This is a genomic window from Actinophytocola sp. NPDC049390 (assembly GCF_044466355.1).
In the GTDB taxonomy this organism is placed as follows: domain Bacteria; phylum Actinomycetota; class Actinomycetes; order Mycobacteriales; family Pseudonocardiaceae; genus Actinophytocola.
This window is the reverse complement of record NZ_JBITMQ010000030.1, coordinates 1-50,740: the sequence shown is the minus strand read 5'-3', so window position 1 is coordinate 50,740 and position 50,740 is coordinate 1. Positions and strand designations below refer to the sequence as shown.

Below are 50,740 nucleotides of genomic sequence, written 5' to 3'. Positions count from 1 at the left end.
ACCCGGTTCGACAAACTCGCCGTCCGCTACGAAGCCACCGTCCACATCGCCACGATCAACGAATGGCTCTAACCCACTTCGATACAGGCCCTAGTCGCACCGGGCCCGCGGTGATCCGCTCGTCAAGCGGAGAGATCACTCCTGGTGTTTGCTTTACACAGCGACACCGGGAGGTGACTGGAATTGCAGGCAGCGGCGGCGGATCTGCGCCTGGACGCCAACGCGGTCGACTACGTCCTACTGGCGATCTACTTCGCGCTCGTGCTGGGGATCGGGTATGTGGCCCGACGACAAGTGTCCTCGAGCATCGACTTCTTCCTCTCCGGTCGTTCGCTGCCGGCGTGGGTCACCGGGCTCGCCTTCATCTCGGCGAACCTCGGTGCGATCGAGGTCATGGGCATGTCCGCCAACGGCGCCGAGTACGGCATGCCGACCGCGCACTACTTCTGGATCGGCGCGGTCCCGGCGATGCTGTTCCTCGGCATCGTGATGATGCCGTTCTACTACGGCTCGAAGGTGCGCAGCGTCCCGGAGTTCATGCTCCGCCGCTTCGGCAAACCGGCGCACCTGGTCAACGGCGTCAGCTTCGCGGTGGCCCAGGTGCTGATCGCGGGCGCGAACCTGTTCCTCCTCGCCTCCGTCGTGAACCTGTTGCTCGGCTGGCCGATCTGGGTCTCGGTGATCGTCGCGGCCGCGATCGTGCTCAGCTACACCGCACTCGGCGGGCTCTCCGCGGCGATCTACAACGAGGTCCTGCAGTTCGTGGTCATCGTCGCCGCCTTGCTGCCGTTGACGATCGTCGGCCTCTACAAGGTCGGTGGCTGGCAGGGGCTCGTCGACAAGGTGTCGGCCGGGCCGGGTGGGCCGGAGCAGATCAACAGCTGGCCCGGCAACCAGCTCACCGGGTTCACCGACAACTTCCTGTCCGTGCTTGGCCTCGTGTTCGGTCTCGGGTTCGTGCTGTCCTTCGGGTACTGGACGACGAACTTCGTCGAGGTGCAACGCGCCATGGCGGCACGCAGCATGTCGGCGGCGCGGCGCACGCCGATCATCGGCGCGTTCCCGAAGTTGCTGATCCCGTTCATCGTGATCATCCCCGGCATGATCGCCGGTGTCGCGGTCACCGAACTGCAGGGCGACAACAAGGCCGCGCTCATCGCCGGTGACGAAGCCCCCAGCGGAGCGACGTTCAACCAGGCCCTGTTGCTGCTCATGCGCGACCTGCTGCCCAACGGCATGCTGGGCATCGCGATCGCCGGTCTGCTCGCGTCGTTCATGGCGGGCATGGCGGCCAACCTCAGCTCGTTCAACACCGTCTTCACGTACGACATCTGGCAGGCGTACCTGCGCAAGGACCGGCCGGACGGCTATTACCTGAAGGTGGGCCGAGTGGTCACGGCGATCGCGACGGTGCTCGCCATCGGCACCGCGTTCATCGCCTCCACCTACGCGAACCTGATGGACTACCTGCAGCAGCTGTTCTCCTTCTTCAACGCGCCGCTGTTCGCCACGTTCATCCTCGGTATGTTCTGGCGCCGCATGACACCGACCGCGGGCTGGACCGGTCTGGTGGCGGGCACGCTGTCCGCGATCACCGTGTTCGTCCTCACCGAGAGCGGGGTCTGGGCGTTGCCCGGTCAGGGCGGCGCGTTCGTCGGGGCCGGTGCCGCGTTCGTGGTCGACATCGCGGTCAGCGTCGCGGTGACGATGGTGACCCAGCCGAAGCCGGCGTCCGAACTCGCCGGGCTCGTCTACTCGTTGACACCGAAGGAGACCCGGCGGCACGAGACGACCGGCGAGGACGCGGGCTGGTACCGCAACCCCGGGCTGCTCGCCGGGATCGTCCTGGTCATCACGATCACACTGAACATCATCTTCTGAGGGAGGGTCGATGGGTACCCGGACAAGCACGTCCGCGTTCGACATCCGCCTGATCATCGCCCTGCTGACCGGCGTGTACGGCGTGGTGCTGACGGTTCTCGGGCTGTTCGTCACCTCGGACGCGGAGATCGAGAAGTCGGCGGGCGTGAACATCAACCTGTGGACCGGTCTCGCGATGGTGGTCGTGGCGCTCCTGTTCGTGCTGTGGGCGCGGCTGCGGCCGCTGCGCGTCCCGGTGCACCACGAGGCGGAGGACGGCGGCAGTCCACAGTAGACTCCGGCGTCGGTGGCGCGCGCGAGTTTTCGCCGGTGGCGCGGTGGGTAGCCGTCGGTCATGGGTGCCGAGGAGTACGTTCCGGACAAGGCGGACATCGACTCGCTCCGGAAGGCCGTGCACGACTGCCGGGGCTGTGACCTGTACAAGGACGCCACGCAGGCCGTGTTCGGTGAGGGGCCCGCGAACGCGTCCGTGCTGGTGATCGGCGAGGTGCCGGGGGACCAGGAGGACCGGCAGGGCCATCCGTTCGTGGGGCCCGCCGGGCGGCTGCTCGACAAGGCGCTCGTCGAGGCGGGTATCGACCGCGCCCAGGTGTACGTCACCAACGCGGTCAAGCACTTCAAGTTCAAGCCGGCCGAGCGCGGCAAGCGGCGCATCCACCAGAAGCCGGGCCGGACCGAGGTCGTGGCGTGCCGGCCGTGGCTGGTCGCCGAGCTGGACACCGTGCGGCCCGACCTGGTGGTGTTCCTCGGCGCGACCGCGGCACAGTCCTTGCTGGGCACCACGTTCAAGGTCACCCGGCAGCGCGGTGAGGTGGTGACGATCCCGGACCGGCCGGAGCGCGCGGTCGCCACCGTGCACCCGTCGTCGGTGCTGCGGTCCGACGACCGCGAGACGGCGTACCGGGACCTGGTGGCAGATCTCCGGGCCGCCGCCTCGGTCCTGAGTGGACGTCAGCGCACGCGGTAGCGCCGCACCCGGCGCGGGCCGGGCAGCGCCAGCCTGCGGATCAGGTAGGTGAGCAGGCCACCGATGACGAGCCACGCGATCGCGGCGAGGCCGTCGTTGAGGAACGTGCGCAGCTTGAGGTTCTCCGGCACGAACAGGTCACGCAGGCCGAGCGACACGGCGCTGGACCATTCGTCGATCATCGCCGCGAACCCGTTGCCCTGGTTGGCCTCGCCGATCACGAGCACGATGTGCACGGCCAGCACGACGGCGAAGATCGCACACACGACGTTGATGATCGTGCACACGATGTTGACTGTGCGCCGGCGTCCGTGGTCGGCGTCGGCGATCTCCTCCTCGGCCACCGGCTCGGTCACGGGCGGTGGCCCTTCGGCAGGGTTGAGATCGAGGCGAGTTCTGTCCGGATCGGCTGGGTAGTTCATGGGCATGGCCTCTCGTCGGTCCCCGATGACAGCAACCACGATTGAGCTACCCGGAGTCGCCGCTGCCGAAACACGCTGGGTTGTTGCCGCTGCGTGTGGGGGTGTCCTCGCCGGACGGGCAAGTCTCGGGGAGGGCAGGCAGGCCGTCTTTGTGGGCTTTCGCCCCGTTTGCCTGGGGCTGGGGCCCGCTTCGCGGGCCGGGCGCTGCGCGCCCGGCCCTTTCGCGGCACTCAACGTCCCGGACTCGGCTTTCGCGGCGGCTCGGGCTGTGGGTGGGTGCGGTGGGGGTGGGTGTCCCTTAGCGTGATCCGGGTGCGGCTCAGCAAGGCCCGGATGCGGGCTACGGTTCGGCGGCGGGGGCATGCGCTGCGGTTGATGGGGTTGCCCATCCTGCAGTGTTCGGTCGCCGCCGCGTTGGCGTGGCTTGTGGCCACCGAGGTGTTCGGGCACGGGCGGCCGTTCTTCGCGCCCATCGCGGTCGTCATCTGCATCGGGGTCGGGTTCGGGCAGCAGCGGTTGCGGCGGGTCGTCGAGCTGGTGGTCGGTGTGAGCGTCGGGATCGGGGTCGGGGACCTGTTGATCTCGGCCATCGGTGCCGGGTGGTGGCAGCTCGCGCTCGTCCTGGGGCTTGCCATGGTCACGTCCGTGCTGCTCGGCGGGGGCACGCTGGTCACGCTGCAGGCCGCGTCGTCCGCGATTCTCGTCGCCACCCTGTTGCCGCCCGGCGGGACCGGTGGGCTGGACCGGATGCTGGACGCGTTGATCGGTGGTCTGCTCGGGGTCGCGGCCATCGCGCTCCTGCCCGGGGACCCGCCGGAGATCGTGCGGCGGCGGGGGCAGGAGTTGCTCGGCGAACTGGCCGCCGCGCTCACCGCCGCCGCTGACGCGATCACGCAGCGGGACCGGGAGGTGGCCCAGGCGGCCTTGCGTCGTGCCCGTACGCAGAAGGCGGGGGACGACTACCGCGACGCCTTGCGGGCCGCGCGGGAGATCGCCGCCATCTCGCCCCTGCACCGGCGCCAGCGCACCATGATCGAGCGGTACACGAAGGCCACCGAGCCCGTCGACCTCGCCCTGCGCAACAGCCGGGTGCTCCTGCGCCGGACCAGGGCCGGGCTGACCGACGACGAGACGTTCCCCGCGACGCTGCCCGTCGCCCTGCGGAAGCTGGCCGACGCCGCCACGGCGTTCGCCGAGGCACTCGGCGCCGACGGCGACCTCGGCGACGTGCGGGAGCGGGTGCGGGCCGCGGCGGTCGCGGTCGACGCGGACGGGATCGAGCACACCGGCTTCTCGGCCACCGTCGTCACCGCGCAGCTCCGATCGGTCGCCGTCGACCTGTTGCAGGCCACCGGGCTCAGCCACGAGCAGGCCCGCGGGTTCCTGCCGTCTATGGGGTGATGGCGTTGAAGGTGTCGCTGTCCATGACACGTTCCGGCGCGCCGTGGCGGGCGATGCCGAGCATGGCCAGGCCGATCCCGTCGGTCGACGTCACCACACCGCCTTCGGGTTCTGTTCGGCGACGGCGGGCACTCGCGGACCACGCCCTGGCCGACCATGCCGGTCGCGCCGATGACCACCACCTTCATGAGCGCGCCGTAGCGGGCCGGGCGGCGATCGTCGCCGCGGCGAGACCGGCCGTGAGGAGGAACGCGGCGGGCAGGCCGTGCCCGGCGGCGAACGCGCCGAGCGTCGCGGGCCCTGCGATGGTGCCGAGGCCGAGGCAGAACACCACCGCGCTGAAGCCCGCCGCGGGCCGTTCCGGGAACACGCGGTAGCTCCACACGGTCAGCACGGCCGCGACCGCCATGAACGCCGGCCCGTACGCCAGGGCCGACACCCCGATCGCCGGCAGCGCGCCGGGCGCGAGCGCGAGCACGGCGACCGCGAACGCCAGCGCGCCGAACAGCAACGCGTGGGTGCGGCGCAGCCCGAGCAGGGTGAGCGCCCGGTCGGTCAGCAGACCACCGAGCCCGGCGACGCCGATGAGCGTCCAGAACAGCGGGCCCGCCGTGTCGTCGGCGATCATGTCGACCGCGAACGTCCAGTACACCGACCCCACGACGCCGTAGGAGAACGCCGACACGAACAGCGGCACCGACGCGGCGGTCAGCCGGATCCGTTGTGCGGCAACGCGTTCCGGCCGCGGCAGCCCGCGCAGCAGCCACGCGTTGTACAGCGTCACCGCGAGCGCGGCAGCCGCGAACAGCACCCATGCGGGCCGCCACGGGACCGCCAGCGCCAGCACTCCGGCGACCGCGGTGCCGAACGCGGTGCCGTTGGGCACGATGGCGAGCACGCGTTCCTGCCGGTCCGGCGCGACCATCGCGCGGACCACGTCCGAGTACGGCGCCCACGCCCACCCCGAGCTGGTGCCCGCGAGCAGCAGCCCGGCGACCAGCACAGGCGTGTGCTCCGCGACCGACACCAGCGCCAACCCCGCCGTCGCGCACACGCCGGCCGCCACGATCAGCGGCCGCGGCCCGAGCCGCGCCGACAGCAGCCCCACGAGCGTGAGCGCGGCGAGGTAGCCGGCGTAGGTGCCGCTGCCGATCAGGCCGACGGTCGCCACGTCCAGGTCGAACGTGGCACGCAGGTCCGGCAGGAACAGGCCGAAACCGTACCGGGCGAAGCCGAAACTGACGCCGATCGCGGCGAGCCCGGCGGCCGAGAGGTGCCACACGGTGCGGTTCTGGGTGATCGTCATGTGCACAGCCTCGGCCGGACCGGCCACGGTGAACAGTGGCGCGAACGTCACGCTGCGATAGATTTACGCCATGCGTGTCGTCGTGCCGATGCTGGAGACCGTCGCCTTGTTCGAGCTCGCCGTGCCGGTCGGGGTGTTCGGCGCCACCGACCGCGCGGACCTCGTGCCGGGCTGGTACGAGCTGGTCGTGTGCGGTGCCGGCGCACACCGGGCGTCGGCCGGGCTGACGCTGTCGGCGCGGGCCGGGCTGTCCGCGCTGCGCACGGCCGACCTGGTGGTGGTGCCCGCGTGCGTGATGCCGGACTACGAGGCACCGCCCGCGCTGCTGTCCGCGTTGCGGAAGGCGCACGCCAGGGGCGCGCGGATCGCGTCGCTGTGCACGGGCGCGTTCGTGCTCGCCGCCGCGGGGCTGCTCGACGGCCGGACCGTGACCACGCACTGGATGTACGCCGACGACCTGCGGCGGCGGTACCCGGCGGTGACCGTGGACGAGCGCCCGCTGTACATCGACGACGGCGACGTTCTCACCAGCGCGGGCACCGCCGCCGCGCTGGACCTGTGCCTGCACATCGTGCGGACCGACTTCGGTGCGGCGGTCGCGGCCGAGGTCAGCAGGCGGATGGTGATCGCGCCGCACCGGGAAGGCGGGCAGTCGCAGTACGTCCCGGCACCGCTGCCCGCCCGCACGGACGGGTTCGGGCCCGTGCTGGAGTGGGCGGTCCGCCACCTCGACCGGCCGTTGACGATGGCGGAGCTGGCCGACCGGGCGGGGATGAGCCTGCGGACGTTCGGGCGCCACTTCGCGGACCGGGTCGGCGCGACGCCCCTCGCGTGGCTGAACCAGCAGCGGCTCGCGCGGGCGCGAGAACTGCTCGAGGCGACGGACCTGCCGATCGAGACGGTCGCGGCGCGCAGTGGGCTGGGCACGGGAAGCGGGTTGCGCCAGCACTTCCAGCGGGCCTACGGCACGACACCCGCGGCCTACCGGCGCACCTTTCGGGCCGCGGCGACGGGGTGACGGGTCAGCGCCACTCCGGCCAGCACCACCGCCATCCCCGCGAGCACCCGCGCACCGACGTCCTCGCCCAGCACCAGCGCGCCCAGCGCCACCGACACGACCGGCAGCAGGTAGCCGACGGTCGCCGCCGCGGTGGCACCCTCGGTGGCGATCAGGCGGTTGTTGAGGTGGAACGTCACGCCGGTCGCGACGATCCCGAGGACGCCGACCGCCAGCAGTGAGCCGGTCGTCGCGCCCGACCAGTCGAGGCCGCCCGCCGGGAGCGCGAGCGCGGCCAGACCCGTCGCCACCAGCAGTTGCGCCGCCGACATGCCCAGCGGGTCGCCCCGGTGGACCAGGTGGCGGCCCATGTACGCGAACGCCACCGCGTAGCTGGCGGCCGCCGCGAGCAGGGCAAGCGCACCCCAACTGGCCAGGCCGTGGCGCTGCCACGGGGCGAAGATCAGCACCACGCCGCAGAAGCCGACGCCCAGGCCGACCAGCCGCACGGGTGCGTAGCGCTCGCCGAGCGCCAGGCCGACCAGCATGGACCACAGCGGCGTGGTGGCGTTCAGCACGCCCGCGACCCCGGAGTCCACGGTCTGCTCACCGATGCTGAACAGCGCGAACGGCAACGTGTTGCAGAAGAGCGCGGCGATCACCAGTCGTCGCCAGGTCGCGCGGTCCCGGGGGAGGCGCTGCCGCGCCGCGACCGCGAGGGCCAGCAGCACGCCCGCGCCGAGCACGCAGCGCAGTACCGTCACCTGTGCGGGGCTCAAGCCCGTCAGCGCGAGCTTGATCCACAGGAAACCTGAGCCCCACAGCAGGGCGAGCACACCCATTCGCACCACGTCTCCACGGTCTCCCGGCCGATTCGACAGGACAAGTGAAATGATCTGCACCAACCGTTAAGGTGGGCTACATGCTCGACGTGCGAAGAATGCAGGTGCTGCGTGCCGTCGTCACCAGCGGGTCGGTCACGGCGGCGGCGACGAACCTGGGCTACACGCCCTCGGCGGTGAGCCAGCAGGTCGCCGCGTTGGAGCGGCAGGCGGGTGTGCCGCTCCTGGAGCGGATCGGCCGCGGTGTGCGGGCGACGGCGGCGGGCAGGCTCCTGACCGAGCACGCGGCGATCATCGCCACGCACGTCGCGGAGGCCGAGACCGCGCTGGCGGACCTGCGTGCCGGGCGCACCGGGCGCCTCGCGATCCGCTACTTCGCCACCGCGGGCGCCGCGCTCGTGCCGCCCGCGCTCGCGAAGCTGCGGGCCGACCACCCCCGCGTCCAGGTCGACCTGAAGCTGATCGACCCGCAGGACCCGATGGTGGAGGTGGAACAGGGGCGCGCGGACCTCGGGATCGTGGTGTCGCCGAGGGAGCAGGTCCGGGACGGCATCCGCATGGTGCACCTCCTCGACGACCCGTACCACGCGGTCCTGCCGAAGGGGCACCGCCTCGCCGCGAAGCGCGTGCTGGACCTCGTCGATCTCGCCGACGAGCCCTGGGTCAACAACGAGCTCAGCGCGGGCCCGTGCATAGAATTGATGTTGAGCGCGTGCGCGGCCGCGGGATTCAGCCCGAATTTCGTCGTGGAGAGCGACGACTACGCCACCGCACAGGGATTTGTGGCCGCTGGTCTCGGCGTGACCTTGATTCCGCGGATGGGGCTCGGTCAACGCCATCCCGGGGTCGTCGTGCGGCGGGTGCGCAAGCCCGAGCCGTTCCGCGCGATCTACGCGGCGGTAAGGGAAACCTCGCTCGCGCAGCCCGCCCTCGCCGGGCTGCTCGGTGCTCTGCGGGACGCGGCCGTGCAATAGGTTGGAAAGAAACCCGCAACTGTCATCAGGAATGCCCGGGAGGATTCCCGTGCACGTCCGGCCGGCCTGAACAGTGGAACGGTTCCATAAACACAGCATTATGTGACAATCGCGTGGTCTTGCTGTGACGGTTTGCACTAATCCGAGGCGCTCCGTAGCGCAACGATTGCTCTCGGGTGACCTACCGACGAGCGGAGCGAACCGGGATGGACCAGGACTACCAGCCGTTCTGCATGGCTGATCCGTCGTTCTACGACGCGATGCACTCCGAGGCCACCGCGGGCGAGTCGTTCGCGACCGCGGCGCGCCCGCTGCCGGACGGGTGGACGTCGCGCGAACAGGACGACTGGTTCGTGATCAACCCGCCGGTGCGGCAGGCTCTCCCGCTGCAGGGCTGGAAGATCCACGCCTCGGCGACCCAGGACAACGCCGACCGCGTCCTCGACACGGTGTGGGAGTACTGCGTCGCGCGCGGCATCTCGTTCAAGTTCCTGCGGTCGTCCACCGCGCTGCTCGCCCGGGTGTCGAAGTACGCGCCGCGCGGGTACGCGGGCAAGCTCGTCACGATCTACCCGGCGGACGACGCCGCGTGCGAGCGCATCCTCACCGAACTCGGCGGTCAGCTCGACGGTGAGCGCAGCCCCTACATCCTCTCCGACCTGCGCTGGGGGAGCGGCCCGCTCTACGTGCGGTACGGCGCCTTCGCCAACCGGCACACGGTGGACAGCACGGGTGCGGTGGTCGAGGCCATCGCGGACCTCGACGGCAACCTCGTCGCCGACCGCCGCGACCCCGTGTTCCACGTGCCCGCGTGGGTGACGCTCCCCGCGTTCCTCGAACCGCATCTCGCGGCCCGCAACGCGGTGACCGTCGCCGACCTGCCGTACACGATCGAGCGGGTGCTGCACTTCTCCAACGGCGGCGGCATCTACGCGGGCCGCGACACCCGCACCGGCGACGAGATCGTGCTCAAGGAGGCACGCCCGCACGCCGGGCTCGACAGCTACGGCCACGACGCGGTCCAGCGCCTGACCCGCGAGCACGAGACGCTCACCAGGCTCGCGGGCATCCCCGGCGTCCCGGCGGTGCACGACCTGTTCACGGTGGGCGAGCACCTGTTCCTCGTCATGGACCACGTCGACGGCGACGTGCTCGGCAAGGCGATCGTGCTGCGCTACCCGCTGGTCGACCCGTCGTCGACGGCGGCCGACTACGCCGACTTCACCCGGTGGGCCAGGAAGATCCACCACCAGGTGACCGAGACCGTCGCGCAGATCCACGCACGGGGGATCGTGTACGGCGACCTGCACCTGTTCAACATCGTGGTGCGTCCCGACGACACGGTCGCGTTGCTGGACTACGAGGTGACGGCGCCGGTCGAGGAGGCCACGCGGCCCGGCCTCAACAACCCCGGCTTCGCGCCACCGCGCGACGTGCACGGGTTCGCCATGGACCGCTACGCCCTGGCGTGCCTGAAGTTCGCGCTGTTCCTGCCGATGACCAACCTGCTCGGCCTGCACCGGTTGAAGGCACGGCACTTCGCGGAGATCATCACCGAGCACTTCCCGGTGCCGGAGGAGTTCCTGCGGACCGCGATCGACACGATCGTGCCGCCCGGCACGCCGGACGTGCCGCACCCGCGCATCGAACCGGACCCCGCTACCTGGCCGGCGCTGCGTGCCGACCTGGTGAGGTCGATCCACGCGAGCGCCACACCCGAGCGCGACGACCGGCTGTTCCCCGGTGACCCGCAACAGTTCGCGGTCGGTGGGCTCGGGCTCGCGTACGGTGCGGCCGGAGTGCTGTACGCGTTGGACGTCACCGGCGGCGGCCGCGTCGAGGAGTACGAACAGTGGCTGCTGCGGCGGGCGACGAACCCACCGGGTGGCAGCAGACTCGGTCTCTACGACGGGCTGCACGGTGCCGCGTTCACGCTGGCGCACCTCGGCCACCGGCAGGAGGCGCTCGACGTCGTCGACATCTGCCTGCGCGAGAACTGGGAGTCCATGGGGCACGACCTGTTCGGCGGCGTGTCCGGGTTCGGGCTGAACCTGCTGCACCTGGCCGAGTCGACGGCCGAGGCCGGCCTGCGGACGGCCGCGCACCGGGCGGCGGAACTCGTCGCGGACGCGCAGGGCCCCGAGGAGGCGACCGAGGAGAACCCGGTCAGCGGGTCCGGTCAGCCGTGGGCGGGCCTGTTCCGCGGCCGGTCCGGCGCGGCCCTGTTCCTGCTGCGCATGTACGACGTCACCGGCGACGCCGCGTACCTCGACCGCGCGGCGGACGCGTTGCGGTTCGACCTGCGGCGGTGCGTGTGGCGGGACAACGGCACGGTCGAGGTCAACGAGGGCTGGCGGTCCATGCCCTACCTCGACGGCGGCAGCATCGGCATCGGCGTGGTGCTCGACGAGTACCTGCGCAGGCGCCACGACGACCGGTTCGCCGAGGTGTCGGCGGCGGTGGCCCGCACCGCCCGCTCACCCATGTACATCCTGCCGGGCCTGCTCACGGGTCGCGCCGGTGTGCTGCTCTACCTGGCCGGCCGTGCCGCCGATCCCGTCACCGACCCGGACGTCGCCCGGCAGGTCCGCAACCTCGCGTGGCACGCGCTGCCGTACGGCGACGGCATGGCGTTCCCCGGGACCGGGCTGCTGCGACTGTCGATGGACCTCGCGACCGGGACCGCGGGCGTGCTGCTCGCGCTCGGTGCCGCACTGCACGACCGGTCGGTACGGGCACCGTTGCTGACCCTGACCCAACAGACCCCCGCGCCAGCAGGCGTGGGTCAGTGAGGAAACCCCGAATAAGGAGCCGACAATGGCACTTCTCGACCTGCAGGGCATGGAAGCCGCGCCGCAGACCGCGACCGGCGGCAGCAGCGGCAGCGGGCACTCCTGCCCGTCCAACCTGTCCGTCACCCTGTGCGGTGGCGGCTCCGGCCTGAGCGTGCTGATCTGCCACTGAGTGAATCCGCCGCTGAGTGGGCATGTCGCTCAGCTGACGTCCACCTGGATGTCGTAGCGGGACGCGGTCCCGGACAACTGGCGTTTGTCCGGGGCCGCGACCCTGCGGAAAGGGTAACCCGTGACCGCCTTCGGCGAGATCGTCCGGAAAGCAGGCGCCTGGCTGCCGGTGATCGGGTTCAGCGCGCTGCTCGGCACGGTCGGTGCGCTGGCGTTGCCGGTGGTGCTGGGCAAGGCGGTCGACGCGATCGTCTACGGCGGTTCGCCGGTGTGGTTCTGGCTGGCGGCGGGTGTGGTGGTGCTGGGGATCGCGACGGATCTGGTCGACGCGTTCGCCGGCACGGCGTGCGTCGCGGGCACGACCGCGTGGCTGCGTGACCGGGTGGTGCGGCACGTGCTGGCGGCGGGCCCCCGGCACGGGTTCGCGACCGGTGACCTGGTGAGCCGGGTGTCGGGCAACGCGGTGGAGGCCGCGAACGCGGGGCCCGCGCTGGTGACGGTGTGGACGGCGGTGCTCCCGCCGGTGGGCAGCCTGTTCCTGCTGGCGTGGCTGGACGTCTGGCTCTCGGTGGCGTTCCTCGCCGGTGTCGCGCTGGTCGCGGTGGTGCTGCGGCTGTTCACGTTGCGGACCGCGTCGGTGGTGACCTCGTACCTGACGGTGCAGGGCCGGATCGCGGCGCGGCTGTCGGAGTCGCTCACCGGGCTGCGGACGATCGCCGCGGCGGGCACCGTCGACCGGGAGGAGCGCCGGGTGCTGGCGCCGTTGCCCGAGCTGCACGAGCAGGGCATGCGGAGCTGGCGGGTGCTGTCGGGGTCGGCGGCACAGGGCGCGGTGGTGGGACCGCTGGTGCTGGTCGCGGTGCTGGGCACCGGGGGATGGGCGCTGTCGGCGGGGCGGATCACGGCGGGGGAGCTGTTCGCGGCCGGGCAGTACGCGATGCTCGGCGCGGGGCTGGGGAACCTGACGAGCGTGTTCGGCAGGCTGGCACGGGCCCGGGCCGGTGCGACCCGGGTGGGTGCGGTGCTGGCGGCGCCGGTCGTGGCGCACGGGGACGGGGCGTTGCCGTGGGGGCGGGGGCGGCTGGCGTTCTGCGGGGTGTCGGTCGACGGGCTGCTGAGCGACGTTTCCTTCACCGTGCCGGGCGGTTCCTCGGCGGCCGTGGTGGGCCGGTCGGGGGCCGGGAAGTCGGTGCTCGCGGAGGTGGCGGCGCGGCTGCGTGACCCGACGGCCGGGACCGTGCTGCTGGACGGGGTGCCGTTGCCTGCGTTGTCGCACGCGGAGCTGCGGGCGGCGGTGGGGGTGGCGTTCGAACGGCCACGCCTGGTCGGTGCGACGGTGGGCGCGGCGATCGGGGCGCGCCCGGAGGAGGCGGCGCGGGCGGCGTACGCACACGAGTTCGTGTCGCGGCTGCCGTCCGGGTACGACACGCCGCTGTCGTCGGCGCCGATGTCGGGCGGTGAGCTGCAGCGGCTGGGACTGGCGCGGGCGTGGGGCGCGTCGCGGTTGCTGGTGCTGGACGACGCGACGTCCAGTGTGGACATGGTGACGGAACTGCGGATCAGCAACGCGATGATCGAGGCGGGTGGGCGGACCCGGCTGGTGGTGACGCACCGGCTGTCGACCGCCGCGCGTGCGGATCTGGTGGTGTGGCTGGCGGAGGGCCGCGTGCGCGCGGTGGGCACGCACGAGGAGCTGTGGGCGGACCGCGAGTACCGCGAGGTGTTCGGATGACGGTCGCACATCGAAGGACTTGTCGCGCCCACCGCCGATGCGCCGCGCGCCCGGAATTGTCGGTGCCCGCTGGTAGCGTTGAAATCGGGGGGCCCCGGGCCGTACGGATGGGACTGTCGTTCGGGGTCGGCTGGGGCGGGTGTTGACGTGAAACGGGAACTCCGCTACGCCGCCACCTCGCTGGTTCCTCGGCCCACCGTGGCGCTCCTCGTCTGGTCGGTTCCCGAGGCGTTGCCCGCCGCCGTGTCCGGGTTGGTCGTGGCCAACGCCGTCGACCGCGGCTTCCTCGCCGGGCGGCCGGATGTGGGGCTCCTCTGGCTCGCGTCCCTCCTGCTGGTCTCGGTGATCGGCGCCGTTGGCACGCGGATGGTGTTCCGGCGGCTCGGCGAGCTCGCCGAGCCGTTCCGCGACAAGCTCGTCCGGCGTGTCGTCGGGGGCGCGTTGCGCAACGGCGCCGACGGGGCGCTCGCCCGGTTGACCCGGCAGGTGGAGATCGTGCGGGACACCTACGCCGGGCTCGTCATCGTCGTGCGGGGGTTCCTCGTCACCGTCGTCGGCGTGGTCGTCGGGTCGTTGTCCGTCGCGCCCGTCATCGCGGTGCTGATCCTGCCGCCGTTCCTCCTCGGGCTGACCGCGTTCCTCGCCGTGCTCGGGGTCGCCGCCGCGCGCCAGCGGGACTCGGTGCTCGCCGACGAACGACTCGGTGACGCCGCCGAACGGGTCTTCTCCGGCGTCCGGGACGTCGCCGCGTGCGGCCGCGAGGACGAGGCGGCCGCGTTGGTCGCCGCGCCCATCGCCGAGCAGGCCGCCGCCGAACGCGCGCTCGCCACGGTGGCCGCCCTGCGGACCGCGTGTTTCGCCGTCGGCGGGTGGCTACCCCTGCTGGTGCTTCTGTTCGCCGGGCCGTGGCTCGTCGGTGGCGGGCTGACCGCGGGCGCGATCATGGGCGGCGCCACGTATGTCCTCTTCGGACTCCAGCCCGCGCTGCAGAACTTCGTCGCCGGGGTCGGCGGCAGCGGGCTGCGGTTCGTGATCACGCTCGGACGGGTGCTCGCCGCCAGCGATGTCGCCGCCGCGCCCGTCAAGGACGGGGTGCCGGACGGGCACGCCGTCCGGCTCGACGGGGTCACCTTCGCGTACGGGCCGCGCGCCGAGCCGGTCGTCGACCGCCTCGACCTCGTCGTCGACGAGGGTGAGCACCTCGCCGTCGTCGGGCCCAGCGGTATCGGCAAGTCGACCGTGGTCAGCCTGCTCTGCGGGTTGCTGCGCCCGGACGACGGCCGGGTCACCGTCGGTGGCGTGCGGGCGGCCGACCTCGCCCGGCCCGAGCTGACGCGGGTGCTGATCCCGCAGGAGGCCTACGTCTTCACCGGCACCCTGCGCGAGAACCTCACCTACCTCAACCCCGCCGCCACGACGGCGGAACTGGACGCGGCCGCCGCTGCCGTCGGCGCCACGTTCGGCGACTACGACACCGAGCTGTCACCGTCGTCGATGTCCGCGGGGGAGCGGCAACTGGTCGCGCTCGTGCGGGCCTACCTGTCGCCCGCGCCGCTCGTCGTGCTCGACGAGGCCACCTGCCACCTCGATCCGCCCGCCGAACGCCGTGCCGAGGAGGCGTTCGCGGCACGGGGCACGCTCGTCGTGATCGCCCACCGCGTCAGTTCCGCGTTGCGTGCCGACCGGGTGCTCGTGCTCGACGGGTCGGGGGCGGCGGTCGGCGACCACGGCACCCTGTTGCGCACCTCGCCGCTCTACCGCGACCTGCTCGGCCACTGGGACGCCGGTCGCACCCCCGCGTCACAGCCAGCCTGACTCGGTAGCGATGCGGATCGCGTCGATCCTCGTCCGCGCGCCGGTCTTGTTCATCGCGTTCGACAGGTAGTTGCGCACGGTCCCCGGCGACAGCGACAGCTCCTTCGCGATCTCCGGGCCGCTCGCGCCCTCGGCCGCGAGCCGCAGCACCGCCACCTCCCTCGGGGTCAACGGGTTCCGGCCCGCCGACAGCGCCGCGACCACCAGGTTCGCGTCGATCACCGTGCCGCCCTGGGCGACGCCGCGGATCGCGTGGAGCAGCCGGGCGGCGGGGGCGTCCTTGTCGATCAAACCCGAGACGTCCGCGGCGAGCAGTCGTGTCAGCAAACCGACCGGCCGCTTGACGGTGAGTGCGACAATCTGGCACTCCGGAAGTCGCTTCCGCAACTCGTGGACGGTCGTGAGGCCTTTGTTCGCCGGCAGGTCGGCGGAGACGACCGCCACGTCCGGCCGTAAGCGGACGGCGACGGAGACGGCCTTCTCGTTGCATTTCAGATCGGCGATGACCTCGATGTCCTCCTCGACCGACAACAGGCTCACGAGAGCGGTCCGGAGGAGGTCCATGTCTTCCGCGAGTAACACGCGGATGGATCTTCCCTCCTCCTGTCCCGCCGGGTTGCCGAGATTCCGACGCGTCATGCCTCCTCCTGGGGACGGTAATCAGCCTGGTCGGCGACCCCATCCGATCGCCGTTCCCACACAGGTAGGTCCGGTGCGATGGAATTCCCGTTACAGCTCGTCCTGCACATGGAGCAACGAGGGAAACAATGAGGTGGATACGGCGCGGTAATGCTACGGAAAATAGGTTTCGAAATTCTCGTATGGCGTAACGAAGACCCACTCGGTCGAATTTGGAATGATTAGTGCATCTGGTGCAGATGCGCTACGGCATCCGCACCAGTGCACTGGTACCCGTACGTGGTTCAGGCCTGTGTCACCGCGGCGCTCAACGCGTTCGCGACCAGCGGGGTGTAGCCGTACGTGTGTCCGGCGGTGTTCGGGTGGTAGGACTCGCGCACCGGGTCCGAGAGACCGTTGAGCCACTCGACGTCGTCGCACACGGCGTGCCCGGTGAACGCGGACCGCACGTCGACGAACCGGAACCCGTGTGCCGCGGCCCGGCCCGCGATGGTCGTCGCGAGCAGGTCGGCGGTCGCGTTCAGCGCCGACTGCTCCGACCGGCTGATCCGGGCGCCGAGGTTGCATTCCTCACCGTTGAACAGGCGCGGGTAGCCGACCACGACGACGCGTGCGTTGGGCGCGCGCGTGCGGATCTGCGTGTACAGGTTGTTCAGCGTGCCCGGCAGTGTGTTGCGGATGTAGTTGTTGGCGTTGTTGATGTCCGTGGTGCACGTCCACGGCCACGGCAGTGCGCACTGGGTGATCACGTCCGCGAACCCGGCGTCGTTGCCGCCGACCGACACGGTCACGAGCGTGGTGCTCGCGTTCAGGCTGCCGAGCTGGTTCAGCACGTCCGGCACGCGCGCGCCGGAGCACGCGGCGAACGTCAGCGGGGCGCCGAGCCGGGCGGCGACCTTGACCGGGTACGCGTTCGGCCCTCGGTAGCAGGAGCCGCTGTCCGAGTAGTAGGTGCGGGTGCCGACGCCGGACGAGTACGAGTCGCCGAGCGCGGTGTACGGGCCGGCGGCCGCCTGGGCGGGGCTGATGCCGATGAGGGTGAGCAGGACGGCGACGGCGATGGGTAACGCCAGCCAGGTGCCGTGTCGCATGGGCTGCCTCCACACGTAGCAGGGGAACGTCCGGGAGGCCGGACATGATCAGCGTGAGTGCCGGCGCCGGGACCAGGCAATCGGCCGAAGCGGTAAAGGTTTTCGGCTGTTCGAGAGAGTTCGCAACTTTCTGTCGCCACCAGGCCGGAGGGCTACAGTCGGGCGCATGTGCCGAAACATCACCCCGCTCCGCGGTCTCGAGCCGGCCGCGACCGACGAGGAAATCCAGGCGGCCGCGCTCCAGTTCGTCCGCAAGGTGTCCGGCGTCTCGTCGGTCACCGACAAGACCCGCGAGGCGATCGAGCGCGCGGTGGCCGAGATCTCCGCGACCACCACCCGGTTGCTGACCGAGTTGCCGCCGCGCAAGCAGCCGCCGTCGACGGTGCCGCCGCTGCGCAGGCCGGAGGTCCGTGCCCGGATCGCGGCAAGGGCGGCCAACCAATAACCGTCTGTGACATCTCACACGGCCGAGTGGCCTGATTGGGTACTGAGCGTGAACGCGAGGTAGAGTCGCGGGTCGCCCGTCTGACGGACAGACGGGGTCGCTGCCCCGTACGCAGTCGGACGCAGCGCTTGCTTGACGGAGGATCCGTTGCGCCAGTGTCCGGCGGGTGGTCGATGACCGCCGTCTGCACCGAGTCGTTGCTCGACACGCTCACCACTTCGCTCGCGCGGTTCAGCGGCGCCGCGGCCGCCGCGCCACGCACGCTGAACGACGTCCTCGCCGACACCGCGGCCCGTCATCCGGCGGCGCCCGCGCTCGACGACGGCACGACCGTGCTCACCTACAGCGCGCTGCTCGCGGCCGTCGACGAGCTGCGCCAGAAGCTCGCGGCCGAGGGCATCGGCGCCGGTGACCGGGTCGGGATCCGCGTGCCGTCCGGCACCGCCGACCTGTACGTCGCGATCCTCGCCGTGCTCGCCGCCGGCGCGGCCTACGTGCCGGTCGACTTCGAGGACCCCGACGAGCGCGCCGACCTCGTGTTCTCCGAGGCCGCGGTGTGCGCGGTCCTCGGCGAGGGCCGCGAGCTGGCCATCCGGGACACCCCGGCCGGGCGCGGGCCCGCGGGGCTGGACGACGACGCGTGGATCATCTTCACCTCCGGCTCCACCGGCAAGCCGAAGGGCGTGGCCGTCAGCCACCGCTCCGCCGCCGCGTTCGTCGACGCCGAGGCGGACCTGTTCCTCGCGGACGACGCCGCCGACCCCATCGGCCCCGACGACCGCGTGCTCGCCGGGCTGTCCGTCGCCTTCGACGCCTCCTGCGAGGAGATGTGGCTCGCGTGGCGCAACGGCGCCTGCCTGGTCCCCGCGCCGCGCTGGCTCGTCCGCACCGGCGTCGACCTCGGGCCGTGGCTGGTCGAGCAGGAGATCACCGTCGTCTCGACCGTCCCGACGCTGGTCGCGCTGTGGCCCGCCGAGGCGCTGCTGGACGTGCGGCTGCTGATCCTCGGCGGCGAGGCCTGCCCGCCCGACCTGGCGGAACGCCTCGCCCAGGACGGCCGCGAGGTGTGGAACACCTACGGCCCCACCGAGGCCACGGTGGTCGCGTGCGGTGCCCGCATGACCGGCGAGGGCCCCGTCCGCATCGGGCTGCCGCTCGCGGGCTGGGAGCTCGCGGTCGTCGACCAGGCTGGCGAGGTCGTGCCCATGGGTGGCACGGGTGAGCTGGTCATCGGCGGTGTGGGCCTCGCCCGGTACCTCGACCCGGCCAAGGACGCCGAGAAGTACGCGCCGCTGCCGTCGCTGGGCTGGACCCGCGCCTACCGCAGCGGTGACCTCGTGCGGGCCGAGCCCGAGGGGCTGGTGTTCCTCGGCCGCGCCGACGAGCAGGTCAAGCTCGGCGGCCGCCGCATCGAGCTGGGCGAGATCGACGCCGCACTGCAGGCACTGCCGGGTGTTTCCGGCGCCGCCGCGGCCGTCCGCACCACCGCGAGCGGCACGCAGCTGCTCGTCGGGTACGTCGTCGCGCAGGACTTCGACGCCGAAGCCGCCGTGGCACGGCTGCGGGACGCGCTGCCCGCCGCGCTCGTGCCGCGGCTCGCGCGCGTCGACACGCTGCCCACCCGCACGTCCGGCAAGGTCGACCGGAACGCCCTGCCATGGCCGCTGGACTCCGGCAACGTCACGGGCGAGGTCGACGCGGCCGAGCTGTACGGCACCCAGGCGTGGCTCGGCGAGCGCTGGGCCGAGGTGCTGGGCGCGTCGCCAGCCGGGCCGGACGCGGACTTCTTCGCGTGCGGTGGCGGCAGCCTCGCCGCCGCCCGGGTCGTGTCGCTGATCCGCGCCGACTACCCGTCGGTGTCGGTGAGCGACGTCTACCACCACCCGACCGTCGCGGCCCTGGCCGCGCGGCTCGACGAGCTGGCGGGCACGCAGGCGTCGACCCGCGAGATCACGCCCGTGCCGCGGCGCGCCGGCGTCATCCAGACGCTCGCGATGCTGCCGCTGCTGACGATCGTCGGTCTGCGGTGGACGGTCGTGCTCGCGGCGCTCGGGAACGTGCTCGGCTTCCCGTTCACCACCTCGTGGTGGCTCGTCGGCGCGGGCTGGCTGCTCCTGTTCAGCCCACCTGGCCGCCTCGCGCTCGCCGCGGGCGGCGCCCGGTTGCTGTTGCGTGGCGTCAAACCCGGCACCTACCCGCGCGGCGGCGGTGTCCACCTGCGACTGTGGGCGGCCGAGCAACTCGCCGAACGGTCCGGCGCCACCGACCTCGCGGGCTCGTGGCTGACCCACTACGCCCGCGCGCTCGGCGCGAAGATCGGCGAGGGCGCCGACCTGCACTCGTTGCCGCCGGTCACCGGCATGCTCAAGCTCGGCCGCGGCGCGGCGATCGAGCCCGAGGTCGACCTGTCCGGCCACTGGGTCGACGGCGACCTCGTCCACATCGGCAAGATCCGCGTGGGCGCCGGCGCGACCGTCGGCGCGCGCAGCACCCTGTTCCCCGGCGCCCGCATCGGCAAGCGGGCCGAGATCGCGCCCGGTTCCGGCGTGCTCGGCGCCGTGCCGACCGGGCAGCGCTGGTCCGGCGTGCCCGCGGTCAAGGACGGCAAGTCGGCGCACCGCTGGCCCAAGGCCCGCCCGGCCCGGCCACGCACGTGGCTCGCCATCTACGACGTCACCACCGTGCTGCTCGGCCTTCTGCCGGTCGTGTCCGCGCTGCCCGCGCTGTGGGTGCTCACGCTGTTCCTCGGCGGCACCCCGACACTGGGCGCCGCGCTCGCGGCGGTGCCCGCCGTGACGGTGACCTGGCTCGTCACGCACGCGCTGCTGACGCTGGTGTCCGTGCGGCTGCTCGGCATCGGCCTGCGTGAGGGGCACCACCCCGTGCGCGGCCGGATCGCGTGGCAGGCGTGGACCACGCTGCGGCTCATGGACTCCGCGAGAAGCCTCCTGTTCCCCTTGTACGCCAGCCTGTTCACACCCGTGTGGCTGCGTGCGCTCGGCATGCGGGTCGGCAGGCACGTCGAGGCGTCGACCGTCGTCGCGCTGCCCGCGATGACCACCGTGGGCGACGGCGCGTTCCTCGCCGACGACACCATGGTCGCCGCCTACGAACTCGGCGGCGGCTGGCTGCGGATCGCGTCCGTCCGGGTCGGCAAGCGGGCGTTCGTCGGCAACTCGGGCATGGCCGCACCCGGCCGGTCGGTGCCCAAACGCGGCCTCGTCGGCGTGCTGTCCGCGGCGCCGAAGCGGGCCAAGGCGGGCAGCTCCTACCTGGGCATGCCGCCGATGAAGCTGCCGCGCGTGGCCGAGAGCGGCGACGCCGAGCGCACCTACAAGCCGTCCCGCCGCCTGCTGGCCGCCCGCGCGCTCGTCGAGCTGTGCCGGGTCGTGCCGATGATGTGCTCGGTCGCGCTCGCCGTGCTGGTGGTGGCGGGCATCGCCGAGTTCGGGCTGCTCTTCTCCGGCGTGCTGCTCGCGGGCGGCGGGCTCGTCGCGTGCGCGGTCGCCGTGGCGGCCAAGTGGGCGCTGGTCGGCCGGTTCACCGCGCGCAACCGGCCGCTGTGGTCGTCGGGAGTGTGGCGGGGCGAGCTGGCGGACACGTTCGTCGAGGTCCTGGCGGTGCCGTGGCTGGTCGGCGCGGTCGGCGGGACGCCGCTGATGTCGTGGTGGCTGCGGGCACTGGGTGCGCGGGTCGGCCGCGGTGTGTGGTGCGACTCGTACTGGCTGCCCGAGGCCGACCTGGTCCGTCTGGGTGACGGTGCGACCGTGAACCGGGGGTGTGTTGTACAAACCCACCTGTTCCATGATCGGATCCTGCGCATGGACCAGGTAACCCTCGCCGAGGGCGCGACACTCGGGCCCCACGGCATCGTGCTGCCGGGAACCACCGTCGGGGCGCACACGTGTGTCGGACCCGCGTCGCTCGTGATGGCGGGCGAGCAGGTGCCCGCGGGCACCCGCTGGCTCGGCAACCCCGTCGCGGCATGGCCCGAGGCATGTCACTGAGGGACACCGACCTACTCGGGCACGGCGCCGCCGGATACCGGGTCTCGCACTACGACCTCGCGCTGGCGACGAAACCGGCGACCGGAAGGCTGTCCGGGAAGGCGCGGCTGACCGTGGTCGCGTCGGCCGCGGACGCCTCCTTGGCGCTGGACTTCGGCCCGTTCCGGATCGAACGCGTGCTGGTGGACGGCAAACCGGTGCGGTGGACGCACCGGGCCGGCAAGCTGCGCATCCGGGGCCGGTTCCTCGTCGACACGCCGTTCGCGGTCGAGGTCCGGTACGCGGGACGGCCCGCACCGGTCCGCACCCGGCACTGGGGGGAGGTCGGCTGGGACGAGCTGACCGACGGGGTGATCGTCGCGAGCCAGCCCGTCGGCGCGCCGTCCTGGTTCCCGTGCAACGACCTCGTCGGCGCGAAGGCCACGTTTCGCATCGAGGTGACCGTGCCGATCGCGTACACCGTGGTGGCGAACGGGGTGCTGGCGTCGCGGACCGCGGCCGGGTCGACCGCGGTGTGGACCTACGTCGCGGACGAGCCGATGGCCCCGTACCTCGCGACCGTGCAGATCGGACCGTACGAGCGGGTGCTGCTGTCGTCGGGGCAGCTCCTCGCGGTGTCCGGCGGGCTGCTGCGTGCCGCCCAGCACGACTTCGCCCGCCAGCCGAAGATGATGCGGGTGTTCACCGACCTGTTCGGGCCGTACCCGTTCGCGGAGTACGCGGTCGTGGTGACCGACGACGAGCTGGAGGTCCCGGTCGAGGCGCAGGGCCTGTCGATCTTCGGCGCGAACCACGTCGACGGGCACCGCGGCCATGAGCGGCTGGTCGCGCACGAGCTGGCGCACCAGTGGTTCGGCAACAGCGTCGGCCTGGCGGACTGGCAGCACATCTGGCTCAACGAGGGCTTCGCCGCGTACGCGGAGTGGCTGTGGTCGGAACGGTCGGGCGGACCACGTGCGGAGGCGCTGGCGGCGCGGTCACGCACGGTGCTGGCGAGCAGGCCGCAGAACCTGCGCATCGGCGACCCGCACGCCCGCGACATGTTCGACGACCGCCTCTACCAGCGGGGCGCGCTGACCGTGCACACGCTGCGCACGGTGCTCGGCGACGACGTGTTCTTCGCCCTGCTCCGCGAGTGGACCACCACCCACCGGCACGGCACGGTCGTCACGGCCGACTTCGTGGCACTGGCCGAACGCCACGCGGGCCGGTCGCTCGCCGCGTTCTTCGACCAGTGGCTCCACCAGCCCGCCCTGCCCTGACGCGACACCCGCGTTCGGGGGTCCCCGGCTGGGTGCGCGTGCGGACATAGACTGCGGACCTCCCGGACGATCGAAGGAGCGCGTGTGGCAGAGCCGAACGGTTCGCCGAACGGCGTGACGGACCTGGCGGTGGGCTCGCGGCCGGTGGGCCTCGTGGTCGGGACGGTCGCCGCCAGCCCGCTCGAGTTCTCCGTCGGCGTCGCCGCCGACCAGTACCTGCAGCTCGACGACGTGGTGGTGACCAAGCGGAAGCTGCCGGACGGCAGCGAGGTGCAGATCGCCGGGGTCGTCACCCAGATCGAGGCCGGGCACGAGGGCGCCCGCTTCGCCTCCGACGTGTTCCTCATCCGCGACGGCGCGCTGCCCGCCGAGGTGTCCGAGGTCGCCGAGATCACCGTCACCCGTGTCGAGCCCGAGGTGTACGTGCCGCCGCGGCCGGGCGCCGAGGTGCTGCGGGCCGAGGGTGACGCGCGGGACTCGGCGCTCTACTTCGACACGATGGCCGACTCGAAGGTGCCGGTCGGTATCGGGCGGGACGGGCAGCCCGTGTTCCTCAACTTCGACTTCGTCGACGGCACCCGGGGCGGGCACGTCTCGATCTCCGGCGTCTCGGGCATCGCGACGAAGACCTCGTTCGCCACGTTCATGCTGCACTCGATCTTCAACTCCGGCGTGCTGCACGGCGAGGCGCACAACACCAAGGCGCTGATCTTCTCCGTCAAGGGCGAGGACCTGCTGTTCCTCGACTACGAGAACTCCCGCCTCACCGACGAGATGCGCGCCAAGTACGGCCTGCTCGGCCTGCCGTCCACGTCGTTCCGCAACGTGCAGGTGTTCGCGCCGCCGCGACCCGGGGACCCGAACGGCACCCCGGACGTGCGGGCCCGTGACCGCGCGGTGTCGCCGTTCTACTGGACGCTCGCCGAGTTCTGCGAGCAGGAGCTGATGCCGTTCGTGTTCGCCGACGGCGAGGACGAACGCGCCCAGTACACGATGCTGATCGGCCAGGTCGCGGCCCGGCTGAAGCGCGACTACACCAAGGTGGGCGCGGACGGGGCGATCTCGATCTCCGGCGTCGAGGCGGTCAACGGTGGCCCGATCCGCACGTTCGAGCAGCTCGTCGGCCTGATCGAGGACGAGCTGCTCGACGAGGAGCTGCGCCGCGACTGGGTGGCCGGGTCGACGTCGACCGGCAGCGTCAACGCGTTCCTGCGGCGCCTCCGCTCGGCCGTGAAGCCCCTGGAGCGGTTGATCCGCTCTGACCTCAAGGACCGGGGCGACCGGTCGTTGACCACGTCGAAGGCGCAGGTCACGGTCATCGACCTGCACAACCTGCCGGACCGGGCGCAGCGGTTCGTGGTCGGTGTGTCGCTGCGGCAGGAGTTCCGCCGCAAGGAGGAGCAGGGCACCGCGCGGCCGTTGATGTTCATCGTGCTGGACGAGCTGAACAAGTACGCGCCCCGCGACGGCGACAGCCCGATCAAGCAGATCCTGCTGGACGTCGCCGAGCGGGGCCGGTCGCTCGGCGTGATCCTCATCGGCGCGCAACAGACCGCGTCCGAGGTGGAGCGGCGCATCGTCGCGAACTGCTCCATCCGCGTCGCCGGGCGGCTCGACCCGGCGGAGGCGTCGCGGCCCGAGTACGGCTACCTGCCGCCCGCGCAGCGCCAGCGCGCAACGATCGCCAAGCCGGGAACGATGTTCGTCTCACAGCCCGACATCCCGGTGCCGCTCGCGATCGAGTTCCCGTTCCCGGCCTGGGCCACCCGCCCGGCCGAGAAGGGGTCGTGGACCGGCGTCGACGACGGACCCGCGCCGCCCGCCGACCCGTTCGCCGGACTGGACGACGACCCGCCCCCGTTCTAGAGAGTGCGCGTATGAAGATCCTGCACACGGCCGACTGGCACGTCGGCAAGGTGCTGAAGAACCAGCCACGCATCGACGAGCAGCGCCTCGTGCTCCGCGACCTCGTGCGGATCGCGAACGAGGAGGACGTCGACCTCGTCCTCGTCGCGGGAGACCTGTTCGAGACGGCCGCGCCCACCCCGCAGGCGCAGGGGCTGGTCATGCAGACGCTCATGGCGTTGCGCGGCGAGGGCAGGCACGTGGTGGTCCTCGCCGGCAACCACGACAACGCGCGGCTCGTGCAGGACGTGTACCGGCCGGTGCTGGGCGAGCTGGGCATGCACGTCGTCGGCACCCCGCAACGGCCCGACCGCGGCGGCACGGTGACGCTCAAGGCCCGTTCCGGCGAGCAGGCAGTGGTGGCCGCGTTGCCGTTCCTGTCGCACCGGCACGCGGTGCGGGCCGCGGAAGTGTTGCTGCACAACCCTTCCCAGCACAACCAGGACTACGCCAACCGCGTGCGCGCGATCGTCGACACGCTGTGCGCGGGCTTCACCGGCGACACCGTCAACCTCGTCACCACGCACGCGACACTGCTCGGCGGCCGCTGGGGCGGTGGTGAGCGGGCCGTGCAGACGCTGCTCGGCTACGAGGTGCCGCCCGACACGTTCCCCGTGCGCACGCACTACGCCGCGCTCGGCCACCTGCACCGGTACCAGGAGATCGGCGGGCCCTGCCCCATCGCGTACTCGGGTTCGCCGATCGCGCTGGACTTCGGCGAGGAGGACAACACCTCCGTCGCGTTGATCGTCACCGTCACGCCGGACACCCGCGCCACGATCCGGCCCGTGCCGCTGACCGGCGGCCGCGCGCTCGCGACGCTGCGCGGCACGCTCGACGAGGTCGTCGCCGCCGGTGAGGAGGCCGGGGACGCGTTCCTGCGGGTGATCCTCACGCAGAAGGCCAGCGCGGGGCTCGCCGACCTGGTCCGGGAGAAGCTGCCGAACACCCTTGACGTGCAGATCGACGAGAAGTTCCGCGCGAAGGCGCAGGCCGGGGTCGTCCGGTCGCGGATCGGCCGGTCGCCGACCGACCTGTTCGCGGACTTCCTGTCGGAGAAGGAGGTCGAGGACCCGCGCCTGGCCGCCATGTTCGCCGAACTGCTCGACGAGTCCACCGGGGGTAGGTAGATGCGACCGCTGCGCCTGATGTTCGAGGGCTTCGGCAGCTACCGCGAGGAAACCGACGTCCAGCTGCACGACGTCGACTTCTTCGTGCTCACCGGACCCACCGGCGCGGGCAAGTCGACGGTGATCGACGCGTTGTGCTTCGCCCTGTACGGCACGGTTCCCCGGTGGGGCAAGGGGAACGTCATCCGCAACGCGCTCGCGCCGTCGGTCAACGAGGGCAAGGTGTGCCTCGTGTTCGAGGCCGCGGGCGGCCGGTACGCGGCGGTGCGGCTGCTGCGGCGGACCGCGCAGGGCAACGTGCAGACCAAGGAGGCGCGGCTCGACCAGCTCGACGCCGGGGTGCCGCTGGACGCCGACCTGACGAAGATCCTGGAGAACCCGGTCGCCTCGCTCGCCGAGGGCGACAAGACGACCGGCGCCGTGTCCGAGCTGCTGGGCATCGGGTACGAGCAGTTCACGCAGTGCGTGGTCCTGCCACAGGGCCGGTTCGCGGAGTTCCTGCAGGCCAAGCCCAGCGACCGGCAGGACCTGCTGATCCAGCTGCTGGCCTACGCCGTCTACGAGGACGTCGGGCAGCGTGCGAGGGAACGCGCCAGGGTCGCCAAGAGCAAGCTCGAGATGACCGAGAAGCAGCTCAACCAGATCGGGACGGTCACCGACGAGGTCGTCGCGGCCGCCGAGAAGCGGGTCACCGACCTCGAAGCGCTCGTGCCGGCCGTCGACGAGGCCGTCGAGAAGATGGCCGACGTGCGGGAGAGGTGGAAGGACGCCCACGCCGCCACCGAGACCGCGCGGCAGGCGCACAGCGACCTCGGTGGGCTGCGGCGACCGGGTGACGTCGTCGACCTGGCCACGCGCCTGGCGGACGCCGAGGAGCAGGTCACCCGGCGCACGGTGGAACGCACCGAGGCCGAGCAGGCAGAGGCCGACGCGGAGACCGCCCGCGCGGGCCTGCCGGAGCACGCCGAGCTGTCCCGCTGGCGGGACGCCCACACCCGGTTCGCCGCCCTCATCACCCGCCTCGAGCGGCTGCGTGCCACCGCCGACGCGGCGGAAGCGGCCGAGCGGGCGGCGGCCGCCGAGTTCACGGCCGCAGAACAGGGCGTCGCGGAGGCCGAGGAGGCGCAGACCGTCGCCGACCGCGCGGACCGCGCGGTCGCGCTCGCGGCGGACCTGGTCGAGGGCGAGCCGTGCCCGGTGTGCCGCCAGCAGGTCCACGACCTGCCCCACCACGCCGTGCCTGCCGATCTCAACGAGGCGCGCGCCGCGGTGAAGGCGGCGAAGACCCAGGTCACGGCGTCACGCAAGGCGCACGGGGAGGCCGGCAAGGCGGCCGCGTCGGCCAGGGCCGAGGTCGAGGCCACCGAACGGCAGTCGGCCGAGCTGACCGCCGAGCTGCGCTCCGCGCCGCCGCTCGCCGAGGTCGAGGCCGCGCTGGAGAAGCGCGAGGCGGCGGACGCCGCCGCGGAACGGGCACGCACCCGTGCGCGTGCCGCCCGCCGTGCGGTGGAGGAGGCCCAGAAGCAGCGGGCCGCCCTCGGCGACGAGGAACAGCTGGCGTGGCAGGCACTGCGCGCCGGCCGCGACCGGTACGTCGCGCTCGGTGCCCCTCCGGTCGAGGGCGCCGACCTGGCCGCGGCCTGGAAGGCGCTCCTCACCTGGGCGGACGAGCAGAAGACCACCCTCGCCGACCGCCTGGCCGACCTGGAGCAGAACGAACGTGCCCTGACGTCCGAAGGCACCACGGCACTCGCCGACGTGACGCGCCTCCTGGACGAGCACGGCGTGCCCGTGCCGCCCAAGGAGAAGCCCGACGTGGCGCTCGGCCGTGCCGTGGAAGGCGCGCGGCGGGACCGGGAGTCGCTGGCGGAGAAGCGGTCCCGGTCCTCGGCACTCGCCGAGGAGGTCGAGCAGTGCCGTGAGGAGGAGCAGGTCGCGCGCATGCTCGGGAACCTGCTGAAGTCCAACGGGTTCGAGGCGTGGCTGTGCGCGGAGGCGCTGGAGTCGCTGGTGACGGAGGCGTCGGAGATCCTGATGCAGCTGTCGGGCGGGCAGTACGAGCTGCACCGCGACGCCCGCAACGACCTCGTCGTGCTCGACCACAACGACGCGGGCACCACGCGGCCGGTGAACACGCTGTCCGGCGGGGAGACGTTCCAGGCGTCGCTCGCGCTGGCTCTCGCGCTGTCGCACCAGGTCGTGGGACTGTCCGGCGGCAAGCGGGACCTCAGCTCGATGTTCCTCGACGAGGGTTTCGGCACGCTCGACGAGGCCACGCTCGACACGGTGGCGGCCACGCTGGAGCGGCTCGCGTCGGAGACCGAGCGGATGGTCGGCATCGTCACGCACGTGCCGGCGCTGGCCGAGCGGGTGCCGGTGCAGTTCGCCGTGACCCGCGACGGCGCGTCGTCGCGACTGCGGCGGGTCGAGGTGTGAGGGTGCGTTCATGACCGGTCTGCTGTCGCCGACGTCGTACACCGTCGACCCGTGGGACCCCGGCTACGGGGTCGCACGCGGTGACGAGCTGGACGGCCGCGAGTCGTCCGCGCGGCTGGACGTCGACGTCGAGCTGCCCGCGTCCCAGTGGCGTCCGCTGACCCCGGGCGACGGGCCGTTGCCGGGGTCGGTGCTGTTCCTCGACGGGGTGCAGCGCATCGACGCCCGGATCTGGAAGCACGGGGACGGCCCGGAGCCGTTGCCCGGTGTGGTGGCGTCGGTCGCGGCGGGGCTGGTCCGCTGTGACGGCGCCGCGCAGGTCGTGGACGTCAGGGTCGACCGCGGCGTGTTCGCCGCCGAGGGCGAGGACATCAAGACCTCCCATGCCACGTACACCTTCCACCGCACCACCGGCGGGCTGGACAAGCTGACGCTCGGCGTGAACAAGCGGATGTCCGAGCTGGAGGTGGAGCTGGCGGGCGCGTGGCGCGAGCACTCCGGTGTGGAGGACGACCTGCTTGTGGTCGACGGACCCCTGCGCGGCCGGACCCACCTGGCCAGGACCGTCGGGTACGTCAAGACCCACCAGAAGTCGTACCTGCAGACCGATCAGGTGAAGGTGGTCGCCGCGCTGGGGCCGGGGCAGCGCAGCCCCGTGTTCCGGATGGGCACGTCGTGGGAGCGGATGTCCTGGTACCTGCGCCTGACCGGCGCGACGAGGGTGCCGTGGTCGGCGATCGTGCGGCTGGAGTGCTCGGCCGACCTGTCGCGTGCGGACGCGATCGCGCTGGCCGACATGACCGCGACCGTGTTGCCGCGGCTCGCGAGCACACCGCACAAGGATCCGCGCGCGCCGCAGAACCTGGTGCCGATCGGTGGTCTGGAACGACAGTTGCGGCACCGCCTCGGCGACGCCGCGCTGCTGTACCGGTCGCTACGCGGCGCCCTGGACGTCTAGGACCTTCGCCCCCGCGCCGCACGATCGGGTCCTGCCACAGGTTGGCGGCGAGCCAGACCAGCGCGCCGAGCACCGCGCCGACCGCGAGCGCGATCATCCCGACCCCGAACATCGTGACGGCGACCGGGTTGTAGGGGGCCTCGGCGACCGCCAGCAGGTCGGTGCCCGCGGTGTTGAGCCCGAAGTCCTCGGCGCCGTAGTAGGTGAGGTGCGACGCGACCCAGGCTCCGGAGGCCATGGCGGCCCGCGCGCACCGGCGGCGGTGGTCTCGTCGTCCCACGGTCTCAGTGCGGGGTACAGCGGGAACAGCACGCCTGAGAGGGCGAGCGCGAGTCTGGACATGGGTTCACTCCGGGCGTGCAGCAGCGCAGCGACGGCGTTGGCCACCCCGGTCTGCTGCGCGACCGCGGCGAGCGTGAGCGCGTCGGCCCGGGTCAGTCGCGGTCGGTGGTGCCCTGGCTGGTCAGCGTGAAGCGGGCGGTGCTCTCCACCGTGTCCGACACGTCCAGGGCCTTGTCGTCGACGTAGTCGGCGGTCAGCGTGTCCAGCATGACTCGGGCGCCTGTCGTCTCCTCGGTGACCACGAGGTCCGTTTCGTCCGGGATGGCGGCTACTGACATCTCGAAGCTCGGCTCGTTCGCGCGGGCCTCCACGCGCAGGCCACCGTTCGCGCCCACACCCTGTGACTCGACGAGCTTGCGGATCGCCAGTCCCGCTTCCGGCGTGATGTGCAGCATGAGGTTGGCTGCCCTCGCCCGGCGCAGCCCAAACCACCCGCGACGGTGACAGACCCCGCGTGAATCACGGACACCGGATCCGTTGTGTCGCCGGTGTAGCGTGCTCGACATGGCAACGGAGCACGTCGATGTCCTGATCGTGGGCGCCGGGCTGTCCGGCATCGGCGCCGCGTGCCACCTACGGCAGCGCTGCCCGGACCGCTCGTTCACGATCCTCGAGGCTCGCGGGGCCATCGGCGGCACGTGGGACCTGTTCCGCTACCCAGGAGTCCGCTCGGACTCCGACATGTTCACGCTCGGCTACTCCTTCAGCCCCTGGAAGGAGGCGAAGGCCATCGCCGACGGCGACTCCATCCGCGAGTACGTGCGGCGCACGGCCCGCGAGTTCCGCGTGGACTCGGCGATTCGCTTCCACCACAAGGTGATCGCCGCGGAGTGGTCGCGCGCGGCCGCCCGGTGGACCGTGACCGCGGAACGCACCACGGCGGACGTCGTCGAGACGGTGACCCTGACCTGCTCCTTCCTGTACGTGTGCTCCGGCTATTACCGCTACGACAAGGGATTCACCCCTCCTTTCGACGGTGTCGACGACTTCGAGGGCCCGGTGGTGCACCCGCAGCACTGGCCGGAAGACCTCGACTACACGGGCAAGCGTGTGGTCGTGATCGGCAGCGGCGCCACCGCGATCACGTTGGTCCCGGCCATGGCCCGGGCGGCCGAGCACGTGACGATGGTCCAGCGGTCACCCAGCTACGTGCTCACGTTGCCGGGCAAGGACATCATCGCCGACAAGCTCATCGGCAAGGTGCCGCCCCGGGTGCTGTTCCCGGCGCTGCGCTGGAAGAACGTGCTGACCGCGATGCTCCTCTTCCAGCTGTCCCGTCGCATCCCGAAGGCGATGAAGGCGTTGCTGCGCAAGGGAATCCTCGCCCAGGTGCCCGCGGGCTACGACGTGGACACGCACTTCGCGCCCCGGTACGACCCGTGGGACCAGCGCATGTGCTTCGTCCCCGACGGTGACCTCTTCACGTCCCTCCGCTCGGGCCGCGCCTCCATCGTCACCGGCGCCATCGACCGGTTCACGCGGCGCGGCCTGCGCATGGCGTCCGGCGAGGAGCTGGCGGCCGACGTCATCGTCACCGCCACCGGGCTGAACGTGCTGGCCATGGGCGGCATGTCCCTGACCGTCGACGGCGAACCGGTCGACCTCGGCGACACCATCGCGTACAAGGGCATGATGCTGTCCGGGGTGCCGAACTTCGCGCTGACCATCGGGTACACGAACGCGTCATGGACCCTGAAGGCGGACCTGGTGGCCGGGTACGTGTGCCGCCTGCTGAACCACATGCGCGAGCACGGCTACCAGAGCGTGACGCCGGAGCTCACGGACCCGGAGGTCGACACGGTGCCGCTGATCGACCTCAAGTCGGGTTACGTGCTGCGCAGTCTGGACAAGCTGCCGAAGCAGGGACCTGTCGCGCCGTGGCGCCTGTACCAGAACTACCCGATGGACGTGCTCCTGATGCGTCGCGGTCCCCTGACCGATGACGTGCGGTTCGAGCGCGTGCGGACCACGGCTCCGTTCTAGCCCGGCGGAGTCAAGGGGCGGCCACGATGACCGAAGTGACAGTCGACGGACTGCGTACCCGCTACCGCGTCGACGGCGACGGTGACCCGGTGGTGCTGCTGCACGGGATCGCGCGTACGCACGCCGACTGGACCGATCAGCACGCACTCCTCTCCGACCGTTTTCGGGTCTACAGCGTGGATCTCCCGGGTTTCGGTGGGTCCGATCCCCTACCGGGGCGGTACAGCCTGCAGGCACTCGCCGACTTCGTCGAGCGGTTCCTCGACGCCGTGGACGTCGCCGAACCCGCACACCTCGTGGGCAACTCGCTCGGGGGCGCTGTCGCGATGCGGGTGTCCGTGCGGTCACCCCAGCGCGTGCGGTCGTTGGCGCTCGTGAACAGTGCCGGCTTCGGCAAGGAAGTCACGATTGCCCTGCGGCTGCTGGCCGTGCGGGGGTTGGCCGCGTTGTTGTTGCGGCCATCGCGGTACGGGGCGCGCCAGGTCGAGCGGTCGTTGTACGTGGACCAGGCGTATGTGACCGACGAGCGCGTCGAGTACGGCTACCGGATCGCCACGCGACCGCACGCGGCGCGGGTGATGACCGACCTGGCTCGCAGCCTCGGGTCTCTGCGCGGGGTGCGGCAGGCGTGGCGGGACGAACTGCTCGCCGCCGTCGCGGCGGCGAAGGTGCCCACGCTGGTCGTGTGGGGGGACCGGGACCTGATCCTGCCCGCGACGCACCTCGAGGCGGCGAGGACCTTGTTGCCGCACGCGCGTTTCCACCTCTTCGAGAACACGGGGCACATGCCCCAGGTCGAGCGGGCCGAGGAGATGAGCGAGCTGCTGGTGGACTTCTGGGGTGCGTGATTCGAACATGTGTCCAGCTTATGTCGGCGGGCTGGTGGCGGCCAGGTAGGTCACCGGATCGTGTGGTTTCCGCAGGTCAGCGCGCGCCCTATTGACAAAGAAGTGTTTTACGTACAACACTTCTCGTATGATGAAGCCGCTGAAGCTGCGTGCCAGGACGTCCGCACCGCTGCCCGCCGTCCGCGCCGCGCTCACCGATGCCGCCGCGCTGGAGGTCTGGCTCGCCGAGCACGCCGAGGTGGACCTGCCGCGCACGTTCGCCTTCTGGGGCCGCCACACTCCCGACGGCGAGACACCGAGCCAGCGCCTCCTGCACGTCGACGACCACACGCTGCGCTTCGCGTGGCGGGTGCACGACGTCGACACGACCGTCGAGTTCGCTCTGTCCGAACAGGACGACGGCACCGTCATCGCCCTCTCGCAGAGCGACCCGCCGCAGCACTCCGACGCCGTCGCCAACACCACCCCGCTCGCGATCCTCGGCACGTTCTGGTCGCTGGCCATCGCCAACCTCGTCGACCACGTCGAAGGCCGCGCGACCACCCCGAAGTGCGACTTCTCCCAGAAGGACGCCCTCCGCGCCGAGATCACCGTCGGCGCCGCCCCCGACGACGTCTACGCCTCCCTCATGGACCCCGACCGCTTCCGCCAGTGGTTCCAGGCCAACATCTCCGTCGAACCGCACGTCGGTGGCCGCTGGGCCATGGGACAGGACTTCGGCGACGAGAACGCCACCGCCCGCATCACCGACCTCGAACCGGGCAGGCGCGTCGGGCTCGACTGGGGCGACATGGTGTCCACCTGGGAACTGGACGGCTCGCGGGGCAGGACCCGGCTCACCTTCGTGAACAGCGGTTTCGACGGCGACAACCCGCCCTACGCCGACTGGACCGGCTGGCTCTCCGGCATGGCCGCGCTGCGCCGCTACCACGAGCTGCCGGACTTCCGGCCCATCTGGCTGTCCGTGGAATGGCCCGGCATGGGCGACGGGGTGCTCGCCGAGGGCCTGACATGACCACCGCGGCACCACCGAGAGCAGGACGCCGCGAGTGGCTGGGCCTCGCCGTCCTCGCGCTGCCCACCATCCTCGTCGCACTCGACATGAGCGTGCTCTACCTGGCGCTTCCGCACCTCGCGACCAGCCTCGGCGCCGGTGACCTCCAGCAGCTGTGGATCACCGACAGCTACGGGTTCGTCCTCGCCGGACTGCTCGTGACCATGGGCAACGTCGGCGACCGCGTCGGACGCAAACGGTTGCTGCTGATCGGCGCCGCCGCGTTCGCCGTCGCGTCCGTCCTCGCCGCCTACTCCACCTCGCCCGAGATGCTCATCGCCACCAGGGCGCTCCTCGGCGTGGCGGGCGCGACGATCATGCCGTCGACCATGTCGCTCATCCACACCATGTTCACCGACCGGAAGCAGCACGCGACCGCCATGGCGATCTGGATGGGCTGCTTCATGGGAGGTTCCGCGCTCGGCCCGGTGATCGGCGGCGCGGTACTCGAACACTTCTGGTGGGGCGCCGCCTTCCTGATCGGCGTGCCGGTGATGGTGGCCCTGCTCGTGCTCGGCCCGGTGTTCCTGCCGGAACACCGCAACCCCGAGCCCGCCCGCCTCGACCTGCCGAGCGTCGCGCTGTCACTGGCCGCCGTCCTGCCCGTCGTGTACGGCCTGAAAGAACTGTCCCGCAACGGCTTCGACACGCTCCCCGTGATCGCGGTCGTGGCCGGACTCGTCGCCGGGCACCGGTTCGTCGCACGGCAGCGCGGGCTCGCCACACCACTGCTCGACCTGCGGCTGTTCGGCAACCGCGTCTTCCGTGCCGGCCTGCTGCTCACCATGGTCGCGGGGCTGACCGCGGGCAACACCCTGTTCGTTTCCCTGTACCTGCAACGCGTCGAGGGCCTGTCGACACTGCAGACCGCGCTGTGGCTGCTGCCCGGCACGCTCGCGATGCTCGTCGTCATCCAGGTGTCCCCGCTGCTCACGAGGGTTGTCCGCGCTCCGGTCGTGATCGCGGGCGGGCTGGTGGTCGCCGCCGTCGGGTTCGTCCTGCTCACCCAGGTCGACGGCGGACTGCCCCTGATGATCACGGGCATCGTCGTGCAGAGCGCCGGGATCGGGCCCATGGGCGGACTGTGCGCGATCATGGCGATGCAGGCGGTGCGGGCCGAGGAGGCCGGCTCCGCCGCCGCACTCACCGAAACCGCCGGTGAACTGGGCCTCGCGACAGGCGTCGCCGTGCTCGGGATGATCGGCATGGCCGTCGCCCGTGGCGGTGCCGGACTGGTGGGCGCACTGAACGCGTCGGCAGCCGTCTGTGCCGGGGTGGTTCTCCTGGCCGCGGCGCTTGTGGTGAGGTCGCGTGCATGAGCGATCGCGCGGAGTGGCTGGACGAACGGCTCGCGGCCGCCGGACTGCGCAGGACCGGCGAGATCACCTGCCCGCACGACCGCCCGTGGAGCACCGTGCACACCGCACAGACCACGGGTGGACCCGTCTGGCTGAAGGCGCCGGGGCCCGGGACCGTGTTCGAGGTGGCGCTGTACGAACTGCTCGCCCGCGTCACGCCGGCATGGGTCCTGCACCCGATCGCCGTCGACCTCGACCGCGGCTGGGTGCTGCTGCCCGACGGCGGCACCACGCTCGCCGAGTCGGACACGGACCTCGTGGCCGCGCTGGTCGCGGTCCTGCCCGAGTACGGCCGGCTGCAACGCGCCCTCGCCCCGCACACCGGTGCGCTGCTGTCGTTCGGGGTCGCGGACATGCGACCCCACGTCATGCCCGACCGGTTCGACGAGGCAGTGGCCTCGGTCACGGCGACGACCGGCGACCCGCTCGACGAGGTCCGCGCCATGCGGCCGGCCTACGCGCAGTGGTGCGCCCGGCTCGCGGCGTCACCGGTGCCCGCGAGCATCGACCACAACGATCTCCACCCGGGCAACGTGTTCGCTGACGGCGATCACATCCGCTTCTACGACTGGGGAGACGCCGTCGTCGCGCACCCGTTCGCGAGCATGCTGTTGCCCGCGGCGGGCGTCCGCAGGCGTCTGGGCGTGGGCCCGGACGATGCGGCCGTCCGGCGTATCCGGGACGCCTACCTGGAGGTGTGGAGCGATCTCGCGCCACACCGGGAGCTCGTGGCCGAGCTGGAGCTGGCATGCTGGGTGGGGAAAGTCGCACGGACACTCGTCTGGGACCGCGCGCTGCGCATGCAGGGCCATGACCAGGCACGGGAGTTCGCGGACGCCCCGCGTCAGCATCTCACCGGACTCCTCGCGCGCAGCTGGTCGGACCTCGCCAAGAGCGACTGACCTGCCAAATGCCGGGGGTTGTCGGGGGTAGCGGATAGGCTCTCCTACGGTGGTGGACGCCTGAGGCGGGTGGTGCACGGGCGCGCCATGAATCGGGAGACGACCAGAAGTGACTGCGGAAACCTTTTACGGTGCCGACGATCTGACCCACCTCGAGGGCCTCGAGGCGGTGCGGAAGCGGCCGGGGATGTACATCGGCTCGACCGACAGCCGAGGCATCAACCACCTCTTCAACGAGATCGTGGACAACTCGACCGACGAGGGCATCGCCGGTCACGCGGGGCACATCGTGGTCACTCTGCACGCCGACGGCAGCGTCCAGGTCGACGACGACGGTCGCGGCATCCCCACCGGCGTCCACACCAAGTCCGGATTGTCCGGTGTCGAACTGGTGCTCACCCGCCTGCACGCCGGCGGCAAGTTCGGCGGCTCCGGCTACAAGACCTCCGGCGGCCTCCACGGCGTCGGCGCCTCCGCGGTCAACGCCCTGTCCCACCGCTTCGACATCACCGTCAAGCAGAGCGGCAAGGTCCACCAGATGTCGTTCGCGCACGGGGTCCCCGGCGAGTTCGACGGGCAGGGCCCGAAGGCCAAGTTCACCAAGAAGTCCGGCCTCAACGTGGCCCGCAGGATGAAGCGCGGCGAGAAGACCGGCACCTCCATCCGCTACTGGCACGACCAGCGCTACTTCGAGAACGCCGCGGCGCTGGACATCGAGGCCGTGCGCGCCAAGCTGCGCAACACCGCGTTCCTCGTGCCCACCGTCACCTACGTGCTGCGCAACGCCACCGAAGGCGCCATCGACGAGGAGACCTTCCACTACCCCAACGGACTCGCCGACATGGTCGAGTACCTCACCCCGACCGCCGACCGGCCCGTGTCCGGCATCATCCTGATCAACGGCACCGGCACCTACCGGGAGAACGCCGCCGACGAGAACGGCGTCATGCAGTCCAAAGTGGAACGCACGGCCGAGGTCGAGGTCGCGGTCCGCTGGGGCACCGGCTACGAGCGCACTGTCGAGTGCTTCACCAACACCATCCGGAACATGCACGGCGGCACCCACCGCCGCGGCTTCGACCGCGCCGTGGTCAAGGCCGTCAACGAGGCGATCTCCAAGACCCGCGGGCTGCTCAAGCCCAAGGAGGACCCGCCGACGCTCGAGGACGTGCAGGAGGGCATGACCGCCGTCGTGCACGTCCGCCTGCCCGAGCCGCAGTTCACCTCCCAGACCAAGGACGAGCTGTCCACGGCCGGCATCACCAAGGTGCTGCAGTCCATCGTGGAGGCCGAGGTCCGCGCCTGGACGGAGAACCGCAAGACCAAGACCGAGGCGAAAACCGTACTGCAGAAGGTGGTCGACGCCTCGCGCGTACGGCTCACCCAGAAGCAGCAGAAGGACGCCGCCCGCCGCAAGACCGCCCTCGAAGGCGCGGCCATGCCCCCGAAACTGGTCGACTGCCGGTCGACCGGCATCGGCCGCAGCGAGCTGTTCCTCGTGGAGGGCGACAGCGCGTTGGGCTGTTTCGTCGGCGACACAATGGTGGCGCTGGCCTCGGGAAAGAGCCGCTCGTTCGCTGACCTGGCAGCCGATTGGGAGAAGGGCATCACCCACTTCGGCTACGCGACCAACAAGGCCGGCCGGGTCGTCGTGGCTCCGCTCGTCGAACCGCGGCTCACCAAGCGCAACGCCCCGCTCGTGCGGGTCACCCTGGACAACGGCGAGTCGGTGCGCTGCACACCCGACCACCTGTTCCGCCTCCGCGATGGTTCGTACCGCCGCGCGGACCAGCTCACCGCGGGTGACTCACTGATGCCGCTGTACCGCTCGGTGTCGTCCAAGGCGGCGGGCGACAAGCTGGACGGGTACGAGCGCGTGTGGATGAACGACCGCGAGGAATGGGTCTACACCCACTACCTAGCGGACGGCTACAACCTGCGCCACGGTCTGGACAGCACCGAGAACGGCTCTGTTCGCCACCACGTCAAGTCCGCCATGATGTCGCGGCAGAGGCAGCCGGAGTTCGGCGAGCGGCACTCGGAGCACATGAAGCTCCGCATGACTGATCCGACCACCGGTCACCTGGCCAAGATCCGAGCTGGACGGCGGAACCACGTCGAAACCGTGCCGCGCGCGGATCGCGTCGCTCCGCAGAACAACGTCCGCAAGCTCGCTGCGCTCAAGCGGGTCTCGGCATTCCTCGAGCTGTCCGACGAGGAACTCGGTGCCGCGTACGACGCCGAGCGGATGCGCACCGCGCGAACCGGTTTGCGGTTCGGTCGGCTCATCGCGCACTTCGACGGCGACTACTCACGTCTGCGTGACGCCGCGCGGATGGCCAACCACGCCGTGGTGTCGGTGGAGCCTCTCGACGAGACGGCCGACGTCTACGACCTGACCGTCGACGGGTACCACAACTTCGCGCTCGAAGCGGGCGTGTTCGTCCACAACAGCGCGCGAATGGCGCGCGTGTCCGAGTACCAGGCGCTGCTTCCCCTGCGGGGCAAGATTCTCAACGTCCAGAAGGCCAGCCTCGCCGACACCCTGCGCAACGTGGAGATCGCGTCGATCGTGCAGGTGCTCGGCGCGGGCAGTGGCCGCACGTTCGACCTGTCGACCATGCGCTACGGGCGCGTGATCCTGATGGCGGACGCGGACGTCGACGGGTCACACATCCGCACGCTGCTGATCACCCTGTTCGCCCGCTACATGCGACCGGTCATCGAGGACGGCAGGCTGTTCGCCGCCATGCCACCGCTGCACAAGATCACCACCAAGGGACGCAACCCGGAGACGCACTTCACCTTCACGCAGCGCGAGATGGAGCAGAAGGTCGCGCAGCTGGAGAAGGCGGGCAAGCAGATCGTCACCCCGGTGCCGCGGTTCAAGGGTCTCGGCGAGATGGACGCCGAGGAACTGTGGGACACCACGATGAACCCGGCCACGCGGTCCGTGCGGCGGATCACGCTCGACGACGCCGAGGCGGCCGAGGCGGCGCTGGAGCTGCTGATGGGGGAGAAGGTCGAGCCCCGGCGCGCGTGGCTGGTGGAGTCCTCGGCCCGGGTGGACCAGTCGGCGATCGACATCTGAGAGAGAGCAACAGGTAAATGGCACGCCGCAAGGGCCCGTCGACGACGAAGGTCGATCCAGGAGCGTTCGACCAGGCGGGCGCGCAGATCTTCGACAACTCGCTGAAGACCGAGATCGAGGACTCGTACCTGGAGTACGCGTACTCGGTCATCCACTCGCGAGCACTGCCGGACGCGCGGGACGGGTTGAAGCCGGTACACCGGCGAATCCTGTACTCGATGAACGAGAACGGCTACCGGCCGACGCACGCCTACGTGAAGTCGTCCCGCGTGGTCGGCGACTGTTTTGTGGGCGGGGCACTGGTCTCAACACCTGATGGGTTGTGTCCTATCGAGGACATCGAGGTTGGCGACCACGTCCTGGACGGACGGGGCCAACCAGTCCGTGTGAACAAGGTGTACCAGAACCCGCGTTCGGACTTGGTGCGTGTGACCTGGTCGAACGGGCACTCCATGCTGGTCACGCCGGGACAGCGGTTTCGCACCGTATCTGACGATTTGACCGTCGGCTGGACCGAAGCACGAGATCTCACCGGCCGTCAGACAACTGCGTACGGAAGCGACCGGAACCCGGCCCCGGTAGCGGCGGGCGGAGACGTCTACAACTACGTCCTCGGCCTTCTGGTGGCCGAAGGATTCGCGGTCGACCGGAATCGTCCCGTGGATGGCCGGGTGCGCATTCACATGACCGACGTCGAACCGCTCGATGTCGCCCATGGCTGGGCAATCGCACATGGCCTCAACGTCACGCGCGGCAAGAGAGTTGCGAAGAACCCCAAGCACAGGGACCAGCACATCCTCACCTTCGCCTGGCATGATGGCCTGCTTGAGGTCAGCTATCCGCGCAGCGCGCGGAAGCAGGTGCCAAACGGCGTGCTGACGAGCCGATCCGCGTGGGCCCCGTTCCTCGCGGGCTTGTTCGACGGTGATGGCCACGTGCGTAAGAAGAACCGTGAAATCGTCTTCGTCAGCGTGAGCGAGCGTTTGATCGAGCAGGTCTACGCCATGCTCGCGGACTGCGGCGTGCACGGCCACCGGTGGTCGCGGCCGAGCAGGTCCGGCCATCGGACACTTCTTGGGTTGTCCATCACCGGCCGGGATGCGGCGACCTTGGCGAGACTGCTGTTGCCGTGGTCAAAGATCGGCTACAAGCAGGACGGTCTCCACAAGGTGATCGACACCGGCTACCGGTACGGCGGTAAGCAAGGGAACGACCGATTGCCATGTGCTCCGGTGATGTCGGAGTTCTCGGCAGCACATCGAGGCGGCGGATGGTTTCGTGACACCGCGGGTGTCGCTTTCCGGGCCTCGCTGGACGGCATCAGCGGCACCAGGGTCCGCTACGGCAAAGATCGGCACGGTAAGCCCTTGGCCGATCGGAGCTTCCCGCTGTGGCGGGCACGCGCTGACGGTTGGATCGAGAAGCTGCATCGCATTGGCTCGCCACTCGCTGGTCGGCTCGAAGCGTTGTCCGGAATGTCGTTCCTGACCGTCGAATCCGTCGAAGTGGTCCCCCCAGACACGACTTTCGACATCCAAGTAGACTCCGTCGAGCACGCGTTCGTTGTCGACGGCCTTGTCGTACACAACTGCATGGGGAAGTACCACCCGCACGGCGACGCGGCCATCTACGACGCGATGGTCAGGCTGGCCCAGGACTTCTCGATGAATGCCCCTCTGGTTGACGGGCATGGAAATTTTGGTTCCCCAGACGATGGACCGGCAGCGTCGAGATACACCGAGTGCCGGCTGTCCAACGAGGCCATGCTGCTGGTGGGGGAGCTGGGCGAGGACACTGTCGACTTCCGGCCGAACTACGACGGGTCGCTCGACGAGCCGTCGGTGCTGCCCGCCGCGTTCCCGAACCTGCTGGTGAACGGCACCTCCGGCATCGCCGTGGGCATGGCCACCAACATGATTCCCCACAACCTGTCCGAGGTGATCGGGGCGGCGCGGTGGTTGATCCACCACCCGGACGCCTCGCTCGACAAGCTGATGGAGTACGTGCCCGGGCCCGACCTGCCGACCGGCGGCATGCTGCTGGGCCTTGACGAGGTGCGGCGTGCCTACGAGACCGGTCGCGGTGTCGTGCGCATGCGCGCGCAGGTCGAGATCGGGCCGCTGGAAGGCAGCCGCGGCAGGCAGGCGATCACGATCGTCGAGCTGCCGTACGCGGTGGGCCCGGAGAAGATCATCGAGAAGATCACCGACGAGGTGACGAAGTCCAAGCGGCTCACCGGGATCGCCGACGTCAAGGACCTCACCGACCGCGAGAACGGCACCCGTGTGGTGATCGAGTGCAAGGTCGGCGTCAACCCGCAGGCGCTGCTCGCGGACCTGTACCGGCTGACGCCGATGGAGCAGTCGTTCGGCATCAACAACCTCGTGCTCGTCGACGGGCAGCCGCGGACGCTGGGGCTCAAGGCGCTGCTGGAGGTGTTCCTGCGGCACCGCTACGACGTCGTCACCCGCCGCACGAAGTTCCGCCGCCGCAAGCGTGAGGACCGGCTGCACCTCGTCGAGGGTCTGCTCATCGCGTTGCTGGACATCGACAAGGTGATCCGGTTGATCCGGCAGAGCGACGACGCGGCCGCGGCGAAGGAGGGCTTGATGAAGCGCTTCAAGCTCTCCGAGATCCAGGCGACCTACATCCTGGACACGCCGCTGCGCCGCCTCACCAAGTACGACAAGCTCGAGCTGGAGGAGGAGCAGGAGCGGCTCCGCAACGAGATCGCCGAGCTGACGAACATCCTCGAGAACGAGTCGGTGCTGAAGAAGCTGGTCTCGGCCGAGCTGGCGAAGATCGCGAAGGATCTCGGGCAGGAGCGGCGGACCGCGCTGATCGACGGTGACCTCAAGGAGGTGCTGGCCGCGTCGAAGCCGGCCGGTCCGTTGGAGGTCGCCGACGATCCGTGCCAGGTGATCCTGTCCGCCACCGGGTTGGTCGCGCGGACCGCGGCCGAGTCGGAGGAGGCGACCGAGGCACGCAGGCGCAGTGGCCGCGCCCGGCACGACACGGTGTCGGCGGTGGTGCACACGACCGCGCGTGGTCAGGTGCTGCTGGTGACGAGCCGCGGCCGTGCGTTCAAGACGGATGTGTTGCCGTTGCCGGTGTTGCCGGAAGCGGCGGGCACGGTGTCGTTGCGGGGTGGCATGGCGGCGAGCGAGCTGGTTCCCTTGGAGAAGGGGGAGAAGGTCATCGGCATCGCCCCGCTGGGGGAGCGGGCCGAGGGTTCGCCGGGGCTCGCGCTCGGCACGAAGCACGGCGTGGTGAAGGTGTGCGCGCCGGAGTGGCCGGTCCGGTCCGACGAGTTCGAGGTGATCTCGTTGAAGGACGGCGACGAGATCGTCGGCGCCACCTGGTTGACCGACGGTGCGGAGACGCTGGTGTTCGTGTCGTCGGACTCGTCACTGCTGCGGTTCGGCGCGTCGCTGGTGCGGCCGCAGGGGTTGAAGGGCGGCGGTATGGCCGGTATCAACCTCGCGGCGGACGCGGCTGCGGTGTTCTTCGGCGCGATCCGCACCGACGACGACGAGCACGGCGAGCCGATGGTCGTGACGTGCACCGGGCAGAGTGTGAAGGTGACGCCGTTCGAGCTGTATCCGGCGAAGGGGCGTGCCACCGGCGGTGTCCGCACGCACCGGTTCCTGAAGGGCGAGGCGCGTCTGATCCTGGCGTGGATCGGGCCGCGGCCGGCGGGTGCGTCGAACAACGGGTCGTCGGTGGAGCTGCCGGAGGTCGACAAGCGCCGCGACGGTTCGGGTACCGCGCACCCGGGGCCGGACGTGATCGGTCACCTCATCGAACGAGGCTGAACGTCCCCTCGCCGCGTGCCACGCGCACCTCGCCGGTGCACGCGGCGTCGGTGATCAGCACCGTGAACGGGCCGACGGTCGGCGGCACGCGGCTGTCGCCGACCCAGACGGCGGTCAGCGGGCGGTCGACGCACTCGCGCGGCAGTTCCGCCGCCGCGGCGGTGCCTTCGTGGATGGTCACGGTCGCGGCGAGACCGGTCGCGAACGCCGGGGCGGGCGCTGGTTTGGGGGCCGGTGCGGCTGCCGGGGGCTTCTCGTCCTTCGACGCCGTCGCGCCCGGCAGGGCCAGCGCGTAGCCGGTGCCGCCGAACAACGTGAGCACGGCGGCGATCGCCATGACTCGTCGCGCCAGGCGGAACCGGCCACGCAGCTGCATGACGCCGGACTCGGCCAGCACCAGCATGCGGTGGTCCTGGTAGAGCTTCAGCTGGTCGTCGACCTCGGCGAGTTCCTTCTGCTTCGTGGTCAGCGCGGCGCGGTCGGAGTCGAGCTTTGTCGCCGCGGCCGTGTACATGGCGGACGTCGTGCCGATCTCCTTGTCGACGGAGGGGTCCTCGGCGCGGCGCGCCCGCAGCTCGGTCAGCAGCTTCCCGAGGTCCTCGATCCGCCTCTCGTACGAGGCGACGGACACGGACAGGTTCGCGACCGTCGGCGCCAGTTTCGCGTGCTGGGACTCCAGGTCGCCGAGCCGTCGGATGAGGCTCGTGACCGATGCCTGGCGCTCCTCGCTTGCCAGGTTCGGGCCGAGGTGTGCCGAGGACTCGGGGCCGTGCAGGATGTTCGCCAGCTCGATGCGGCAGGCGAGCCGCGGGTTCCACCAGGCACGCAGCTTGCTGACGGTGATCACCGGCCTGCCCTTGACGAACACGTAGCCCTTGTCGTCGGTCTTCTGGATGGCGCGCAGGTCGGAGTCCAGTTCGCCGAGGCTCGCGTCCTCGGGCTCGCTCACCATCGACACGGCGACGACCGCGCTCACGATGCCGGCGACCGCGAGCACCAGCCCGCCGACCAGCCAGAGGGCGGACGGCCACCGCACTTCGACGTCGGCGATCGCGGCGAAGGGGAGGGAGCCGAAGATCAGCACGCCGACCGCGGCGAACGCGGCGAGCATCCAGCGCGCGGTCTTCTGGTAGCTCTGGCGGGCGTGGCGCGCCATCTGTGCGGCGGCGGCGTTCTCGGGCACCGCGCCGCGCGGTGCCTCCTCCTTCTCGTCCGCGCCCGCCGCCTTCGTCACGAACCCGCGCAGTGCCTCCACCGCGTCGGTCAGTTTCGAGATGGCCGAGACGTCGATCGCCATGTGTCCCCCGATTTCGTGGTTCGCTCGTCCGGTTATCGCGATGAGTACCACGGTCGTGACAGGGCGCTGTACCGGGGTCACCAGCAGAGATAGGACCTATCGCGCAAGTATCTGCAAGGCTTGCGCGATTTTGCGTGCTTGACGCGAAATACATCCGATCTCTAACCTGCGAAGGGTCGATCGGCGACAGCGAGGGATGAGCAAACATGCGCGTTCAACGAAGAGCGTCCCGGTTCCTTGCGGTCGCGGCCGCCGCCGCGACCGCCCTGTCGGTGGCGGTGGTGACGCCAGGCCCCGCGTCGGGCGCGCCACCGGCGCACAAACCCCGCGACCCGGCCATGACCCTCTGGTACGACGAGCCCGCCACCGACTGGGAGTCGAAGTCGCTGCCCATCGGCAACGGCGCGCTCGGCATGAGCGTGTTCGGCGGCGTCCGGGACGAGTTGTTGCAGTTCAACGAGAAGTCGCTGTGGACGGGCGGTCCGGGATCACCCGGCTACGACTTCGGTGACTGGCGCGAACCGCGGCCCACCGCGATCGCCGACGTGCAGAACAGGATCAACGCCGAGGGGCAGGTCGACCCGACCTACGTCGCCGGGGTGCTCGGGCAGCCGAAGACCGGGTTCGGCGCGTACCAGACCTTCGGCGACCTCCGGCTCACACAACCGCAGGACCCGCCGTCGGTCACGAACTACCGGCGCGGCCTGGACATCGCCGAGGCGGTCGCCGGCGTCACCTACGCGTCCGGCGGCGTGACATACCACCGCGAGTACTTCGCCTCCGCCGCCGACGACGTGATCGTCGCCCGGCTGACCGCGAGCGAGCCGGGGAAGATCAGCTTCACCGCCGGGATCACCGCGCCGGACAACCGGTCGAAGCGGTTCACCGCGCAGGGCGGCCGGATCACGTTCTCCGGCAACCTCAACGACAACGGCATGCGGTTCGAGTCGCAGGTGCGGGTGCTCAACGAGGGTGGGTCGCGCACCGACAACAGCAACGGCACGGTCACCGTGTCGGGAGCCGACGTGGTGACGCTGGTCCTCGCCGCGGGCACGAACTACTCGATGGCCTACCCGACCTACCGCACGGCAGACCCGCACGCCGCGGTCACGAGCCGGGTCGACGCGGCGGCGCGGAAACCGTTCGCTGCCCTGCGATCCGCGCACGTCACCGACTACCGGCACCTGTTCGACCGGGTGCGCCTCGACATCGGTCAGCGGATGCCGGACATCCCGACCGACGACCTGCTGCGTGCCTACCGCGACGCGGGCACCCCGGCCGCGACGAGGAAAGCCCTGGAGGTCCTGTACTTCCAGTACGGCCGCTACCTGCTGATCTCCTCGTCGCGGGAGGGGTCGCTGCCCGCGAACCTGCAGGGCGTGTGGAACAACTCCACGTCGCCGCCGTGGAGCGCGGACTACCACGTGAACATCAACCTGCAGATGAACTACTGGCCCGCCGAGACCACGAACCTGTCCGAGACCACCGAACCGTTCTTCGACTACGTGGACTCGATGGTGCCGCCGGGCACGAGGACCGCGCGGGAGATGTTCGGCAACCGCGGGTGGGTGGTGCACAACGAGACCACTCCGTTCGGGTTCACCGGTGTGCACAACTGGGCGACCTCGTTCTGGTTCCCCGAGGCTGGTGCGTGGCTCGCGCAGCACTACTACGAGCACTACCTGTTCACCCGCGACGTGACGTTCCTGCGGGAGCGCGCGTACCCGATGCTGAAGTCGCTGTCGCGGTTCTGGTTCGACGAGCTGGTGGCCGACCCGCGCGACGGCAAGCTGGTCGTGTCGCCGAGCTTCTCGCCGGAGCAGGGACCGTTCTCGGCAGGCACGTCGATGTCGCAGCAGATCGTGTGGGACCTGTTCACCAACGCGGCGGAGGCGGCGACCACGTTGGGCGACAACGGGTTCGCGAACGAGGTGCGCGGCTACCTCGGCAGGCTCGACCCTGGCCTGCGGGTCGGCCGTTGGGGTCAGCTGCAGGAGTGGAAATCCGACTGGGACGACCCCAACAACCAGCACCGGCACGTGTCGCACCTGTTCGCGCTGCACCCCGGCCGTCAGATCACGCCGCAGGACGACCCTGCTTTGGTTGAGGCGGCACGCACCTCGCTGACCGCGCGCGGTGACGGTGGCACCGGCTGGAGCAAGGCCTGGAAGATCAACTTCTGGGCGCGGCTGCTGGACGGCAACCACTCGCACACGATGCTGTCGGAACTGCTGAAGACCAGCACGCTCGACAACCTGTGGGACACGCACCCGCCGTTCCAGATCGACGGCAACTTCGGTGCCACGGCGGGCATCGCGGAGATGCTGGTGCAGAGCCAGCGCGGCGTCGTGGACGTGCTGCCCGCGCTGCCGGACTTCTGGGAGACCGGGTCGGTGCAGGGGCTGCGTGCCCGCGGCGACGTCACGGTCGACACCGACTGGACCGGCGGTGTGCCGACGCGGATCGCGTTGCACGCCGGCGCGAGCGGTCCGTTGCGGGTGTCGAGCGCGATGTTCGACGGCCGGTACCAGATCGTGGACCAGCAGACCCGCAAGCCGGTGCGGCACCAGCGCACTGGCGGCGAGGTCTCGTTCGCCGCGGTCGCCGGGCACACGTACGTGGCCACGTCGGCGGTGTCGGTGACGGTCGCGGCGCCCGAGCAGGTGGTGGACCGGACGCCGTTCGACGCGCGGGTGACCGTGACGTCGCGCGGACCCGAGGTGCCAGCGGGGACGCTGTCGCTGCAGGTGCCGCAGGGCTGGAGCGCCACACCGGCGTCGCAAGCGTTTGCGACACTCCCGAGTGGACAGTCACGGTCCTACACGTTCCAGGTGACACCCGTGGCAGGGGAGTCCGACCAGGCGCGGTTGACGGCCGTGCTCGCCGGGAACGGGTGGCGGAACACCGGGTTGACGAGCGTGCGGATCGAACCGCTGCCGCCGTGCGCCCCGGCGACCGGCACGGTGGTGGCATGGGACCCGAGTTCGGGTTCTGTGGTGGCCGACGTGTCGCCGAACAACCGGGACGCGACCGTCGACGGCGCCGCGGCCTACGACCCGACGGCGCCGTCCGGATCGGGCCTGGTGCTGGGCGGGTCGACGTTCCTGCGCACGGCCGACACGTCGCTCGGGTTCCTGAAGGAGGCGACGTTCGCGGCGGAGGTGAAGGTCGACGGGGCGGGTTCGTACCGGCGGCTGTTCGACTTCCAACCCAGCGGCGACCCCGGCACGGACGGGGTGCTGATCGACCTGACCCCGTCCAACCAGGTGCGGTTCATCGGCTCCGGCCAGAACGTGACGACGAACGCGGTGGTGCCGACAGGTCGATATGTGGACCTGGTGGTGGTGATGGCCGACAGCGGTGAGCTGACCGTCTACGCGGACGGCACCCGCATCGGCGGCGGCCGTGTCCCGGACGACGGCATCAACGGCTGCGCCACCCGCCAGCTCCGCTTCGCCGCCGACCAGAACGGCGGCCAGCGCCTGACCGGCGCAGTAGACCGAGCAGCCATCCTCCCAGAAGCCCTGACACAAGAAGAAATCCCAACCTGGCACACCAAAGCCTTCGACTAACCCCGCGAGTCGCGCTCTCCAACACCGCGAGTCGCGCTCTCCAACACCGCGAGTCGCGCTCTCCAACACCGCGAGTCGCGCTCTCCAACACCGCGAGTCGCGCTCTCAGACACATCGAGTTGTCGGTTTCGTGCAGGTCCTACACGGCCGATGCGCACGAAACGCACAACTCGGTATGCGCGGGAGCGCGACTCGCTGTGTTCGAGAACGCGACTCGCGGTGTTCTGGCGCGCGACTCGCCGTGTTTGAGCGCGTGACTCGCGGTGTTCTGGGGCGTGACTCGCGGGTTAGCCTCGGCCTATGTAGGGCATGTTCGTGGCCATTACCGTCATGAACTGGATGTTCGCGCTCAGTGGGAGTTCCGCCATGTGCAGGACGGCGTCCGCCACGTGGGACGGGGCCATGGTGGGTTCCGGGCGGACCGAGCCGTCCGCCTGCAGGGTGCCCTTGCCCATGGCCGCGGTCATGGGCGATGCCGCGTTGCCGATGTCGATCTGGCCGCACGCGATGTCGTAGGCGCGGCCCTCCAGGGACAGTTGCTTCGTCAGGCCGGTGAGCGCGTGCTTCGTCGCCGTGTACGCGACCGCGTGTGGGCGGGGGCTGTGGGCGGAGATGGAGCCGTTGTTGATGATGCGGCCGCCGCGCGGGTCCTGTGTGGACATCAGGCGGAACGCGGCCTGCGCGCAGTGGAACGAGCCGGTCAGGTTCGTGTCGACGACCGCCTGCCAGTCGGCGGGGTCCACGTCGGCGACCGGGCCGCCCCGGCCGAACGTGCCCGCGTTGTTGACCAGCAGGTCGAGGCGGCCCCAGCGGTCGTCGACGGCCTCGAACAGCGCGGTCACCGACTCGTACGAGGACACGTCGGTGACGATCGCGGTGCCGTCGATCTCCCGTGCGGTCTCCCGCAGCGTCTCCTCGGTGCGGCCCGCGACCACCACGTGGTAGTCCGCGTCCGCGAGCCGCAGGGCGATGGCCCGGCCGAGGCCGGAACCACCGCCGGTGACGACCGCGATCCTCACGCGATCCGCCGCGGGCCGATGAACGCCGCGGCCGACGCCAGCACGTACCCGAGCGCAGGGCCGTACGCGCCCAGTTGCACGTCCTCGAAGCCGAACCCGTCGGTCAGGTCCGACACCGCGTACACGTGCACGCCCGCGATCACCAGCAGCACCAGCCCGGCGAGGCGGCGGAACGTGGACATCGCCATCTTGAGCATGAAGATCACCACGACCAGCGCACCGAGGGCGATGACCGCGAACGTGACCTCCTTGCGGGAGAACTCGACCGACCCACCGGAGAACAGGTCGCCGAGCGGGCCGAACCGCAGGCCCAGCACGGCGATGCCGATGATCGCGAGCACCGCCCAGATCACCTTCATCGCCACCGACTCCAGCACCGCGACCAGCGACAGCAGGATGCCGAGCACGGCGAGCGGGTAGCTGAACAGCACGACGTACGCGCCCGCGAACCCGTGCGCGTCGAAGTTCGTGGCGAGGTCCCAGATGGCGGGCAGCGCCTGCGAGTCCTTGTTGCCCGGCGCGTTCACCCACGGCAGCACGGTGAAGCACACGATCTGCACGACGAGCCCGATGAGGCTGAGCAGCAGACCGAGCCCGGGCAGCCGGAACCCGCCGTCCTCCGGCTCCGGCGGCGGCGCGGAACGTTCGGGGGCGGGACGCTGGGGCGCCTGCCGGGACACCGGCGCGTCGCCGTAGCCGCGCTGGGGTTCGGAGTAGCCGCCGTAACCGCGCTGGCCCTGGTCGGGGTAGCCACCACCCCGCTCGTAGCTCCCGCCGTAGGGCTGGTCATAGCCCTGGTCATAGCCGGGCGGGGGCGGGTATCCGCGCTGGTAGTCGTCCTGCGGGTAGCCCTGCGGCTGCCGCTGGTACCCGCGCGGGTACTGCTCGTCTGGGTAAGGTCCTCCTGGTCGGGACATGCGGGCACCGTACCCGCAGATCACCGGATGACAAGAGGAGCCGCATGGGAGCCGCGAAGAGTACGGAGTCGTTGGCCGACGTCCCGCTCACCAACCTCGACCAACCGCTGTTCGAGGGCGCGGACGCCACCAAGCGGGACCTGGTCACCTACCTCGACGCGGTCCACACCCGACTGTTGCCGGAGCTCGAACAGCGCCCGCTGTCGGTGGTGCGGGTGCGGCCGGGGCAGGACCCGTTCATGCAGAAGAACGTCCCGAAGTACACGCCGGAGTGGGTGGCGACCACGTCGCACTGGGCGGAGTCGTCGCAGCGGCAGGTGCGGTACGCGCTGTGCGACGACCGCAGGACGCTGGTCTGGTTCGCGAACCAGCGCGCGGTCGAGTACCACCCGACGCTGGGGCGGGTGCCCGCGCTCGACCGCGCGACGCACCTGGTGCTGGACCTCGACCCGCCGGAGGGTGACGACACGTTCGGTGTGGCCGTGCGGGCGGCGTTGCTGGTGCGGCAGGCGCTGCGCGACCTCGGGCTCGACGGTGCGGTGAAGACCAGCGGCGCCAAGGGCGTGCACGTGTTCGTGCCGATCTCGACCGACGTCGAGATGCCCGACGCGGCGGCCGCGACCCGTGCCATCGCCGCGCGTGCCGAACGCATCGACCCGGATCTCGCGACGACCGCGTACATCAAGGCCGACCGCGGCGGGAAGGTGTTCGTGGACTCGACCCGGGCGGGTGGTGCGACCGTGGTGGCCGCGTTCAGCCCGCGGATCCGGCCGGGTGCGACGGTGTCGTTCCCGGTGCCGTGGGACGAGATCGAGAACGTGTCACCGCGCGACTTCACGATCCGCAACGCGGCCGCGCTGCTCGGCGAGAAGAACCCGTGGGCGGACGCGTTGCCCGCACCGCAGGAACTGCCCGCGGACCTGGTCGCCGAGGGCCACGAGATCCCGGTGGCCCGTGTCGTGGCGATGCACGAAGGCAAGCGCCGCAAGCGGGCCGCGGAGAAGGCCGCTCAGGAGAACGAGCCAGAGTAACGTGGACGGCGTGGCCGTCCTGTTGCCGTTCCTGCTCGTCGCGGGCGTGACCGCGCTCGTGTGCTGGGGACTGTTCCGCGGTGCGGCGCGGATGCGGCGCCGCCGCGTGGGCAGCGCCGCGTTGAGCGCGAGCATGAGCGTGATCGACGAGATCTGGCACCCGGCCGCCCACGAGCCGCAGATCGAGATCCAGCAGGCCTACGAACGCCAGGCCCCCACGCCGTCCCCGGACGACAAGGAGAACTAGTCCCAATGCCGTTCAGTTAGGGCGTGGGTTGGGCTGTCAAGGGTCGGCTGGGGTGGTGATGTTGATGCTGATGGTGGCCTTGTAGCTGTTC

General features: G+C 70.8%; 36 protein-coding genes and 1 pseudogene. 28 read left to right on the top strand and 9 right to left on the bottom strand.

Annotated elements, in window-relative coordinates:
* The first annotated feature begins 183 nt into the window (after positions 1-183).
* The 3 genes from ACIBVP_RS44575 to ACIBVP_RS44565 are packed head-to-tail and all read left to right on the top strand — an operon-like array spanning position 184 to position 2,848.
* Complete coding sequence (locus ACIBVP_RS44575) at positions 184-1,881, top strand: sodium:solute symporter family protein (protein ID WP_396112634.1); 1,698 nt, start codon at positions 184-186, stop codon at positions 1,879-1,881.
* Positions 1,882-1,891: 10 nt separating this feature from the next.
* Positions 1,892-2,155 carry a hypothetical protein gene (locus tag ACIBVP_RS44570; RefSeq protein ID WP_396112633.1) on the top strand — a complete coding sequence of 88 codons (264 nt, stop codon included), beginning with the start codon at positions 1,892-1,894 and terminating at the stop codon, positions 2,153-2,155.
* A gap of 60 nt (positions 2,156-2,215) precedes the next feature.
* Positions 2,216-2,848 carry a UdgX family uracil-DNA binding protein gene (locus tag ACIBVP_RS44565; RefSeq protein WP_396112632.1) on the top strand — a complete coding sequence of 211 codons (633 nt, stop codon included), beginning with the start codon at positions 2,216-2,218 and terminating at the stop codon, positions 2,846-2,848.
* Here the strand turns inward: ACIBVP_RS44565 and ACIBVP_RS44560 are convergent.
* Positions 2,833-3,204 (bottom strand): hypothetical protein, encoded by a 372-nt coding sequence (locus tag ACIBVP_RS44560; RefSeq protein ID WP_396112631.1) that lies wholly within the window; start codon positions 3,202-3,204, stop codon positions 2,833-2,835. The genes ACIBVP_RS44565 and ACIBVP_RS44560 overlap by 16 nt on opposite strands.
* A 441-nt stretch (positions 3,205-3,645) precedes the next feature.
* Between ACIBVP_RS44560 and ACIBVP_RS44555 the strand changes: the two genes are divergently transcribed.
* Positions 3,646-4,671, top strand: coding sequence for an aromatic acid exporter family protein (locus ACIBVP_RS44555; protein WP_396112630.1), 1,026 nt, complete (start codon positions 3,646-3,648; stop codon positions 4,669-4,671).
* Positions 4,672-4,855: 184 nt separating this feature from the next.
* Here the strand turns inward: ACIBVP_RS44555 and ACIBVP_RS44550 are convergent, their stop codons facing one another.
* Entirely contained in the window at positions 4,856-6,028 is a 1,173-nt protein-coding gene (locus ACIBVP_RS44550; protein WP_396112629.1) for a YbfB/YjiJ family MFS transporter, read from the bottom strand.
* 19 nt (positions 6,029-6,047) lie between these two features.
* On the opposite strand from ACIBVP_RS44550, the gene ACIBVP_RS44545 reads away from it, so the two are divergent.
* A complete protein-coding gene (locus ACIBVP_RS44545; RefSeq protein WP_396112628.1) occupies positions 6,048-6,995 on the top strand; it encodes a GlxA family transcriptional regulator in 948 nt (315 codons plus the stop codon).
* Here ACIBVP_RS44545 and ACIBVP_RS44540 read toward each other — a convergent pair.
* Complete coding sequence (locus ACIBVP_RS44540) at positions 6,959-7,816, bottom strand: DMT family transporter (protein ID WP_396112636.1); 858 nt, start codon at positions 7,814-7,816, stop codon at positions 6,959-6,961. The two genes, ACIBVP_RS44545 and ACIBVP_RS44540, sit on opposite strands and share 37 nt — an antisense overlap.
* Before the next feature lie 80 nt (positions 7,817-7,896).
* On the opposite strand from ACIBVP_RS44540, the gene ACIBVP_RS44535 reads away from it, so the two are divergent.
* The 5 genes from ACIBVP_RS44535 to ACIBVP_RS44515 all read left to right on the top strand — a co-directional run bounded on the left by ACIBVP_RS44535 (position 7,897) and on the right by ACIBVP_RS44515 (position 15,300).
* Entirely contained in the window at positions 7,897-8,790 is an 894-nt protein-coding gene (locus ACIBVP_RS44535; protein WP_396112627.1) for a LysR family transcriptional regulator, read from the top strand.
* Between the two features lie 176 nt (positions 8,791-8,966).
* Positions 8,967-11,582 (top strand): class III lanthionine synthetase LanKC, encoded by a 2,616-nt coding sequence (lanKC, locus tag ACIBVP_RS44530; RefSeq protein WP_396112626.1) that lies wholly within the window; start codon positions 8,967-8,969, stop codon positions 11,580-11,582.
* Positions 11,583-11,607: 25 nt separating this feature from the next.
* Positions 11,608-11,754: a SapB/AmfS family lanthipeptide gene (locus ACIBVP_RS44525; protein WP_396112625.1), complete on the top strand. Its 147-nt coding sequence runs from the start codon at positions 11,608-11,610 to the stop codon at positions 11,752-11,754.
* A 120-nt stretch (positions 11,755-11,874) separates the two neighbouring features.
* Positions 11,875-13,485, top strand: coding sequence for an ABC transporter ATP-binding protein (locus tag ACIBVP_RS44520; protein ID WP_396112624.1), 1,611 nt, complete (start codon positions 11,875-11,877; stop codon positions 13,483-13,485).
* A 147-nt stretch (positions 13,486-13,632) separates the two neighbouring features.
* A complete protein-coding gene (locus tag ACIBVP_RS44515) occupies positions 13,633-15,300 on the top strand; it encodes an ATP-binding cassette domain-containing protein (RefSeq protein WP_396112623.1) in 1,668 nt (555 codons plus the stop codon).
* Here the strand turns inward: ACIBVP_RS44515 and ACIBVP_RS44510 are convergent.
* Entirely contained in the window at positions 15,286-15,939 is a 654-nt protein-coding gene (locus ACIBVP_RS44510) for a LuxR C-terminal-related transcriptional regulator (RefSeq protein WP_396112622.1), read from the bottom strand. The genes ACIBVP_RS44515 and ACIBVP_RS44510 overlap by 15 nt on opposite strands.
* A gap of 284 nt (positions 15,940-16,223) precedes the next feature.
* A complete protein-coding gene (locus ACIBVP_RS44505) occupies positions 16,224-17,030 on the bottom strand; it encodes an SGNH/GDSL hydrolase family protein (protein WP_396112621.1) in 807 nt (268 codons plus the stop codon).
* Positions 17,031-17,196: 166 nt separating this feature from the next.
* Here ACIBVP_RS44505 and ACIBVP_RS44500 point away from each other — a divergent pair, with 166 nt between their 5' ends.
* The 7 genes from ACIBVP_RS44500 to ACIBVP_RS44470 all read left to right on the top strand — a co-directional run bounded on the left by ACIBVP_RS44500 (position 17,197) and on the right by ACIBVP_RS44470 (position 29,173).
* Positions 17,197-17,475 carry a DUF2277 domain-containing protein gene (locus tag ACIBVP_RS44500; RefSeq protein WP_396112620.1) on the top strand — a complete coding sequence of 93 codons (279 nt, stop codon included), beginning with the start codon at positions 17,197-17,199 and terminating at the stop codon, positions 17,473-17,475.
* A 173-nt stretch (positions 17,476-17,648) separates the two neighbouring features.
* Positions 17,649-21,482, top strand: a complete 3,834-nt coding sequence (locus ACIBVP_RS44495; RefSeq protein ID WP_396112619.1) for a Pls/PosA family non-ribosomal peptide synthetase — start codon at positions 17,649-17,651, stop codon at positions 21,480-21,482.
* Positions 21,473-22,744 carry a M1 family metallopeptidase gene (locus ACIBVP_RS44490; RefSeq protein ID WP_396112618.1) on the top strand — a complete coding sequence of 424 codons (1,272 nt, stop codon included), beginning with the start codon at positions 21,473-21,475 and terminating at the stop codon, positions 22,742-22,744. Before ACIBVP_RS44495 ends, ACIBVP_RS44490 begins: the two co-directional genes overlap by 10 nt.
* 84 nt (positions 22,745-22,828) lie before the next feature.
* Positions 22,829-24,610, top strand: coding sequence for an ATP-binding protein (locus ACIBVP_RS44485; protein WP_396112617.1), 1,782 nt, complete (start codon positions 22,829-22,831; stop codon positions 24,608-24,610).
* Between the two features lie 11 nt (positions 24,611-24,621).
* Complete coding sequence (locus ACIBVP_RS44480; RefSeq protein WP_396112616.1) at positions 24,622-25,779, top strand: exonuclease SbcCD subunit D; 1,158 nt, start codon at positions 24,622-24,624, stop codon at positions 25,777-25,779.
* Positions 25,780-28,215, top strand: coding sequence for an AAA family ATPase (locus ACIBVP_RS44475; RefSeq protein ID WP_396112615.1), 2,436 nt, complete (start codon positions 25,780-25,782; stop codon positions 28,213-28,215). It begins immediately after the preceding gene.
* A gap of 10 nt (positions 28,216-28,225) precedes the next feature.
* Entirely contained in the window at positions 28,226-29,173 is a 948-nt protein-coding gene (locus ACIBVP_RS44470; RefSeq protein WP_396112614.1) for a DNA double-strand break repair nuclease NurA, read from the top strand.
* Between the two features lie 434 nt (positions 29,174-29,607).
* Here ACIBVP_RS44470 and ACIBVP_RS44465 read toward each other — a convergent pair whose 3' ends face one another.
* A complete protein-coding gene (locus ACIBVP_RS44465) occupies positions 29,608-29,910 on the bottom strand; it encodes a hypothetical protein (RefSeq protein WP_396112613.1) in 303 nt (100 codons plus the stop codon).
* Positions 29,911-30,019: 109 nt separating this feature from the next.
* Between ACIBVP_RS44465 and ACIBVP_RS44460 the strand changes: the two genes are divergently transcribed.
* From ACIBVP_RS44460 to ACIBVP_RS44425, 8 genes and pseudogenes are all read left to right on the top strand, one after another.
* On the top strand, positions 30,020-31,498 hold the full coding sequence (locus ACIBVP_RS44460; RefSeq protein ID WP_396112612.1) for a flavin-containing monooxygenase: 1,479 nt from the start codon (positions 30,020-30,022) through the stop codon (positions 31,496-31,498).
* Between the two features lie 26 nt (positions 31,499-31,524).
* A complete protein-coding gene (locus ACIBVP_RS44455) occupies positions 31,525-32,346 on the top strand; it encodes an alpha/beta fold hydrolase (protein ID WP_396112611.1) in 822 nt (273 codons plus the stop codon).
* Positions 32,347-32,473: 127 nt separating this feature from the next.
* A complete protein-coding gene (locus tag ACIBVP_RS44450; protein ID WP_396112610.1) occupies positions 32,474-33,361 on the top strand; it encodes an SRPBCC domain-containing protein in 888 nt (295 codons plus the stop codon).
* Positions 33,358-34,719, top strand: coding sequence for an MFS transporter (locus ACIBVP_RS44445; RefSeq protein ID WP_396112609.1), 1,362 nt, complete (start codon positions 33,358-33,360; stop codon positions 34,717-34,719). The genes ACIBVP_RS44450 and ACIBVP_RS44445 overlap by 4 nt, the downstream gene beginning before the upstream one ends.
* A complete protein-coding gene (locus ACIBVP_RS44440) occupies positions 34,716-35,660 on the top strand; it encodes a phosphotransferase (RefSeq protein ID WP_396112608.1) in 945 nt (314 codons plus the stop codon). The genes ACIBVP_RS44445 and ACIBVP_RS44440 overlap by 4 nt, the downstream gene beginning before the upstream one ends.
* Positions 35,661-35,769: 109 nt before the next feature.
* Positions 35,770-37,182: pseudogene (locus ACIBVP_RS44435) on the top strand (ATP-binding protein); the annotation flags it as partial.
* Positions 37,159-38,751, top strand: coding sequence for a toprim domain-containing protein (locus ACIBVP_RS44430; protein ID WP_396112635.1), 1,593 nt, complete (start codon positions 37,159-37,161; stop codon positions 38,749-38,751). The pseudogene ACIBVP_RS44435 and the gene ACIBVP_RS44430, both read left to right, overlap by 24 nt.
* 17 nt (positions 38,752-38,768) lie before the next feature.
* Positions 38,769-42,566: a DNA topoisomerase (ATP-hydrolyzing) gene (locus ACIBVP_RS44425; protein ID WP_396112607.1), complete on the top strand. Its 3,798-nt coding sequence runs from the start codon at positions 38,769-38,771 to the stop codon at positions 42,564-42,566.
* Here the strand turns inward: ACIBVP_RS44425 and ACIBVP_RS44420 are convergent.
* Positions 42,550-43,863 carry a hypothetical protein gene (locus tag ACIBVP_RS44420; RefSeq protein ID WP_396112606.1) on the bottom strand — a complete coding sequence of 438 codons (1,314 nt, stop codon included), beginning with the start codon at positions 43,861-43,863 and terminating at the stop codon, positions 42,550-42,552. The two genes, ACIBVP_RS44425 and ACIBVP_RS44420, sit on opposite strands and share 17 nt — an antisense overlap.
* Positions 43,864-44,069: 206 nt before the next feature.
* Between ACIBVP_RS44420 and ACIBVP_RS44415 the strand changes: the two genes are divergently transcribed.
* A complete protein-coding gene (locus ACIBVP_RS44415; RefSeq protein WP_396112605.1) occupies positions 44,070-47,435 on the top strand; it encodes a glycosyl hydrolase family 95 catalytic domain-containing protein in 3,366 nt (1,121 codons plus the stop codon).
* A 287-nt stretch (positions 47,436-47,722) separates the two neighbouring features.
* Here the strand turns inward: ACIBVP_RS44415 and ACIBVP_RS44410 are convergent, their stop codons facing one another.
* Together ACIBVP_RS44410 and ACIBVP_RS44405 are read right to left on the bottom strand one after the other, a co-directional pair.
* Positions 47,723-48,454, bottom strand: a complete 732-nt coding sequence (locus ACIBVP_RS44410; protein WP_396112604.1) for an SDR family oxidoreductase — start codon at positions 48,452-48,454, stop codon at positions 47,723-47,725.
* A complete protein-coding gene (locus ACIBVP_RS44405; protein ID WP_396112603.1) occupies positions 48,451-49,371 on the bottom strand; it encodes a hypothetical protein in 921 nt (306 codons plus the stop codon). Before ACIBVP_RS44405 ends, ACIBVP_RS44410 begins: the two co-directional genes overlap by 4 nt.
* A 44-nt stretch (positions 49,372-49,415) precedes the next feature.
* Between ACIBVP_RS44405 and ligD the strand changes: the two genes are divergently transcribed.
* Both ligD and ACIBVP_RS44395 read left to right on the top strand, forming a co-directional pair.
* Positions 49,416-50,402 carry a non-homologous end-joining DNA ligase gene (gene ligD / locus ACIBVP_RS44400; RefSeq protein WP_396112602.1) on the top strand — a complete coding sequence of 329 codons (987 nt, stop codon included), beginning with the start codon at positions 49,416-49,418 and terminating at the stop codon, positions 50,400-50,402.
* Between the two features lie 10 nt (positions 50,403-50,412).
* Positions 50,413-50,649, top strand: a complete 237-nt coding sequence (locus ACIBVP_RS44395) for a hypothetical protein (RefSeq protein ID WP_396112601.1) — start codon at positions 50,413-50,415, stop codon at positions 50,647-50,649.
* Positions 50,650-50,740 lie beyond the last annotated feature (91 nt).

Coding starts and splice junctions, on each gene's coding strand:
- ACIBVP_RS44455 (WP_396112611.1), top strand. CDS start 31,525: ATGACCGAAGTGACAGTCGACGGACTGCGTACCCGCTACCGCGTCGAC.
- ACIBVP_RS44540 (WP_396112636.1), bottom strand. CDS start 7,816: ATGGGTGTGCTCGCCCTGCTGTGGGGCTCAGGTTTCCTGTGGATCAAG.
- ACIBVP_RS44480 (WP_396112616.1), top strand. CDS start 24,622: ATGAAGATCCTGCACACGGCCGACTGGCACGTCGGCAAGGTGCTGAAG.
- ACIBVP_RS44475 (WP_396112615.1), top strand. CDS start 25,780: ATGCGACCGCTGCGCCTGATGTTCGAGGGCTTCGGCAGCTACCGCGAG.
- ACIBVP_RS44545 (WP_396112628.1), top strand. CDS start 6,048: ATGCGTGTCGTCGTGCCGATGCTGGAGACCGTCGCCTTGTTCGAGCTC.
- ACIBVP_RS44490 (WP_396112618.1), top strand. CDS start 21,473: ATGTCACTGAGGGACACCGACCTACTCGGGCACGGCGCCGCCGGATAC.
- ACIBVP_RS44425 (WP_396112607.1), top strand. CDS start 38,769: ATGGCACGCCGCAAGGGCCCGTCGACGACGAAGGTCGATCCAGGAGCG.
- ACIBVP_RS44460 (WP_396112612.1), top strand. CDS start 30,020: ATGGCAACGGAGCACGTCGATGTCCTGATCGTGGGCGCCGGGCTGTCC.
- ACIBVP_RS44535 (WP_396112627.1), top strand. CDS start 7,897: ATGCTCGACGTGCGAAGAATGCAGGTGCTGCGTGCCGTCGTCACCAGC.
- ACIBVP_RS44445 (WP_396112609.1), top strand. CDS start 33,358: ATGACCACCGCGGCACCACCGAGAGCAGGACGCCGCGAGTGGCTGGGC.
- ACIBVP_RS44495 (WP_396112619.1), top strand. CDS start 17,649: ATGACCGCCGTCTGCACCGAGTCGTTGCTCGACACGCTCACCACTTCG.
- ACIBVP_RS44420 (WP_396112606.1), bottom strand. CDS start 43,863: ATGGCGATCGACGTCTCGGCCATCTCGAAACTGACCGACGCGGTGGAG.
- ACIBVP_RS44500 (WP_396112620.1), top strand. CDS start 17,197: ATGTGCCGAAACATCACCCCGCTCCGCGGTCTCGAGCCGGCCGCGACC.
- ACIBVP_RS44570 (WP_396112633.1), top strand. CDS start 1,892: ATGGGTACCCGGACAAGCACGTCCGCGTTCGACATCCGCCTGATCATC.
- ligD (WP_396112602.1), top strand. CDS start 49,416: ATGGGAGCCGCGAAGAGTACGGAGTCGTTGGCCGACGTCCCGCTCACC.
- ACIBVP_RS44505 (WP_396112621.1), bottom strand. CDS start 17,030: ATGCGACACGGCACCTGGCTGGCGTTACCCATCGCCGTCGCCGTCCTG.
- ACIBVP_RS44525 (WP_396112625.1), top strand. CDS start 11,608: ATGGCACTTCTCGACCTGCAGGGCATGGAAGCCGCGCCGCAGACCGCG.
- ACIBVP_RS44565 (WP_396112632.1), top strand. CDS start 2,216: ATGGGTGCCGAGGAGTACGTTCCGGACAAGGCGGACATCGACTCGCTC.
- ACIBVP_RS44450 (WP_396112610.1), top strand. CDS start 32,474: ATGATGAAGCCGCTGAAGCTGCGTGCCAGGACGTCCGCACCGCTGCCC.
- ACIBVP_RS44415 (WP_396112605.1), top strand. CDS start 44,070: ATGCGCGTTCAACGAAGAGCGTCCCGGTTCCTTGCGGTCGCGGCCGCC.
- ACIBVP_RS44470 (WP_396112614.1), top strand. CDS start 28,226: ATGACCGGTCTGCTGTCGCCGACGTCGTACACCGTCGACCCGTGGGAC.
- ACIBVP_RS44405 (WP_396112603.1), bottom strand. CDS start 49,371: ATGTCCCGACCAGGAGGACCTTACCCAGACGAGCAGTACCCGCGCGGG.
- ACIBVP_RS44555 (WP_396112630.1), top strand. CDS start 3,646: ATGGGGTTGCCCATCCTGCAGTGTTCGGTCGCCGCCGCGTTGGCGTGG.
- ACIBVP_RS44510 (WP_396112622.1), bottom strand. CDS start 15,939: ATGACGCGTCGGAATCTCGGCAACCCGGCGGGACAGGAGGAGGGAAGA.
- ACIBVP_RS44440 (WP_396112608.1), top strand. CDS start 34,716: ATGAGCGATCGCGCGGAGTGGCTGGACGAACGGCTCGCGGCCGCCGGA.
- ACIBVP_RS44465 (WP_396112613.1), bottom strand. CDS start 29,910: ATGCTGCACATCACGCCGGAAGCGGGACTGGCGATCCGCAAGCTCGTC.